We start from the raw sequence: 57,045 nt of genomic DNA, 5'->3' as shown, positions 1-57,045 counted from the left end.
CCCAGATCATCTTCATGGCGTCTTCGAGGATCAGCAGCAAGGCGTAGGTGATGATCACCATCAGCACTTCGTCGCGACCGTACATGAAGCGCAGCAGGCCGCGCTCGATCAGCAGGCCGACCACCAGCCCTGCGGCCAGCGCGCAGCCGAGCATCATCAGGTAGCCGACCCAGACCGGCCCGACTCCGTTGTTGAAATACCAGCCCACCAGCGAGGCGGCGGCATAGGCGCCGATCGCATAGAAACTGCCATGGGCCATGTTCAGGATGCGCATGACACCGTAGATGACGGTGAGCCCCGCCGCGACCAGAAACAGCCACGAGGCATAGATGGCGCCGTCGATCAGCACCGCGTAAAGACTCAGCATAAGTGTGTCCCAGGCAAGAGTGGCGGCCAGGACCGGCCGCCACGATCAGTCAGGTGTGGGCAATGCGATCAGTTGCACTGCGCGCCAGGGAAACCGGCCTTGATCCAGTCATGGGCGGTGGTGCCGTCAGGCGGGGTCACGCACTCGCCGGAGAAGGCGATGACGTTTTGCACGCTGCCTTTCTTGCTGGCCGCGTCGTAGTGGTATTCACCGTAGGCGATACCCTGCATGGCCTGGTGACCGCCGGCGCGCGCCATCTGCACGGTGCCGGAGACCGATTCAAACGTGGCGCCCTTGAACGCCTTGGCGATTTCCAGTGGCGCCGGCACCTTGCCGGCCTCGGCCTTGGCGTTTTCGGCGGCGAATTTCAGGCCGAGGATGGCCTGGGCCATCTTGCTTGCCGGGTAGGTCGGCGCTGCTTTGTAGGCCGACTGATAGGCCTCGGTGAACCAGTTGTTTAGCGGGTTTTCCGGGGCGAAGGCGCCGAACGGGCCACGGCCGCCGATGATCATGCCGTTGGGGGCCTGGTCCTTGTAGCGGGCCAGGGCCGACTCGCCGCAGGTCAGCACCGCGGTGGCGTCTTCCAGCAGGCCGCGGGAGTTGGCCTGGAGCACCAGGGCCTCCATGTCGCCGCCCCAGAAGCTGGAGTGGATGATTTCCGGACGCTTGACCGACAGCGCCGAGATTTCCGCGCCGTACTGGCCCTGGAACACCTTGGGCATCTGCGATTCGACCACCTGGCTCTTCGGCATGACCTGGGCCATGGACAAGGTGAAGTCGTTCCAGCTGTCCTGGCCCCAGGCGTAGTTCTGCTGGATGCCGCCGACGCGCACGGCGTCCGGACGGGTCTTGGCCAGGTAACGGGCGGCGCCGATGTTGTCGACGGCGGCGTCAAGGCTGGTGCGGAAGACGAATTGCGGGGTCTTGTCTTCGCTGAACAGTTGCGAGGTGCCGCAATCGTAGAACACGGTCATCGCGCCCAGCTCTTCGGCCACCGGCGCAATCGCCAGGCAGTCGCCGGACGAGATGTAGCCGACCACCGCATCGACCTTCTGCCGCTGCACCAGGTTGCGGAATTCTTCGACCTGTTTGGCGGCACCACCGGCCTCATCGATCATCACGATTTCGATCTCGGCGCCATTGATGCCCAGCTTGTCGTAGGGCGCGGGCAGCTTGCCCTGGTTGAGGCCTTCCACCAGCACTTTGGCGGCGTTGGCCGACGGCTCGCCGAACGGACCAGCAGCCGGGCCGGAGAGGAAGGTCACCACGCCGATACGGAACTTGCCGTTCTCGGCGGCAACAGTTGCGCCAGTGAAGGCAGTGGCCATCCCCGCTGCGGCGATCGCCAAAGCCAGGGGCAGTGCTTTACGGTGTTGCGGGACGCTTTTCTTATAGTTGTTCATGGTCATTTCCATTACGGGTTTACAGGTCTAGGGGGCATGCCCCTGGGGATTACGGGTGTTCTGGGCTTGCCGGCGCATGCGCACGGCCGGGTCGGGCAGCAGGTCCTGGGCCGAATACACCGACCACTCGCCGAGCATCAGTTGCGCCGGCGGGTAATCGTCGTTGCGCACCGGCGTGCCGATGGCCTGGGTCTGCAGAATTTGGTGGGTCAGCGGATCGATGCGCGAGACGAAGCCCGGCGGATCTTCCGGCAAGGCGATTTCCAGCCCTTCGAGGGCATTGACCAGCGATTCGGTGTCGGTGGCGCCGCCGGCCTTTTTGCTGGCTTCGGCCAGCACCATCACGCCGGTGTAGGCGCCTTCGGCGGCGTAGGTCGGGTAGCGCCCGGTCAGGGTGTGGAAGCGCTCGACGAACGACTGGTTGCGCGGCGTCTGCGGCCAGTTGTTGTGGTGCCGCGCGGAGAGGATCAGCCCCGGCGGCGCCTTGTCGCCGAGGGCGACGAGAAAGTCGTAGTTGCCGCCGGTATCGAAGTTGGCCAGGCGCGAGCGCTCGAACAGCCGCGTGCCGGCGGCCTGCTTGACGAAGGCGTGGAAATCGCCGCCCCACAGGGCCGAGACGATGATGTCGGGTTTGGCCTGCTCCAGCGCGGCGATATAGGCCGAGTAGTCCGGCTCGTAGAGGCGCGGCCAGAGTTCGGTGACGTCCTCGAACCGCACGCCGAGCTGGCGCAGCGCTTCGTGCAGGTCATCCCGCGAGACATGACCGTATTCGTAGTCGGGGCCGATGAACGCCAGGCGCTTCCAGCCGGTTTTCGCCTGCAGCGCCTGGAGGTAATGGGCGCCGGCGGCCATGGAGGTCCAGGTGTCGTTGGTGACGCGGAAGTAATAGCGGTGGCCGTTTTCCAGGGTCATGCGCGACGAGGCGTGGTCGGTGCCGATCATCAGCACCTTCTCGTCACGGGCCAGTTGGCTCACCGCGATCGCCACCCCGGACGAGACCATGCCGCACAGCACCTGCACACCGTCCTTGCGGATGAACGCGCGGGCCAGGCTGGTGCCGTAGGAGGCTTTGGACTGGTCGTCGTCGATGATCACCCGCATCCGTGGCACCTGCTGCCCGGCTTCGCGCTGGGCCTGCAACTCACCCAAGGCGACCTGGATGCCGGCGATGCTGTCCTGGCCGTAGATCGCCGCCCGCTCGGTCATCGGGTACAGGCAACCGAGGGTCAGGTCGGCTTGCGCGGCGGCCGCGCCCAGTTCGACGCGACCCGCCTGGGCATTGCCGGCATGGGCAAGCAGCAGGCCGCTCAGGGCGATAACGGTGGGCAGGTGGGAAAACGGCAGTTGCATAGAATCCCTTTTGGGGCGTTCGTCGACGCCCTCTTGTCGGTTTACGGAATGGGTTATCGCAAAGGCTGTGCCAGCCTTCGCGCGAACGCGCATGAGAAACCGCGAAAGCGCTCTGGAACAAGGCTTTTCGCGGTGTTGTGTGACGTATTCGATACGCCGCGGCGGGGTTTGCCACGGCGCTGAGCGGGAGAGGTTGAGCGGCTTGCGCTCAGTGCGCGCGAGCGCTTGAGCGGTTAGCGCTCATCGGGCACTACAGGCCCAGGCGCTGCAAACGGCGCTTGAGCGCATGCCGGGAAATCCCCAGCAGGTCGGCGGCCAGGCCCTTGTGGCCGGCGCTGCGGCTGAGGGCATCGTTGACCAGTTCACGCTCGGCGCGCTCGAGCTGATCGTCCAGCGCCGACAGCGAGGTGGGCGCAGGCTCGCTCGAATGCAGGTGCGCGGGAAGCTGGACAGCGCTGATCGCCTGGCCCGGCAGCAGAATGGTCAGGCGCTCGATCAGGTTCTTCAGTTCACGCACATTGCCCGGCCAGCGATGGCGTACCAGCGCGGCGGCGGCATCGGCCTGGAGCTCGATGGGCGCGGCCTTTTCCTCCTGGGCCTGGCGCGCGGCGAAGTGCCGGGCCAGCAGCAGGATGTCGTCGTCGCGCTCGCGCAGCGCCGGGATATCGATGGTGATGACGTTGAGGCGGTAGAACAGGTCTTCGCGGAAACGGCCCTGGCGCACATCATCGGCCAGATCGCGGTTGGTCGCCGCCACCACCCGCACATCGGCGCTGCTGGCCTGGCTGGCACCGACGGCGCGGTAGCTGCCGTTCTCCAGAAAGTGCAGCAGCTTGGCCTGCAGGGCCAGCGGCAGCTCGCCGATCTCGTCGAGAAACAGCGTGCCGTTGTTGGCCTGGGTCACCAGACCGACGCGCTTCTGATGGGCACCGGTGTACGAGCCCTTCTCCGAGCCGAACAGCTCGGCTTCGATCAGTTGCTCCGGCAGCGCCGCGCAGTTGACCTCGATGAACGGGTGCGCGGACCGCGCGCTGTTGGCGTGCAGCGCCTGGGCCACCAGGGTTTTGCCGGTGCCGGACTCGCCCAGCAGCAGGATTCGCGTGGCCGAGCTATTGGCGATCCGTTGCACCGCCGCTTGCAGGCCGCGCATCGCCGGGCTCTGCCCGAGCAAGGCGCCCTGCTCCGCGACCGCCACCTCGTCACTGGGCGGCACCGCAAGGGTGTTGTGGATGGTCGCCAGCAGGTCATCCAGCTCGAACGGCTTGGTCAGGTAGTCCGTGGCGCCACCCTTCACCGCCTGCACCGCGGCGCGGGTGTCGCCATGGGCGGAGATCATGATCACCGGCAGTTCCGGGCGGCACTTGCGCAGGCCTTCGAGGGTGGCGATGCCATCCATCCCCGGCAGGCCCAGGTCGAGCAGGACGATATCGACGCCCACCGTGCTGTCGGCCAGCAACTCCAGCGCCGCCTCGCCGCTGTAGACCGCGCGGGGCAGCATGCCTTCGCCGCGCAGGGCGTAGCTCAGGGAGCGCACCAGCGCCTCTTCGTCATCGACGATCAGTACATGTATTTCAGACATCGGTCGCTCACTTCAGATAAGTCACTGCGGGCGTGGGGAAATCCAGGGTCACCACAGTGCCCTCGCCCGGGTTGCTCGCGAGCTCCATTCGCGATGCGTTGGCTTCCAGCAGTTGTTGGCAGATGCTCAGACCCAGCCCGGTGCCGCGGGCTTTCAGGGTGAAAAACGGTTGGCGCACCTGTTGCAGCGCGGCTTCGGGAATGCCGCAGCCTTGATCCACCACGGTCACGCAGACCCGCTCGCCCCAGGCCTGGCCGTCGATGGCCACGCCCTGCCCCGGCGCGCTGGCTTCCACGGCGTTGAGGCACAGATTGAGCAAAATCTGCTGGGCCTGGTCCGGATCGACCCACAGCCGCAGGCCGGTTTTGCAGGTGGCGGAAAAGGCGATGCCCTTGGTGTCGGCCGCGGGCGCGATCAACCGCGCCGTGCGCTCGAACAGCGCGGCCAGGTCCACCACCTGCGGGTTGGCCGGGTGTGGCCGGCCGTATTCGAGCAGGTCGCTGGTGACGTGGGACAGCCGATCGATTTCCTGACAGAGGTCGCTCAGCAACAGGCGCCGCTCGGGCTCCTGTTCGCGGCGCAGCAACGCCTGCACGGTGGTCTTCATGGTCGCCAGCGGGTTGCGCACCTCATGGGCGACGCCGGTGGCGAAGGTGCCGAGCACCGCGAGGTTTTCCGAACGCACGGTGCGCTCCATGACATCGGCCAGACGCCCGGCCATGACATTGAAGGCGCGGGTCACCCGGCCGATTTCGTCGTTGTGGGCCTGTTCAGGCAGGCGATAGCCGAGGTCCCCCGACGACAGTTGGTGCGCCCCGTCCACCAGCGTGCCGACCCGCGCGCGCAACTGCCGCGACAGGGTGAAGAACACGATCAGGATGAAACCGATAAAGCCGACCGCCGCCAGGTACAGCCACCAGCGGGCGTCGTCCAGCGGCTTGAGCACGGCGCCGGGCTGCACACTGAAAACCACCTGCCAGCCGGGCAGGATCACCGGGCCTTCGCGCCAGTCGGCGGGGGCCTCGACCTGACGCCCGGTGGCATCGATAAAGGCCCCGCCGGGCACCCGCAGCAGCGGCGTGACCACCCCGCCCAGGCCGGAACTGACCAACAGCTCGGTGACCGAGGCCAGGCGCAGGTGCAGGCCGATTCGCACGCGGTGATCGGTACGGCCATTGCGGATGGTCTTGCGGATCAGCAGCCAGCCCGAGCGCCCGGCCTGGGGCGTTACCGGACCGATCACCTCGATGTCGCCGACCATTTGCCGTGGCAGGCCGTCGAGCGACCAGCCCTCGCGGCCCCAGTACGGCGCGCCCGAGGCGGCCTGCCCGGGCATGACCTTGAGCAGGCGCTCGTTCTCGTCGAAAAACAGCACGCCGTAGAGAAACGGCAGCTCGCCCTCGAGCTTGAGCAAGGCATCGACATCGCCGGCCGGGTGCGCCTGGTCGGCGATGAAATCCGGCATGTTGGGGTGATTGGACAGGGCCGAGAGCTGGTAGAAACGGTCGTCGAGAAACGACGACAGCCGGTTCGCCGTGGACAGCGCCTGGGCATCGAGGCGTTCGCCGGTCAGGCGGTTGAGCAGGTCCTTGGCGAGTTGCTCATAGAGCACGGCCAGGGCGATCAGCGCGACGCTCATCACCACGATGGACAACAAGGTATAGCGCGCCACCAGGCTGCGCCGCGGGCGAGCAAGCCGTCGCCAAAAGGCGCTGGCGGGGAATTCGATATCCATGGGATTTGTAATTGTTTTTCATGTGATGGCGGGGAGGATAAGGAGCGCGGGTCGGGGTTGTCCATTGATTCAGAGACAAAGCGCCCACCCTGCTGAACTGTTGATGCGTTGCTCCAACAGCAACACCGCACTGCTTGCGTGGCAGCAATCGCCAACCGCCTCCGGCCTGAACACCGCGCCACGCCGGCCTTTGCGCCACATGGCGCGAAACCTGCTCTGACCCGTCGATTGGACAGTCAAAAGGCCCCCTCATGAGTTACGACAACGCCCCCTTCTCTCGCCGTCGGTTTATCGGCAACAGCCTCGCGCTCGGCGGCCTGGCCCTCGGTGGCAGCCTGCTCGCCGGTTGCGGCGACGACAGCCAGTCCGTCGCCGACGGCCTCAGCAGCAGCGGCCCGCGCCAGGGCGGCCGCCTGCGCCTGGGCATTCTCGACGGCAGCAAAAGCGGCAACCTCGACGCCCACAAGCCGACGGGCAGCGGCATCGTTCGCGGCTTCGCGCTGTACAGCAAACTCTGGGAATGGGACGAGAACATGCTGCCGCGCCTGGCCCTGGCCGAAGAAGCCGAGGTCAGCCCGGACGGCAAGGTCTGGACCCTGCGCCTGCACAAGGACCTGGAGTTCCACCACGGCAAAACCATCGATGCCGACGACCTGATCTTCTCGATCCGCCGCCTCACCGATCCGCAACTCGCCTCGCCCTACGCCGCGTTGCTGCACTGGATCGACCGCGACCACCTGGAGAAACTCGACAACCGCACGATCCGCGTGCGCTTCAAGGACGGCGCCGGCTTCGTGCCGCTGCCGGAAACCTGGGTCAACTTCGGCGGCATCGTGCCGGTGGATTACCACCCCATCAGCAACCCGGTCGGTGCCGGCCCGTACAAGCTGAAGAGCTTCAACCCCGGCCAGCGCTCGCTGTTCACCCGTTTCGAGAACTACTACAAGCCCGGCCGGCCGTATGCCGACGAGCTGGAAATCATCGAGTTCAAGGACCAGACCACACGCCTGGCGGCCTTGCAGGCCGGGCAGATCGACATGGCCAATGCCCTGGCCAACGAGCACCTGAAAGTGATCGAAAGCGACCCGCGTCTGCAGTTGATCAGTTCGGTCACCGGCAACTGGCTGAGCCTGGACATGAACACCCAGAAAGCCCCGTTCAACGACCCGCGAGTGCGCCAGGCCTTCCGCCTGCTGGCCGACCGCGACGAGTTGGTGAAGCGCGTGCTCAACGGCCAGGGCCGGGTGGCCAACGACCTTTACGCACCGAACGATCCGACTTTCGACCACAGCATCCCGCCGCGCAAACAGGACCTGGAACAGGCCCGGACCCTGCTGCGCGAAGCGGGTCAGGAACAGCTCAAACTGGAACTGGTGGCCGAGCAGAACAGCGTCGCCCTCGCCTCCGCGCTGGTCTACGCCGAGCAGGCGCGCCGCGCCGGGGTCGAGATCACCGTGCGCCAGGTCGATAGCGCCACATTCAACGGCCCGCAGCACACCGAGTGGACCTTCAGCACCGGCGGCAGCATCGGCGCGCCATTCCTGACCTGCGCCCTGCACGCGGATGCGCCGGTTTCGGTGGCGAACAAGACCCACTTCGACGACCCGCGCTTCTCCGAGCTGTTCCTCAAGGCGCTGGCCGAACCCGACCTGGAAAAACGCAAACCGCTGGTGCATGAAGCGCAGCGTATCCAGTACGACCATGGCGGCCTGCTGGTGTGGGGCTACGCCAACCTGCTGGATGGCTTCTCGCAACGCGTCGGTGGTGCGGCGGCGGAGAAGACACTGTTTCCGACGTGGCGGTTTGATCAGTTGTGGTTGAAAGGCGGGGTTTGAGTTTCAGGCACCATCGCTGGCAAGCCACGCGCCGCAAAGCGCGTGGCCCTTGCCCCAATCAGAAGTGCGTCGTCACCGACACCCCGTACGTGCGCCGATCACCCCGTGCATCCCAGGCGATATCGAACGGCAGCGGCACGCTGTCGGTCTTGTAGCGCTTGTCGGTGAGGTTGTTGACGTAGCCGCTGACGTCCAGGTCATTACGCCCGCCGAAGTGGTAGGTCAGGCTGGCGTTGCCGAGGGTGTAGCCGCCTTGCGAAACGCTGTGGTCTTCCTGCGCGGTCGGCAGGAAGAAGATCCGGCTCTGGTAGCGCCAGCTATTGTCGAGGGTCAGCGCATCACCGCCTGACAGCGGAATGCGGTAACTCGCCCCCACCGACAGCGTGCGCGACGGCGAACGGGCGATGCGGTTGCCGGAGTAATCCGGGCCGCCTTCGGAGGCGAAGTCCTTCAACTCGGTATGCAGCAGGCCGAGGGAGCCGCGCACTTGCAGGTTCTGGATCGGCAAGGCCTGCAACTCGAATTCGGCACCGCGAATCACCCCGCTGCCGCTGTTGGTCAGCAGCGACACCACTTCGCCGTTGCTCACCATGACATTGTTCACCTGGATATCGGCGTAGTCGTAGTAGAAGACGTTGGCGTTGGCGATCAGGCGTTCGTCGAACCACTCGCTCTTGATCCCCAGTTCGTAGGCATCGACGTTCTCCGGCGCCACCACCGAGGTTTCCGCCTGCACCGTCGCGCCGCCGTTGAAGCCACCGGAACGGAAGCCCTTGGCGTAGCGGAAGTAGACGCGGGCGTTGTCGTTCAACTGGTATTCGGGGGTGAAATCGTAGGTCAGCTTGCTCCAGGTGCGGTTCTCGTCCTGCACGGCCACGGTGGCCAGGTCGCCGGTGTAGTTCTTCCACCAGTGCTCGCTGCTGCCGAAAGCGACGACGTTGGCGCCCGGCGCGGCGACGCGGTGCAGGTCAATGTCCTTGGTTTCGCGGGTCCAGCGCAGGCCCAGGGTCAGGCTCAGGTCGTCAGTGGCCTGCCAGGTGCTGCTGCCGAACAGCGCGTAGCTGGTGGTGGTCTGGTCGAGGTCGGTACGGCCATAGCTGGCCACCCCGAACGGCGCGTTGTAGGCGGTCGGCAGGATGGCGCTGCTGCTGGCGCTGTCCAGGCTTTCGTGGAACAGGTGGGTGCCGACGATCCAGCTCACCGGCTGGTTCTTCGGCGAGGACAGGCGCAATTCCTGCGACACCTGACGCCAGTGGTCGTCGGCATAGGAGCGGCCGAATTCGTAGATGCCCATGTTCGGCCCCTGGGCCTTTTCGTGGACATCGTCCAGGGCGGTGATCGAGTCCAGCGTCAGCTCGCCCAGTTCCCATTGCAGGTTCAGTTGCACACCGTTGTGCTCGACGCGGTCCTCGGCCTTGCCGGTGTACGCCGCTTCATCGTCCTTCAGCGCCGGCGCCGGGCCGAACAACGTGGTGCCACCTGGGCCCGCGCCCCAGGCCCGGGTCGGAATGCCCTGGCCTTTGTAGTCGCGGGCGCGTATTTGCAGAGTGGCCTGCAAGGTGTCGCTCAGGCGGGCGAGGATTTGCGCGCGCACCGCCTGGTCGTGAACGTCGCCGTAGGTGTGGTCGTCCACCAGGTTCTTCAGTTGGCCGTCCTTGCTCTGATCGACGAAGGCCACCCGCGCCGCCAGCCGGTCTTCCACCAGCGTCCCGCCATAGGCGCCCTCGTAGAGCCGCGAATCGTAGTTGCCGGCGTCCACCTTGAAGTAGCCATTGCCCTCTTCGAAGGCCGGCTTGCGCGAAACGAAGTTGATCGCCCCGCCGGTGGTGTTCTTGCCCCACAGCGTGCCTTGCGGACCGCGCAGAATCTCCACCCGCTCCAGGTCATAGAGCGGACCGCCGGTGGCGATATGCGGGCTGATGTAGGTGTCATCGACATAGATCCCCACCGGGTAGACCGTGGTCGACGCCATGTCGCCCGAGCCCATGCCGCGGATATACCAGCGCGGCCGCTGGTTGCCGGCGAACTCCGGGGCGATGGCGTTGGGCACATCCTGCAGCGCCTTGCCAGCGGTGAAACCGCCACCGGTATTGCGGATGCTGTCGCCGGACACCGCGGACACGGCGGCGGCCACATCCTGCAGCGACTCCTCGCGCTTCTGCGCGGTCACCGTGACCGTGGGCAGCGCATCCTGATTCTTCGCCGGAGCGTCTTCGTTTTCAGCGGCCAGCAAACCCTGGACAGGCAACACCGCGGCAGCGATCAACAACGCCAGGCTTTGGCGACGGAACGGAACATTCATGTGGGCAGATCTCTTTTTTCAAGTTGCTGCCCGTATGGCAAGCCCCGTGCCAAACGCTGCGCGCCAGGCGGGCCGGGGGTTTCGGCCTGGGTGGTGAAGTTGACTGCTGCGTCAGAGGCAGTGTGCCAGCAGGGTTGTGTTGCCTGGGATGCAAGTTGCCATCATCCTCTTGAGTCCACGCACGGCACGCCGTTAATCTGCGTGCTGGGCTTCACTGCGATAAAGTCCCCCTCCACTCAGCAAGGACGTTCAAATGGGTCAGCTTAATGAAGTACTTCGCGCGTTTAACGGCGATGCGTTTGCAGAGGCACGGGAGCAGGCGGCCACACTGTTTGAGCTAGGCGCGACGCGTGCCGCGCTGATGGAACTTGAACTGAACCAACACCTGAACGCCCTGCTGGCGGGCGGCGACGACAAGCAGACCATTCCCGTGTCGAACATCCTCGACGCGCACTCGGAAGTTCACGCACTGACCGCCTACACCGACCCTGGCCATATCATCGACACGTTCAAAAACGCCCTGGCCAATTTCGTGCCGGGTGGGCGGGCCGCGGTCATCGATAGCATCAGCATCCTGCTTTCCGGGGTTCTGAAGGCGTCCCTGCAGGATCCCAACACACACACCGAGGGCAAAGCGCTTTACGTGGTGCTGGCGGATGGGCCGTCGCTGGTGAGGCTGGACATCAAGATGTGGTACAGCGATGTGTCGTCGCGCGCGCTGCACAGGGCCGCGGAGAAAATCGTGGTCGTCTCCGCGGTCAAATCGACGATCGACGTTACCCGGTTGGCGCTGAACACGTTCCTCAGCGTCTATCAGCGCCAGTTGATGAGCAGCTCGGGAAGCAGGGTTGAACTCACCAGAGAAATCGAAGACATCGCCGCCTTGTTCAGGGCCTTGAAGCGGGCCCACGAAGCGTAGTGGGTGATGCTCGCGATACAGTTATCGCGAGCAAGCTCGCTCCTACGGGAGGAGACGTGCGTGCAGCCAATCGGCAATCTCGTCCCAAAGCTGCTCCACCCGCGCCACGCCGAACGCCCGCAACCCGGAGTGCACCAACCCTTCCACCACGCGCACTTCGGCCTGCCCGCCCGCCTCCCGCAACGCTTCGCCATAGGCGACCCCGTGATCCCGTAGCGGATCGATGCCGGCCACGCCGATGAAGGCCGGGGCCAGTCCGCTGAAGTCGCTGGCTTCCAGCGGCATGGCGCAAGGATCGAGGCGCTGGTGGGCATGCGGCAGGTAGCCCGCCAGCGACTGGTTCAGGCCCGCGACGTTGAGCATCGGCGCCCGGGCGTGTTGGTGCATCGACGGCAGGTGGTCCCGCGCTGTCAGCACCGGGTAGGCCAGCAATTGACCCAGCGGCTGGGGCTGGGCATCGCGACGCAGCGCCAGGCACAGCCCCGCCGCGAGGCTGCCGCCCGCGCTGTCGCCACTGACGATCAGGCGTTCACGACTCAGTTCGGCATCGATCATTCCGCGACGCAGCCCGAGCCACGCCGCCAGGCAATCGTCCAGTGGCGCCGGGTAGCAGTGCTCCGGCGCCAGTCGGTAATCCACGGCGACGATGGCGATCTTCACTCGCGTTGCCAGGGCGTAGGCGAACCAGTCGTGGCTGTCGAGACTGCCCAGGTCCCAGCCGCCGCCATGCAGGTACAGCAGCGTCGGCCAGCCGCCTTCGGGCACCGCGCCCTCCGGTTTGTAGACCCGCAGGCGCAGGCCATCGAGCGAGTGATCGGCCACCCGCAACCCCGCCGGTTTTTCCGGCGTGCAGGCCCGGCAGGCGCGCAGGAAGGCTGCGCGGCGGGCGTCGATGTCGTCGCTGACCGGAGCGAAGCGCTGCGCGGCTTCGACGTAGGCGCGGATATCAGGATCAAGCGTGGTCATGGGTTACTCCGGGAAAGCAGTTGCACGCCGCAAGCGCCAGGCCGCCAGTAAAAGCAGCCCGTGTCGCCGCCGCTGTTTGCTTGCAACTTGCCGCTTGCAACGTAGAGCTTGCCGCTAGAACAGCGGCAAGGTGTAGGCCAGGATCACCCGGTTTTCATCGCGCCGGCCGGTGGCGTCGCCTTGCAACTGGACGTTGCGCCAGCGCAGGGCGAGGTTTTTCAGCGGGCCGTTCTGCACCACGTAGGTGATGTCGATGTTGCGCTCCCACTCGCTGCCGTCCTCGCCGGCGACCTTGAAGTTGTCGCCCTTGACGTAGCGGGCGAAGGCGCTCAGGCCGGGCACGCCGAGGGGCGCGAAGTCGAGGTCGTAGCGGGCCTGCCAGGAACGTTCCTGGGCGCGGTCGAAGCGCAGCACCTGGACGGCGTTGGCCACGGCCGGCAGGTCGGTGTCGTGAATGAAAGGCAAGGCGCTGTCGCCGGCGTTGTACTGGTAGCCAAGGCGGAAGGTCTGCGGGCCGAGGTTGGCGCTGAGCATGCCCGAGGTCATGCGGCTGTCCAGCTTGCCGGCCTTTTCCGCGCCGGACTCGCCGGTGTCGAGGTAGTTGAGGGTGCCGCCGAGGGTCCAGTCACCGAGCTTGCGGCTGTGGGTGACGGTGGCCAGGTTCTGCTGGTAGACGTCTTCCAGGCGCCCGCCCCACAGGCCCGCCGACCACTGCGGGGTGATGCGCCAGGTGCCGCCGAGGTAGTCGAAGCGGTCGCTGAACACGCTGTAGTAGTTGCCGACCTGGATGTCCCGGGCACCGGCGAACTCCCGCTGGTTGACCTGGCGCATCTGCCCGGCGCTGAGGTCGAGGTTATCGATCTCGCGAACATCGAGCATGGCGCCTTCGAAGAACTGCGGCAGCAGCCGCGCGTCGCCAGAGCTGACCAGCGGGATTTTCGGGAACAGGCCGCCCACTTTCAGTTCGCTCTTCGAGTACTTGAACTTGATGGCGGCGGTGGCTTCGGAAAACTGATCCACCGAGCGCGGATCGGCATTGCGCGGGCCACCGGCGCGGTCATAGGCGCCGGGCAGCAGCGCGGAACCGCTGCGCGATGGCGAAGAATCCAGCTTCAGGCCCAGGCCGGCGTAGACGTCAACACCGACGCCAATGGTGCCTTCGGTGTAGCCCGACTCGCCCTTTAGGATAAAGCCCTGCGCCCATTCTTCAATCTTGGACTGGGCCGGCGCGGTGGAGTCGCGCAGGTCGTGGTTGTAGTAGAAGTTGCGCAAGGTCAGGTTGGCCTTGGCGTCGTCGAAGAATGCCGCGTGGGCGCCCAGTGGCGCGAGACCGAGCAGCAGGCTCAGGGGTTTTGCAGTGCGAGCGAAGCCCGCCCCTTTCGAGGTGTCTTTCATTATTTTTGTTCTCGGTTGTGGTGTTGAATCAGGGTTGCGCGGCAGGTCTCAATGGCCTTGCCAGGTAAATGTCAGGGTCGCTTGCAGCGACGCGCCGGGTGCCAGTTCGCGGGTGCCGGTTTCAGCCCAGGTGTCTCGCGGCTGGTTGAAGGCATCCGCCAGGTGCGACACCGGTTCCAGGCACAGGTACGCGGCACCGGCCGGGGCGAAGGCGACGAAGTGACTGAGTTCAGGCGAGGCCTGGATGCTCAGCCGCCCTTGCGGGTAGTTCAGGTCAAGCTGGCCGTCCCAGCGCGACTGGTAATGAGCCCGTGCGTCGCGGTCGGCGGCGGCGATGGTCCAGGTTTTCAGGGCGTCTTCGAACGCGCCGGTCGCCAGGTATTCATCGTCGATCCGCCATTCGCGGCCCGTCCGCCAGACGGCGCGCATGCCCGCATGGCGCTGGAAGTACGGGTGCAGGCCAAGCCCGGCGGGCATCGGCGTATCACCGGCGTTGCTCAGGCGCAGCGTGACGGTCAGGCGGTTGCCGTCCAGGGTGAACGCCTGCTCGGCACGAAACGCCCAGGGCCAGTGCTCGCCCTGGTAGTCGCAGCGCATCAGCGCCTGTCCGCCCTCGGCGCTCAACACTTGCCACGCTTGCGTGTGGCTCACGCCATGCAGGGTGTGCGGCCGCGCCGCCGGGTGCGCCGGCAGCCCGTGCTCGGCACCGTTGAACGCCAGCCGTGCATTGCGCAGGCGGTTGGAATACGGCATCAGCGGATAGGCGCCAGCCCGTGGCCAGTCCAGCGGATCGAAGGCGTCGCTGGCGATCGGCAGCAACAGCTCCAGCCCCTCGGCACTCAGCCCGGCGATGCGCCCGCCCCAGGCGGGCAGCAGGCGCAGGTTCCAGATCGAATTGCTCAGTACAACGGCTTGCATGGGACCTCCATTGCCCAAAATCGGGCATGACAAACCCCTGCCGCCACTGGAAGCCAGTAGCGGAGGTTGACGATGGAATGAAGCGCCGCGATCAGGTGCGGCGGAAGCGCTCGATCACTTGCAGGTCGATCTCCACGCCCAGGCCGGGGCCCTGCGGGATCTGCAACTGGTGGCCGCTGCGCAGCGCCTCGACCGGGTACAGCCAGTCCGCCGGCTCGACGAACAGGTACTCGATCTGCGGCACCCACGGTTGCACTGCCGCCAGGTGCAGGGTGGCGATCAGGCCGGGGCCGAAATACGGACAGTGCGGCAGCACCACGGCGTCATGCTGGCGGGCCAGTTCACCGATGCGCAGCGCTTCGGAAATCCCGCCGACCTTGGTCACGCTAGGCTGCACCGAGTCCACCGCGCCGCTGACGATGGCCTGCTCGAACTGCACCGCGGTGCACCAGTTCTCCCCCGCCGACAGCGGCACGCCCTGCCCGCGCAGGCTGGCCAGTGTGGCGAAGTCTTCGGGCGGGAAGATCGGCTCTTCCAGCCAGGCCAGTTTCATCTCGCGCAACGCCGGCAGCCACTCGCGGGTGTCGCTGACGCTCCAGCCGCAGTTGACATCGGTGGCCATCGGCACCGCGTCGCCGATGGCGCGGCGGCAGGCGGCGATCTCGTCGAGGGTGACCTCGTGCAACTTGATCTCGCGAAAGCCCATGTCCAGGGCTTTCTCGCAAATGGCCGGGGCCACCTCGTTGTCGGCGTAGCGCACCAGGCTGGCGTAGGCCGGCACTTGCTCGCGGATCGACTCGCCCAGCAGGCGATGCAGCGGCACGCCCTGGCGGCGGGCGCTGAGGTCCCACAAGGCGATGTCGACGCCGGAAATGGCGAACATCGTCACGCCGTAGCGCCCGAACAGGTGCAGGCGCAGTTGCAGCTCGCGGTTGAACGCCGGGATGTCGGTAATCTCGCGGTTCAGCAGCAGCGGCGCGATCAGGCGGTCGATCAGCGCCTTGGTGGCGTCGGCGACGAAGTAGCCGAACGCCTCGCCCCAACCGACATTGCCGTGTTCGTCTTCAAGGCGGATCAGCACGTTTTCCAGGCTGTGCCAGGTGGTCGGGGTGATGCCCAGGCCCTTGCCGCCATCGTGGAAGGGAATCTCGACCACGTGGGTGTCGATGCGGACGATCTTCATACGCGCTCCAGCACACTGGTCAGGGCGGCGCCGGCGTAGGCTCCGCCAACATGGTCACGGCCCGCGCCCGCTGGGGCCATGGCGTCGTAAGGCTGGTAGTCGTCGGCCAGGTGCTCGCCGGCGTTGTCCTGCGGCGCATAACCCAGTTCGCGGGCGCGGCGGTTGTGGAACAGCGGGCTGGGGCTTTCCGAGACGCCGTAGACGATCTCGTTGCGCACCTCGGGATGTTCCAGGCCGATCAGCAGCAACTGCGCCAGGTCGCGGGCGCTGGTCCACATGCGCAGGCGGCGGGCGTCGGAGACCTTGGCGTCGGCATTGCCGATGCGCACGATGAAGGTCGCCAGGTCGCCGCGCAGGGAGAACGTGGCGCAGGCCGCCTCGCCGAACACCTTGCTCAGGGCGTAGTAGCTGTCCGGGGCGACCGGCATGTCATCGAAATACTCCGCCTGGTCGCCGCGGTACTGGCCGAGCACATGGTGGCTGCTGGCGAAGACGAAGCGCTTCACCGCAAAGCGCTGCGCGGCTTCGAGCAGGTAGAGGGTGGCGTGGTAATTGGGCTCGACGGTGCTCTGGAACGCGATGTCGGTGCCATGGGCGCAGGCCAGGTGGACGATGCCATCGACGCCCTCGACCGCCTGCTGCACGAAAGCCGGGTCGGTCAGGTCGCCGACCAGCGCGCTTTCGCCGCTGACCAGCCCTTCGACGGGCTTGCGGTCCAGCAGGCGCAGGGTGTAGCGCTGGCGCAGGAAGGGCCGCAGCGCGGTCCCGACGATACCGGCGGCGCCGGTGACAAGAAGCGTAGGCATGACAAATTCCTGAAGATCATTTCTGCCGCCGGCTCGCAAGCCGGCCATTTACAGGGTCTGGCGGTGATCCACCGCCGTCCCTGTCACCTTGGCCGGCCCGGGTTGGGGTCGGCCTTGCGCGGCGCACCGCGCTACGGGTTCCGGCCCGAGGGCCGGTGGTCAAGTATCAGGCCGCGGCGATAACCGCGCCCTGCTTCGCCGGTTTCTGGCCGACAAAGAACGCCACGATCAACGCACCGAGAATGCCCAGCCCGCCGGCCAGGACAAAGCCGCTGCCGTAGGTGCCGGTGGCCTGGATGATGAAACCGGTGACGGTCGGCGCAACGATACCGGAGAGGTTGGCCAGGCCGTGCATGAAGCCGCCGGCGGTGCCCACCTGGTGATCGGGCACGGCGTCCTGGATCAGCGACCAGTAGGCCGGCGCGGTGAGCATCAGGAAGCCGATGGCGACGGTCATCACCGCCACGGTGGCGGTCACGCTCTGCACCTGGCCGGTGAGGCCGATGCACACCGCAGCGATCAGCAGGCAGGTGACCAGCACCACCTTGCGCGAGAACAGTTGCTTGCCGGTGCGCTTGAACACCCAGTCGATCAGCAGGCCGCCGCAGATGAAACCGACGGTGCCCACCAGCCACGGCAGCGCGGTGACGATGCTCATGGCTTTCAGGTCGATGCCCTTGGCGTCGATCAGGTAGCTGGGGAACCAGGTCATGAAGAAATACAGGATGTAGTTGTAGCAGAACAGCGAAATACCCGTGACCAGCACCGAACGCTGCAGGATGATCTGCAACACCGGGGTGCGCGGCGCCTGCTCGGCGGTCATCACCGGCGCTTCGCGGCCTTCGTTGATCTCGGCCAGTTCTTGCGGCGATACCTGCGGGTGCTCTTGCGGGGTCGAGGTTGCCAGGCGGTACCAGGCAATCGCCCAGAGCACGCCGATCACCGCGATCACCACAAAGGCCACGCGCCAGCCCAGCCACAGCGCGAGGAAGCCGACGATCGGCCCGGCCAGGGCGCCGCCCAGCGGGCCGCCCGCCTGGTTGATGCCGATGGCGCGGGCGCGTTCCTTGATCGGGAACCAACTGTTGACAGTCTTGTTGGCGGTGGTGGACACCGGGCCTTCACCGATCCCGAACAGCGCCCGGACGATCAGCAGCGACCAGAAGTTGAACGCCAGCGCGGTGGAGCCGCACAGCACCGACCAGAAACTCATCGACCAGGTCAGTACGCGCTTGGGCCCGAAGCGGTCGGCCAGGTAGCCGCCGACGAAGCAGAACAGCGCATAGCCGAAGAAGAAGCTGCTGAAGATCATGCCTTTCTCGGAAGGCGTGAGGTGGTATTCCTGGGTAATGAACGGCATGGCGATGGACAGCGCGGCCCGGTCGACATAGTTGATGATCATGGCGATGAACAGCATCGTCAGGATCGTCCAGCGGTAGTTCTTTTTCTTGTTCATGTACGTCTCCGTCCGGCGCCAGTGGCCACCGGATCTTGTTGTTATAGCGCCTGCCCCGAGGCAGCGGAACAGGCGCCTCTGAGGTCTAGACGCTGTAATCCACCGCCACCCACTCGAAGTACTGCTTCAAGTCCGCCACCAGGGCCTGGTGCGCGGGATGTGGCAGGTAACGCTCCACCGCAGCCGCGTCGTCGAAGCCCGCGTCGAGGATGTAGTCCCAGCAGATCGGGCGCTCCAGCTCGTTGGCGGCGACTTTCCAGTCACGGATGAAATCGATCTCCCCTTCTAGCGTGCGCATGCGCTCGACCAGGCGGGTTTCCAGCTCCGGCTGCGGCTCAACGCCGGCCAGGCGGCGGAACAGCACGACATGTCGCATCATCGCCCTGCCCTCCGTCAGCCCAGCACCCAGGCCGGCGCATCCTGCAGCGCGACGGGGCGCAGGAAGCGCTCCAGCGCGGCATAGCCGACCGAGGTGGTGTGCGGGGTGGTCGACGATGGCCACGGACCGCCATGCTGTTGGGCATGGCACACCGCAACGCCGGTCGGCACACCGCCGAACAGTACGCGGCCGGAAATCGCTTCGGCGGCGCGCAGCAGTTGGCGGTTGTCCTCGCTCGGCGCCTCCGCGCCCCACAGGGTGGTGGTCAGGCTGCCGCCCACCGCCTGCAACACTTCGATGACCTGCGCGGGCGACCGGGCACTGACCACCAGCGCGGCCGGGCCGAACATCTCTTCATGCAGGTGCGGGTTGGCGATGAACGCGGCAGCCTCGGTGGCGAACAAGCGTGGCGCCGGACCGGCCCCGTCGGCCGCCGGCTCGAACACCGCGCGGGCATGGCTGGCGACCGTGGCCGCGGCGGCTTCGAAGCCCTGTTGCATGCCCGGCGTGAGCATACGGTGCGTGGCAATCGGCGCAATGGCTGTCGCCAGTTGGGCGACGAAGCGCTCGCTGAGGTCCGAGGCCAGCAGCACGATCAGGCCCGGACTGGTGCAGAACTGACCGCAGCCGAGGGTGATGGACGCGGCGAGGGTCTTCGCCAGGCCTTCGCTGTCTTTTTCCAGGGCGGCGGGCAACGCCACCAGCGGGTTGATCGAGCCCAGCTCACCGTAGAACGGCACCGGGCGCGGGCGGTCATTGGCCGCCTGCCACAGGGCCTTGCCGCCCTGGTACGAGCCGGTGAACGCCACCGCGGCGATCCCTGGATGCTGGACCAGATAGGTGCCGCCAGCGCGAGAGGTGTTGTCGATCAGGGTCAGCACGCCTTCCGGCAGGCCCTGTTGGCGCACCACGGCGGCGGCCAGTTCGAACACCGCGCGGGACAGGTCCGGGTGACCGGAATGAGCCTTGACCACCACCGGGCAACCGGCGGCCAGCGCCGAGGCGGTATCGCCGCCGAGCACCGAGAAAGCGAACGGGAAGTTGCTCGCCGAGAACATGGCGACCGGGCCGAGGGCCCGTTGCACCCGCACCAGCGCCGGACGCCCGGCCGGCGGCGCGCCGGCAACCGCGTCGCTGACCACATGGCGGTACGGCACGCCAGCCTCTACTTCGCTGGCGAAACCGCGCAACTGGAACGCCGTGCGCGCCACTTCGCCATTCAGGCGCGCTTCGCCCAGGCCGCTTTCGCGGTCGGCGATGGCCACCAGTTCAGCCTGTTGGCGTTCCAGGGCTTCGGCCAGCCCGCGCAGCAGGCTGGCGCGCACAGCGACAGTGGATTCGGCCCAGAAACCGGCGGCGGCAACCGCCTTGGCGACGGTCTGGTCGATGATCGCCAGGGACGGGTCTTGATGATCGGTCATGGCAGGCTCCTTCAGCGTGCGTTCGGTTCGAGGTGATAGCCGCGGCCGGTGTAGTCGAAGGCCACCAGCTCGTTGATCGCCACGTCCTTGTCCGCCGGCGAGGCGTAGTAGGCGCGGATTTCCTTGATCAGGCCGGTGGCTTGGTCGAACACGTACCACTCGTCACCGCGCAGCGCTGTGCCTTGTTTGCTTTTCCAGTGGGTCCACTCGATCACCGCTTCAAAGCTGTCGTGGCTGACCAGGATATTCTCGATGGTCCACTGCGAACCGAGGTTCTCCACGCACCAGACCCATTTGCGGGCGATGGTGTCGGCGCCGCGCCACGGCACTTCCGGAAGGCCGGCGGGGAAGTAATGCACGGCGTCGGGGGTGAAGCAGGACACCAGCTTGTCGTAGTCGGCCTCGTTGCAGGCATCGAAGTAGCGACGGATCAGTTGCGCGTGTTGGTGCTCGGCCACGGCTCAGCCCTCTTTCTTGTCGATGATCGACGGGATCGCCGGGCGACCGCTGGCCACCCAGGCGTGGTAGTCCGACACCGACGTCGGGCTCGGCGGGTACACGCCCCACAGCGGTTCGCCGGAGGCGATGCGCATCGCCAGGTAGTGCTCGATGTCGTCCTGCACGGTGCAGACCTCGGCCAGTTCCTCGGCCAGGTGCGCCGGGACCACGGTCAGGCCGTCGGCGTCGCCGACGATGATGTCGCCGGGGTACACGGCAACACCGGCGCAGCCGATCGGCACTTGCAGGTCGGCAACGTGGTGGTAGGAGATGCGGGTGGTGGCGGTGATCTCGCGGGCATAGGCCGGCAGGTTCATCGCGGCGATCTCGCTGCCGTCGCGCAATGCGCCGTCGGTGACGATGGCCTTGGCGCCACGGGCCAGCAGGCGGGTCACCAGGATATTGCCGGCGGAGGCCGCGGCGGGGTCGTTGCGGCTGTCGATCACCAGCACGTCGCCTGCTTGCACCTGCTCGACGCCCACCCATTGCAGGTTGTCGTCGTTGGGCTTGGTGGTCATGGTCTGGTAGGTGTCGATGTCTTCGCGGGCCGGAATGAAGCGCATGGTGAAGGCACGGCCGGCGAACGGCTTGGTATCGCGGCTCATGGCGCGCAGGCCGACCAGCGCCGGCTGGCGGAAGCCGCGCTTGAACAATTGAGTGGTCAGCGAACCGCTGCTGCAAGCGGCCAGTTTCGCCAGCGTCGCATCGCTGACCTCGACCTTCTTGCCCGAGGCGCTTTCGTGGGCGTCGGAATAGGTGTGGATGACGGACATTCTTATAGGTTCTCCAGGCAGGATTTCATCCGATGGGCGGCCGGCAGAAAATCCCACGATGTGGAACAAAGGCCGGCTTCAAGCCCCGCTGAGGTCGATTCTATGGGGGAAAAACTGCCCGGAAAGGGGCAGAATCGGCCCCATGACAGCCGCGTTCCAACTGGTGGGAATAACCGATGAAAACAGGTGAAGGCACCGCCGCCCTCGAAAAAGCCCTCGATGTACTCCAGGCCATTGGCGCCATGCCCTCGGGCATCACCCAGGCGCACCTGGCCGAGCAGGTGCACCTGCCGCGCACCACGCTGTACCGGATTCTCGCGACTCTGGTGGAGCGCGGCATGATCCGCCGCGACCCGACGCGCAAGGTCTACCGGCTCGGGTTCAACTACCTGGAGATGGTTCGCAACGCCTACCTGGAGCCGGACCTGGTGGCCGCCGCCAGCGCCGAGTTGCGGGCCTTGCGCGACCTCAGCGGCGAGACGTCCTACCTGGCGGTGCTGGACGGCAATCAGGTGTTGTCGCTGGAGCGCTGCGACGGCGCCCACACCTTGCGCTCGGCCGCCAGCCTCGGCCAGGGCAAGCCGGTGTATTGCACGGGGCAAGGCAAGGCGATCCTGTCCGCCCTCGCCCCGCTTGCCCGCGACGAAATTCTCAAGGGCCTGGTGCTGGAGCCGCTGACGCCGCTGACCATCACCGACCGCCGTCGCCTGCTGGCCGAATTGCAGATCACCCGCACCCGCGGCTACGCCCTCGACGACGAGGAAATCCGCCTCGGCGTGCGCTGCGTGGCGGCGCCGATCATTGACAAGCAAGGCGTGGTGCGCGGCGCCCTCAGCGTCGCCGGGCCGGCGTACCGCTTGACCCTCGAGCGCCTAACCCTGCTCGGCCCGGAACTGGCCGACGCGGCGCGGCGGGTAGGCGAGCAGTTGCGCCCGGAACCGGCCCAGCGCCCGTCCGGGGCGCTGGGCGTGGTGCCGGCGCCCTGGGCATTTCATGGTGCCTTTGCACGCTGGCATGCACCGAGCAAGACGCTGTATTGGGCCGACACCTTGGCCCCGGCGATCCATTGCTGGGATGGGCACAGCAGCCGGCTGCTGACCCGCCTCGACATGCCGGTGCGGGCGATGGAACTGCACCGCGACGGTTTGCTGGTGGCCCAGGCCGGTGGCTGGTCATTGATCGACTGGCAGGGTCAAGAGCACCCGATGCAGGACCTGCTCGGCAGCCGCCTGCTGGCGTTGGCCAGCCATCCCGGCGGCGGACTCTGGGCCTGCGCGCGGACGGCCGGCGGTTGTCAGATCGGCGAAATGAGCGCCGAAGGCGACCTGCGCCACGGCTGGAACCTGAGCGAGCAGATCAGCAGCTTCCGCTGGGACGCCAGTGGCAGCGCGGTCTTCGCCATCGCTCCCGAGACCGGCGACATCCTCCGCCTGCAACCGGGCAGCAACGCCGTGCGCCGCCTGGCCTCACTGCCCCGTGGCGGCGGCAGCCTCAGCGGCCTGGCGCTGGATGCGCAAGGCGGCGTCTGGACCACCCAACGCGACGGCTGGAGCCTGGCGCGCTTCGACGCCGAGGGCAATCTGGACCGCATGATCGGCCTGCCGGTGCCCTGCCCGACCGACCTGTGTTTTGGCGGCGAGGACCTGCGCACGTTGTTCATTACCAGCGCCCGGCAGGAGTTGAAGCTGGAGGCGCTGGGCAGTGCGCCGGATTCCGGGTGCGTGTTGCAGGTGCAGACCGAAGTGGGTGGGCAGCCGGGGGTGGCGGTCAGCGGGGTGTTTTAAACCGCAGCGATTAAGCGCTGAAGATCAATTCCATAAAGCTATTAATAAATACGAATTCATTATTTCTGGTTCTAACTGGAAATCCGTAGTCTCCGCTCATGGCCCCACGCTTCAGACCAAGGAATTCTTCATGAGCCACGCCGCCAACATCGTCGACTTCACCCTCTACCGCAAACGCAAGCACGCGCAACAAACCGGTCGTCTGCTGTGGGCGATGTACGCGCAACAGGCCGGCTTCGCCGCGCAACCAGGGAGCGTCGCGGTATCCGCCTCGAAAGCCCCGCGCCAGGCGTGAGGCGATGAATACCCCAAACCGTTTTCTGGTGACCTCGGACGAGCCACCCCTGACCCTGCCGGAAGTTCCCGGCCAGGATGACGACGGCGTCGGTTTGCGTGTCGCGCGCAACCTGCAACGGCTGCGCAGCAAGCGCCAGTTGTCGCTGGATGCGCTGGCCAGGGCCAGCGGCGTGAGCCGGGCGATGCTGGCGCAGATCGAATCCGGGCGCAGCGTGCCGTCCATCCGTGTCCTGTGCAAGATCGCCCACGGGCTGAAAGTCTCGGTCGCAGCGTTTCTCGAACAGCGGGAATGCGAAGGCGTGACACTGTTGCCGGCACGCGACAGCAAACGCCTGGTCAGCGCCAGCGGTGCGTTCGTCAGCCGCGCGCTGTTTCCCTACGATGCCGCGCACCAAACCGAATTCTACGAGTTGCGGATCAGTCCGCTGGGAGAAGAGCACTCCGACGGGCATGGACCCGGGGTGCGAGAGAACCTGGTGGTGGCCCAGGGCGCGCTGGAGATCAGCGTCAACGAAGAGCGCTTTCTGCTCTCCACGGGGGATTCGATCGTCTTCTACGCCGACCAGCCCCACCGCTACCGCAATCCGGTAGACAGTGAGGCCGTGGCTTACCTGGTGGTGACCCACCCCGAACGCCGCGACTGAACAGCGCGGCGCTGCTGCATCAGCAGGTGCAGCACATCATCGGCATGCCGTTGCAGCTCATCATCATCGGCATGCTGCAGTCGTTCATCATCTTCATCATCAGCATGCAGCAGTTGTTCATCATTTCCATGCTCATGCCAGCCATCGGCATCATCTTGCAGGTCATGCAGTCGGCCATCAGGGTGCATTCCATCATGCACTTCATCATCGGCATGCCGTTCATTGGCATCATGCCCATCATCGGCATCATCATGCCCATCGCGGCCTGAGACATCCCCATCATCGACAGGTTGCCGCACTGCATCATCATCGGCATGCCGCAGTTCATCATCATCTGCATCATTTCCGCGCTGTTGCGGAACATCGCCATGTCCATGCCGGCAGCAGGCTTCATGGTGCACATCATGCCGTCGTCGACCATCTTGCAGGTCATGGTCGCCATCATCATCGGCATGCCCATCATTGGCATCATCGGCATGTTGGCGCTCATCGGCATCTGCATCTGCATTGCGTTCATCATGGTGAAATCCTCTTCAAATTCGACGATAGGGTGTGGAGTTGATGGCGCCGATTCTAAGCCGGCCCGGCGGCGCGACAAGATGACAGCCCAGCAGCGCCGAGCGCTGCCGGAGCGGCCTGAAAACCGGCAATCACATCGCCCGAAGAAGCCATCGCGTCGCTATCGAAGCAATGACAGAGAAAGGCTCCCGTTTCATGACGAAAGCGACGTGATGGATATCGCCAACACTTCCATGCTCATAACCCAGATGCATATTTGATCTAAGCCTCTGCAAAAAAATCTCCGATCGCGGCGCAGCTCCCGTACTACGCGCCTCTTCACCCCGCCACGGATCACGGCTAACCTTGGCGACCGGCCAGGACGGCATGTCGCGCCGACCGTTCACCCAGCTTTCGGAAACCACTGTCACGATGGAAATTTCTTCGACTCAACCCGCGCACAGCAGCAAGGACAGCGGCGGGCGCGTTCAGGTCATCGACCGCTCGATCGTGCTGCTACGCACCCTCGCCGGCCTCAAGCACGGCGCCAGCGCGCTGGACCTGGCGCGGCTGACCGGCATCGAGCGCTCCACCATCCATCGTCTGCTCAAGACCCTGACCTACTGGAGCCTGATCGAGTCCCGCGGCGCCACCTACCATATTGGCCCGGAAAGCCTGATCTACTCGGCCGCCTACCTGAACCGGCTGAACCTGCGCCGGCTCGCCCTGCCCTACGCCATCGAACTGCAACGGGTGATCGGCGAAAGCCCGGCGATCGTCTCGCTGTCGGTGCCGGTGGGCGACCAGGTGGTGCTGATCGAACGGATGTGGACGCCGACCACGCCGCTGAACGTGATCGTCGATCTGGCCGATCAATTCCCCATCGAGGGCAGCCCCAGTGGCCGCGCGGTGCTGGCCACCTACAGCGAGGCGACCGCGCTGGGCGTGCTCGGTGAAGAACGCTATGCCAGGGCACTGCCGGCGCTGGAACTGATCCGCAGCCAGCAGGATTTCGCCTTTGGTCATGGTGAGTTCAAGCCGGGGTTGTCGTCGGTGGCGTTTCCGATCCGCGTCGAAACCGGCCAGGCGCTGGGTGCCGTGGTGGTGGCGGGCCTGGGCATGGAAGAAGAAACCCACCCGGCTTCGCCGCTGGCCGCCCATGTGCGGCGGGCGTGCGAGGGGATTGCGGCGCAGTTGGGGAATTTGTGATTCGACGGCGCCTGGGTTGAGGTTTGCGGCGTTCTCGAGATCGAGCGCCGCCTGCGCGGCGCTCGATCTTGAAAGCGCTACAGTTTCCCCGCCAAGCGCTTGAACAAATCCGAATCTCTAGACCCTGTACGGATTCAAACCCCCAACACCTCCAACAACCGCTTCTTCTGCACCTTCCCATAATGCGAACGCGGCAGTTCTTCGATGAACCACAGCCGCCGCGGGACCTTGTAGCGGGACAACAGTCCGCGACAATGCTCGACCAACAATTCCACCGACACCGACGCCCCGCCCTCCAGCACCACCGCCGCGCACACTTGCTCGCCCCACTCCAGATCCGCCAGGCCGAACACATGGGCCTCGCGCACGGCGGCGTGGCTGAGCAGGGCCTGTTCGACTTCGCCGGGCTGCACTGATTTGCCGCCGCTGCGGATGATGTCCTTGCAGCGGCCGAGGACTTCGAGCTGGCCGTCAGCGCGCAGGCGGCCCAAGTCGCCGCTGCGCAGCCAGCCGTCCACCAGCACGTCGCCGGTGAGGCCGGGCTGTTGCCAATAGCCCGCCATCAGTTGCGGGCCCGCCAGGAGGATTTCGCCAATGCCGTTGGCATCGGCGCGGTCGATGCGCACGGCGGCGGCGAACAATGAGCGCCCCACCACGCCCTCGGCGCTCTCGCCGGCCTGACGCAAGGCCTTCATCTGCGCGGCGGCCAGGTAGCAACTCCACGGCGCCTCGGTCATGCCATAGAGCACGGCGATGCGCCCGTCGAACAGGCTGAAGGCGCCCTCCAGTACTTCGCCGGTCAGCGCCGCCGCGCCGATGTCCAGGCTCTTGAACGACGGCAGGTCCGCCGGCGCGCTGCCCGTCTCGCGCAGCAGGCGCAGCAATTGGGTCGGCACCAGCGAGCTGAAGGCCACGCGCTGCTGCGCCAGTTGAGCGAGGAAGGTCTTGCTGTCGAAGCGCCCGCCCAGCACCACCTGCCCACCGCTGAGCAGATGGGCGAGCACCGCCACCGCGGCGATCGGCCAGAGCGGGCGGACATTGAGCAGCACGTCCCCCAACACCGCGCCGCGGGCCATGACGATGTTCTGCAGCACGGCGCACAGGCTGGCATGCCGGTGCATCACCGCCTTGGGCACGCCAGTGGTGCCGCCGGTGTAGTTCAGCGAAGCCAGCGACTGCGGCGGCCGGGCCGGGCGGTCGGGCAACGCCACGTCCGCAGCCACGGTCAGCTCTTCCAGCGCACGGCAGCGAATACCTTCGCCGCGCAGACCCTCGGCGACATCGGCGTACTGCGGCGAGAACAACAACAGCGCCGCGCCGGCATCACGCAACTGGGCCAGCAGTTCGACCGGGGACAAGGTCGGGTCCAGCGGCACCCGCACCCGGCCGCTGGCCATGCAGCCATAGTCGGCGATCAGGTAGTCGATGCCGGCATCGGCCAGCAGCGCGACCCGCTCGCCCTCGCCCACATCGAGCCGCTCCAGCGCCTGGCCGAAAGCGGTCAGCGCCTGGTCCAGTTGCCGGAACGTCAGGTGGCGATCCCGCGCGGGCTCGCTGAGGGCCGGGGCCTCCGGCCATTTGCTGGCGGCCTGGCCCAGCAGGGTACTGATATCCATGCTTACCACCCGCTCAGGACGATACGTCCGCTGACCTGCCGCGATTCCAGCAGCGCATGGGCCTCGGCCACTTGAGGGAACGGCAGCACGCGGTCGATCAATGGCCGCACCTGCCCGCCATGGATCAGCGCCAGCGCGGTGCGCAGTTGCTCAAGCGTGGCACTGCCCGAGCCCTGGACCTTGAGCCGGCGACCGATCAGCAAGCCCGGATTCACCGCCACAGCGCCCGGCTGCACATTGCCCAGCACCACCACGCGACCGCCGAGGGTCATGCTGCGCAAGGTGTCTTCGAGGGTGTGGCCGAGGTTTTCCATGGCCACGTCGACGCCGCGCTTGCCGGTGAGTTTCCACACCTCGGCGCTGTAGCCTTCGCTGGTCACCACCACGTCATGGGCACCGAGTTGCTGGAGGAACTCGCGCTTGTCGGCGCTGCCGGTGACCGCGATCACCCGCGCGCCCAGCGCCCGGGCCAACTGGATCTGGTGCGCGCCGAGGCCGCCACTGGCGCCGTTGATCAAGACCGTCTCGCCGGGTTGCAACCCGGCCTCGCCGTACAGCGCACGTACGCTGGTGGCTATCGGGCAGGACGCCAGCGCCGCCAGGGTGTAGTCCAGGCCGTCGGGCAGTTCCACCGCCGAGATCGCCGGGATTCGCAGGTATTCGGCGTAGGCGCCTTCGGTGTCCACCGACGGCAGGCCCAGCGCCCGGCACAGGTCCTGGCGACCGCGCAGGCAGTCGCGGCACTGCCCGCAGAAGCGTCGCTGATACACCACCACCCGCGCGCCGACCTTCAGTTGCAACACGCCGGCCCCCACCTCGACCACTTCGCCGGCCACTTCATGACCGAGCACGACCCCGGTATGCGCGCCCGGCAAATGGCCGGCGCGGTGCAGCAGGTCGTGGTGGCAAACGCCTGCGGCGTGCACGCGAACCAGTACTTCACCCGGACCGGCCGTCGGCGTGGGGACGTCTTCCACCTGCAATTGCTCCGGCCCGCCGAAGGCTTTTAGTACTATCGCTTTCATTTTTTATAACCATTTTCTAATTGCTAAGAAGATGTTCATATAACAAACATGTTGTTTGCATTGTGAACATCAATTAAGTTTTCCCCACTTTGACGCCGACCTGCAAGAGGCAAAGCGTCTTTCTTTCACTCTTAGCGAAAACGAAGTCATGACAGTCGAGTATCAACACCTGGGTGACGGGGTTCTGCAGGTCACGCTGAACCGCCCCGAGCGCTTGAATGCGCTGGATGGCCAGGCCAAGCGCGAGCTGGCCGAGGCCTGGGCCCGTGCCGCGGACGATGACGCCGTGCGCGCCATCGTCCTGCGCGGTGCAGGCGAACGCGCCTTCTGCGCCGGTTCCGACCTCAAGGAAATCGAAGCCACTGGCGAAGCCGTCGCCAGCGACCTGCTGGCCCGCGCCCTGCCCGGCGTCGGCCTGGAACTGCACAAGCCGGTGGTCGCCGCCTTGCACGGCCACACCCTTGGACTGGGCATCAGCCTGGCGATCCACTGCGATTTCCGCATCGCCCGTCCCGACACCCGCTTCAGCTTCCCGGAAGTGCGTCACGGCATGCTCTCCGGTTTCAGCGCGATCACCCTGCCGACGCTGATTGGCGAGGCAGCCGCACTGGACATCATGCTCAGCGCCCGCAGCTTCGACGCCGAAGAAGCGCTGCGCCTCGGGCTGATCAACCGCATCGCTGAAGACCCGCACACCGCAGCGCTAGAGCTGGCGGCGCAACTGGCCGGACATTCGGCCAAGGCCATGGAATGGACCAAGGCCCTGCTCCTGGCGCAACGCAAGCGCCATTTGACACACCACATGGCCCTGGTCGACCAGGCCCGCCAGGACGTCATGCGTTACCGATAACCAGAAACTGCCAACACAACATCGCCTCGCCAGTACTGTCAGGAACACCCACCACCAGGAATGGAAAGCGGCACCTCACCGGAGCCTCACCATGTCTCGCCCCAACACTTTCCATCCCAGGCTCAACCTGCTGACCGCGGGCATCCTCGGACTGTGCGTCACCCCACTGGCCCTGGCCGCCGAAACCCCGAGCAGCGACACCGCGCTGCAAACCGTGGTCGTCACCGGCGCCCGCGACAGCGGCCGCACCGTGGCCAAGAGCCTGGCGCCGATCGACGTGATCAGCGCCGATGACCTGGCGCGCTCGGGCAAACAGAACCTGCGCGACGCCCTCGCCGCCAGCGTGCCCTCCTACACCAATGCGGCCGGTTTCACCGGCGGCACCGGGCTGTCGGTGAAGTCCGCGACCCTGCGCGGCCTCGGCGGCAACCATGTGCTGGTGCTGGTCAACGGCAAGCGCCGCCACAACACGTCGCTGATCTTCGTGCAGACCGCCGCCACCTCCAGCGGCCAGTCGCCGGCCGACCTCGACCTGATCCCGGTCAGCGCCGTCGACCACATCGAAGTGCTGCGCGACGGCGCCGCCGCGCAGTACGGCTCGGACGCCATCGCCGGGGTGATCAACATCATCCTCAAGAAGAACGATTCCGGCGGCAGCGCCAGCGCGCTGTACGGCCAGTACGAGAACCGCATCGGCGGCAAGGGCAACTTCGGCGCCCGCGGCCAGGGCCAGATCAACCAGGGCTTCGCCCTGCCCAACGACGGTTTCTTCAGCCTCAGCGCCGATATCGGGATTCAGGAAAGCTCCAACGTCGCCGGCGCGGTGCCGGAGCGCACGCGCATCTATTTCCCGGTCAACGGCGCCGCCGACCCGCGCGAGAACAGCGAAAGCCGCTACCGCCAGCAGCTCGGCCAGCCGCGTTCGCAGACCTACAACTTCGGCTACAACGCCGAACTGCCGCTGAACGACACCGTCAGCCTGTATTCCTTCTCCACCCTCAGCCACCGCAACTCCACCAGTTGGGGCACCTACCGCACCGCCAACTCGCCGCAGAACATCGTCTCGGTGTACCCGGAAGGTTTCTCGCCGCGCTTCGTGGTGGAAGAGGATGACTTCCAGACCGTGGTCGGCCTGCGCAATGACGATGTAGCGGGCTGGAAACTCGACCTGAGCACCAGCTACGGCCGCAACGACGCCAACACCCGCAACGAGAAGTCGCTGAACCCGTCCCTCGGCCCGGACAGCCCGCGCGACATGGACGGCGGCCATCTGATCGCCAGCCAGTGGACCAACAACCTCGACCTGACCCGCGCCTTCGACACCGGCCTGTTCGCCAAGCCGCTGAACGTGTCCACCGGCCTGGAATTCCGCCGCGACGGCTTCGAAATCCAGGACGGCGACTACGCCTCCTATGCCGATGGCGGCTACGTGTTCCCGGTCGGCCACCCGCTCGCCGGCCAGCGCCCGAACCCCGGCGCGCCAGGCCTGGTGGGCTTCACCCCAGCCGACGCACACAACTATTCACGGACCAACACCGCCGGCTACATCGACCTCAGCCAGAGCCTCACCGACCAGTGGGACGTCAGCCTCGCCGGGCGTTTCGAGCACTACAGCGACTTCGGCGACACCGGCAGCGGCAAACTCTCCACCCGCTACGCCTTCACCCCGGCGTTCGCCGTGCGCGGCACCATCAGCAACGGTTTCCGCGCGCCGTCGCTGCAGCAGCAGTATTACTCGTCGTCGCTCACCGCCTGGCGCACCAGCCCGCTGACCGGCGTACTGGAACAGGCCACCACCCGCTACGTCACCGTCGACGACGCGGCTGGCAAAGCGCTCGGCGCCAAGCAGCTCAAGCCCGAGAAATCGCTGAACTACAGCCTCGGTTTCGTCGCCACGCCGACCGACAACCTCAACGTCACCGTCGACCTGTACCAGATCGACATCAAGGACCGCGTCCTGCAGACCAGCAACCTGCAAGGCACCGCCGTGTCCAACGTGCTGGCGGCCAACGGCCTGGACCCGAACCAGATCGTCTCCTACTTCGGCAACCTGGCCGACACCCGCACCCGCGGCATCGACCTGGTGGCGGACTATCGCTACGACCTCGGCGAGTACGGCAAGACCAAGTGGACCCTGCTGAGCAACCAGAGCCTGCAGACCATCGAGAAGATCAAGGAACCCGACGCACTGGCCGGCACCGGCGTCAGCGCCGTGGGCCGCGACCGCCAGGGCAACCTGACCAGCGCCTACCCGAAAAACGTCACCTCGCTGACCGCCGCCTGGCAACTGGGCGACTTCGACGTCACGCTCAAGGGCACCCGCTACTCCCGGGTCACCGGCCGCAACCAGATCTCCGCCAGCCGCGACGAGGAAATCCGCGCCGCCTTCATCACCGACCTGAGCCTGGGCTACTGGATCAGCGACGCGGTGAAAGTGACCGTCGGCGGCGAGAACATCTTCGACCGCCGTCCGCAGCAGCTCAACGACGAAGCCAAGCGCTTCTACTTCTTCCCCACCGACGACCCGACCTATAGCTGGTACTCGCCGTACGGGCTGGAAGGCGCGTACTTCTTCGGCAAAGTCGACGTGAGCTGGTAATCCGATGAGCACTCCCGGCAGCCTGTCCGCAACCTCGTCCGCCGCCCCCGCGGCGGACGCCACCGCCTTCGACCAGCGCCTGTACCGCAAGCTGGCGTGGCGCATCATGCCGTTCCTGTTCCTGTGCTTCGTGCTGAACTGGCTCGACCGGGTCAACATCAGCTTCGCCCACTTGCAGTTCAAGGCCGACCTGAACATCAGCGATGCCACCTTCGGCATCATCGTCGGGGTGTTCTCCATCGGCTACCTGCTGTTCGAAATCCCCAGCAACCTGCTGCTGGAGAAGTTCGGCGCGAAGAAGACCATGACCCGCATCATGATCCTTTGGGGATTGGTGACCATCGCCACCGCGTTCGCCCAGACGCCGGGGCAGTTCTACGTGTTGCGGATATTGCTGGGCGCCGCCGAGGCCGGCTTCTTCCCCGGCGTGATCCTGTACCTGACCTACTGGTTCCCGGCCGCGTACCGGGCGCGGATCACCTCGCGCTTCATCATGGCCATCGCCGTCTGCGGCATCGTCGGCGGGCCGCTGTCCACCTGGATCATGGGCCACTTCGCCGGGTTTGCCGGGTTCAGCGGCTGGCAGTGGCTGTTCGTGATCACCGGCATCCCGCCGGTGCTGGCCGGGCTGTTCGCCTGGTACTGGCTGGACGACAAACCGGCCAACGCCAAGTGGCTCAGCGCGGACGAAAAACGCGCCATCGAAGGCGCCCTGGCCCATGAACGGGCGAGCCGCAAACCCGGCGGTCACCAGCGTTTCGTCGAAGCGCTGAAAGACCGCAAGGTCTGGTTCATCACCCTCGCCTACTGCCTGACCATCATGTGCACCGGCAACGTCACCAACATCTGGGCACCGTCGATCATCCGCGACGCCGGGGTCAGCAACCTCGGCCAGCTCGGCCTGCTCTCGGCGCTGCCCTATGTGGTCGGCGTGGGCGTGATGCTCTGGGCCTGCCGTCACTCCGACCTGCACCAGGAGCGCCGCTGGCACTTCGCGCTGGGCGGGCTGACGGCGGCGCTGGCGATGACCCTGCTGCCCAACCTGATCGCCGGTCCCTGGTCGGCCATCGCCCTGCTGACCCTGATGACCAGCGGTTACCTGGTGGCGACGGCGGTGTTCTGGACCATTCCCACCTATTACCTGTCCGACCGCGCCCGCGCCGCCGGCCTGGCGCTGGTCAACTGCTGCGGACAGGTCAGCAGCCTGCTGACGCCGATCATGATCGGCACGATCAAGACCAACACAGGCGAAATCAGCCTGGCGCTGTACATCGTCGCCGCCCTCGTGGCGTGCGGCACCCTGATCCTGTTGTTCGGCGTTCCGCGCCAGGCCTTGCGCGATGCACCCTGATTTCCTTTTCGAGACTGACTCATGACCGATTACCTGGCACTGGCCACTGAACTGGCCACCCACATCCAGCCTGGCGCCGCCGAACGCGACGCGCAGCGCATCCTGCCCCACGCGCAACTGGACCTGATCCGCGAATCCGGCCTCGGCGCCGCGCGGGTTCCGGTCGAACTGGGCGGCGGCGATGTCAGCCAAGTGGACGTGGCGCGGATTTTCATCACCCTGGCCAAGGCCGACCCGAGCGTGGCCCAGGCGCTGTTCCCGCACTTCGCCACCGTCGAGCACCTGCGCCTGATCGCCCATGAAGACCAGCAACGGCGTTACCTCGGCGCCTTCGCCGAGCGGCAACTGTCCTCCGGCGCCATCGCCGAACGCAGCGGCAAATTCCGCGGTGAAATCCACACCCGCCTGGAACGCCAGGGCGAGCGGCTGGTGCTCAACGGCAGCAAGTTCTACAGCACCGGCTGCCTGTTCGCCGACCTGCTGAAGGTCCAGGCGGTGGACGAGGACGGCAACGCGGTCTACGTCATGCTGCCGGCGAACACCCCCGGCATCACCCTGCTCGACGACTGGGACGGCATGGGCCAGCGCATCACCGCCAGCGGCACCACCTTGCTGGAAAACGTCACGGTGCTACCGGAGCAGGTGATTCCCCTGGCCGAGTGGTACCAGCGGCGCAACTACATCGGCGCCAGCGCGCAACTGATCCACTGCGCCATCGATATCGGCATCGGCCTGGCGGCGCTGGACGATGCCGTGGCGTGGTCGCGCACCGGCGCCCGTCCGGTGCGTGAAAGCGGTGTCGACCAGGCGCGCAACGACCCGTACATCCTGCACACCGTGGGCGATCTGTCGGCGGCGATCCATGGCGCCGAAGCGCTGGTGGAAAAGGCCGCGCTGACCGTCGACCTCGCCGCCCGCAGCCAGTTGCAGGGCCTGCTGGCCGGAGAAGAACTGGACGCCTTGCTGGCCCGTTCGTCGATCGCCGTGGCCGAAGCCAAGATCGCCTCGACCCGCGCCGCGCTGCATGTCTGCGAGCGTCTCTATGAAGTCGGCGGCGCCGCCACCACCCAGTCGCGCTACAACTTCGACCGCCACTGGCGCAACGCCCGCACCCACACCACCCACGACGCCGTGGCCTACAAGTACAAGGCCATCGGCGACTACCTGGTGAACGGCAACTACCCGCCGATCGCTTTCACTTACTGAGCACGGAAAGCCCGCATGCCGCCGTACCGTAAAACGCTGGTTGCCTTGTTCCTCGGCCTGCTCGCGGGGCCGATCAGCGCCGCGCCGACGGCGGACTGGGGCGACCTCGATGCGCGCATCGCCAAGGCCCTGCCCGGCGTGATCGCGCTTCGTCACGAAATCCACCAACACCCGGAACTGGGCAACCGCGAGGTCGAGACCGCCAAGCGCATCGCCAAACGCCTGCGCGAGCTGGGCCTGGAGGTGCAGACCGGCGTCGCCCACACCGGCGTGGTCGGCATCCTGCGCGGCAGCAAGCCGGGGCCAGTTGTAGCGATCCGCGCCGAGCTGGACGCCCTGCCCCTGACCGAACAGACCGGCCTGCCCTTCGCCTCCACCGTCCGCGTCCCGGACCCGAGCGGTGACCTGCGCACCCGCGGCAAGGACGTTGGCGTGATGCACGCCTGCGGCCACGACGCGCACATGGCCATGGCCCTCGGCGTGGCCGAAGTGCTGGCGGCGCGGCGCGACGAGCTGCCCGGCACACTCAAGCTGATCTTCCAGCCCGCCGAAGAAGGCCCGCCGCTGGGCGAAGCTGGTGGCGCGAAACTGATGATCGAACAAGGCGTGCTGCAAAACCCGGCGCCGGCGGTGATCTTCGGCATCCACGTCACCGCCGGCACGGCCGGCACCTTCACCCTGAGCCGCACCCGCACCACCGCGGCGGCGGACACCTTCGTCGCCCGGATCAAGGGTCGCCAGACCCACGCCGCGTTCCCCTGGACCGGCATCGATCCGGTGCCCGTGGCGGCCCAGACCATTCTCGCCTGGCAGACCATTCCCAGCCGCCAGTCCAACCTCAGCGTGCTGCCGGCGCCGGTGATCTCCGTCGGCCGCATCGAAGCGGGCGACCGCCACAACATCATCCCGGCTGAAGTGCGCCTGGAGGGATCGATCCGGACCGTCAGTGACGAGCAGCGAGAGGACGTGTTGCAACGCATGCGCCGCACTGCGGAGAAGATCGCCGAAGCGTCCGGGGCCAGTGCCGAGATTGATTATTTGCCCGGCAACTACCGGGCCGGGCACAACGACACGGCCTTGGTGGACAGCTTGTTGCCAGTGCTGGAGCAGGTTTCCACCACCCCGGTAAAGATCGACAACGGGACCTATGGCGCGGACGACTTCGCCGAATATGCCCGGGAGATTCCTGGCATCTTCATGCGCATGGGTGTCACCCCGCCGGCCTTGGCCGACAAGCCGGTGTGGCCGACCCATTCGCCGGGGTTCCAGGTGGATGATCCGAGCCTGGCGGTGGGGATCCGGGCGTTGAGTCGGATGACGTTGAGTTATATGCAACGGCAGTGAGATTTGAGCGCCGTATCGCCCAGGTAATCGCGAACTGTAGATACCCAAGCGGCGCTCAATCTCAAGGCCGCTGATACTGCCCCAGATACCGATCCAGCACCGCCTTGTCGCCACTGCCATCCCCCGCCACCTGCCACAGCCGCCGTTCGATGCCCTGGGCCAGCAAATGCCCCACCGCCGCTTCGATCGCCGACAGCACGCAAAGCTGCGCCGGCTCGTTGGTGGTGTAGCCCACTTCCGCTTCCAGCAGTTTCTTGAATTCGATGAACTTGAACACCCCGGCGCTGCGCCCCACGGAGTAGATGGTCTTGCTGGTCATGACGTTGGCCAGTACCTGTCCGCTGCGCACGTCCACCGCCCGCAGGTTGACGGTGACCTGGTCCACCCGGTACTCGCGGGAGATGTCGATGCCGAGATAGCGAGCCCCTTCGCCGCCACTGCGCACGTTGGTGTCGTAGGCGATGATGCCGCCTTCGAGCATCAGGTTGGCCGCCTGCAACGGCGGCAGTTCGGCCTGGATGTTCAGCGGCGTGTCCGGCTTTTTCTGCGAGGCGCGGATGATCTTGCGCTCGGTCAGCAGGTTCTGCAGCCCTTCGCGCTCCAGCACCATGAACCAGCCGCTGGCCTGCAAGGCATCCATCAGCATGCTCGCCGCGCCTTGGGTGACGCTGGTGGAAAAGGAACTGGCCGGGGTCGGTTTGTACTGCCCGGTCTGGTCGCGAAAGCCATACACCACCGCCATCAACCGGCCCTTGGGGCGCGGCATGTTGAGCAGGTCGTAGTAGGTCGAGGCGCGCGGGGTCAGGGTCGGGGTCTCGGTGTCATCGGCCGACATCGGTTCACGCAGTCCGCAACCTTGCAACGTGGCGAGAATCAGCAGGGTGCCCAATAGACGTTTCATGTTCATCACTCCCCTTTCGGCCCGGCTCAAGGATTCAGCCCGTTGACCTGGATTTCCGACACTTCGCCCGTCGCCCGGTCAGTCACCTGAATGCTCAAGGCCCCGGAATCGTCGATCACGTTGATGATGAAGGAGTCGGTGGACATGCTGCCGCTGTTGCCATTGGCGATGTTGTCCAGCAACTGCGAGAGCATTCGCGACTCCAATTGGTTGCTGAAGCGCTCCAGGGCGGTGGTGCCGGTGTAGGCCGAGCGGCCGCCAATGGACGGGTCGTCATGGTCGTTCTGCGCCTGGGCGTTGTTCAGCAGCCAGGTGCCGTTCAGCGGGTTGCCGCCGAACGACGGGTTGATCGGCGTGTGCACCAGTTCGGTGGCCGACGCCTGGGCGCAGGCCGCGAGGAATACGGCGCAGGCCAGACGGTGGGCGATGGTGGTGTTCATAGCTCGTCCCTCTCCAGATCGGTGGTGTCCTGCAGCAGCGACTCCAGCTTGCGCTGGATGACCTGCGCCTTGACCAGATCGGCGGCCTCATAGGCCGCGTCTTTGAGTTCCACGGTGTTGGGTGGCAGGAACCGCCGGTACACCACCCGTTGCTGATACTCGACCGACACCAGGCTGCCCCAGCGCGGGTCCGGCTTTTCCCGTACCACCAGGTTGAAATCCAGGCGGCTGGTGGCACGCAGGCGCTCGGCGAAGCTGTAATAGAAGTCGTGGCCGATGTGGCTGATGGTGGAATCGACGATGAACCCCATCATCTCGTCCTCCTCGCCGCCCCGCGCTTGCGCCCCGAGCAGGGCCAGCGACAGCACGGCGACACACCGCCAGCGGTTCATGGCGCCACCCCCGCCGCGGGACGCCGGGGCGTCTCGCCGGTGAACGCCTGCTCGGCGACGAACTGCCAGTCGGCGTAATGCCCCAGTCCCTCGAAATCCGCCCACTGCGCGGCAAACCCGGACTGCTTGCGCGGCACGCCTTGCGAGCGGCTGTAGACACCGGTGATGCGCCCGTCGATGGAACGCACCAGACCCCAGTCGTCGCTGCCGGTGATCGGGTCCGGGTAGAGCCGGCGGATATGCCGCTTGAGGTTGGGGAAGCGCGAATCCTCCAGCAGTTCGTCCAGCGCCTGCGGGTACTGCGCCAGCCCCGGCGAGGCGCGGTAGTAGCTGCGCAGGGCCTGGGCGTACTGGCTGCCGACCCACAGCAGTTCCTGCTCGCGTTCGCGCAGCGCCTGGCTCGACCAGAGTTGCCCGGCGGCGCCCATGGCCATGCCGCTGACGGCGATCAGCAAGAGCACGCCCAGGTAGGTAAAGCCGGCCTCGGCCGCCTTACCACTCGGCATAAAGGCTGCCATCGCGCGCCCTCCCGGTTGCACCGCTCTTGATATCGCCCACCGCGCCGGCCACGCCGTCGGGTGGCGGCAGCACCTGCCAGAGATCGCGGCGCTGGGTGATCGGGTCCAGCGGCGCAGCGCGCAGGTAGCGCTGCTCCACCAGTTGCTCCAGCGACTCGGGGTAATGCCCGGTGTCGCCGTAGTAGTGATCGAGCGATTCACGCAACACCGCCAGGCTCTGGCGCAGGGTGGTTTCCTTCGACTGCTCCAGGCTGCTGAAGTAACGCGGCATGGCGATGGTCACCAGGGTGGCGATGATCGCCATCACCACCAGCAACTCGATCAGGGTAAAGCCCTTGCTCTGGCGCATTGTCGTCACCACTGGCTGTAGGCGATGCCGTTGAGGCCCTTGCCGGGGGCCTGGGAATACACGTCGAACACGTCCTCGCCGGGGCGCGGGTTGTCCGCCCCGCTGTCGTAGCCACGCAGGCCCCAACCGCTGTCGTCGTCGCGCCCGGCCGGGCGCAGCGGGTCATGGGGAATGCGCCGCAAGAAGTAGAACTTCGCGCCCTTGGCGCTGCGCACGTCGCGTACCCCGTCCACCAGCACCTCGAGGCTTGGCGGATAGCCGCTGGCGTTGAGGTTTTTCTCGATATAACCGGCATCCCAGGCGCGCTTGTAGGCGTCGATGGCATCACGCAACTGGTAGAGCGCGGTCTTCAGTTCCTGCTCCTTGCCGCGCCGGATCACGGTTTCCGTCAGCGGCGCGGCGATGGCCGCCAGCAGGCCGATCAGGGCCAGGGTGATGACCACTTCGATCAGGGTGAACCCGCTTTGCGCGCGTTTCATGGCTCAGGGTCTCCCGGCGATCGAGGTGTCGCTCACCGCCGCATCCGGCGCCGGCTCGGCCATGTCGCCGGCACGGTTGAGGTTGCGGATCTGCAGGCTGGTTTCGGTGCCGGTGGCGAACTCCATGTCCGACGGGCTCTGGTACGGCAGGTTGCGCACGATGCGCGGGGTGATGGACAGCACCAGTTCGGACTTGCCGACATTGTCCTTGTTGCTGCCGAACAGCCGGCCCAGGCCGGGGATGTCGCCAAGGCCGGGAATCTTGTTGCCGCTGGCGCCGTGGTCATTGCGCACCAGCCCGGCGAGGATCTGCGTTTCGCCATCGTGCAGGCGCAGGCTGGTCTGGGCGTTGCGGGTATCGACCTGGACCGGAATGGTGCCCTGACGGGTCGGTTCCAGCGGCGTGGCGTTGCTGACTTCGAGCGCAATCTTGATCGCCACTTCATTGTTCAGGTGCACCACCGGGGTCACTTCGAGTTTCAGACCGACATCCAGGTAGGTGACGCTTTCGGTGATCACCGGGCCCTGGGTCGACGGCACCGAGGTAGCGCTGATGATCGGCACCCGCTGGCCGATATGGATGCGCGCCTGCTCGCGGTTGCTGACGCGGATCACCGGACTGGCCAGGGTGTTGATGTCGTTGTCCTGGGCGTTGATCTTCAGTTGCGGCGACGGCGCGATGGAGATCCGCGAAGAGTTGATGCCGCGCAACTGGTTGAGCAGGCCCACGCCGGTGCCGTCGCTGTTGACCACGCCGAAGGTGTTGGGCCATTGCAGGCCGAGGTCGAGGATCCGCGAGCGGGCCACTTCCATCACCTCCACTTCCAGCACCACTTCCGGGTTGGACTGGTCCTGGGACTGCAACAGCTTCTCGGCCATGCGCACGGCGTCGGGGGTGTCGCGCATGGTCAGGGTGTTCAAACGCTCGTCGACGAACACGTCGCGGGTTTTGAGCATGGTCTTGACCATGTTCAGCGCGGTGTTGGCGTCGATGCTGGTGAGGTAGAAGGTGCGCATCACCAGTTCCTGGTAATCCTTGGTTTTCTGTGGCGAATCCGGGTAGATCAACAGGGTGTTTTCATTCACCACTTTCTGGTGCAACTGGTTCTGCTCCAGCAGCAGCGCCACCGCGTCCTCTATGCGCACCTCGCGGACGAAGATGGTCGCCTTCATGTCCGGGCGCAGGTCCTTGTCGAAGATGAAATTGAGCCCGGCGACCTGGGACAGCACCTCGAAGATGGTCTTCAGGTTGGCGTCGCGAAACTCCAGGGTCACCGGCCGCTCCAGCTTGCCGCGCAGTTGCGGGTTGGGCTGGGCGGTGCGCGCCTGCACCTGTTCGATGTCTTTACGCAGGGCCAGGCCGCCCTGGTTTTGCGGGTCGAGCAGGAGCACCTCGCGCATGTGCCGCTCGGCGCCGAACAGGTCGCCCCGGCGCAGCGCCGCCTGGCCGAGGGCGGTGCGTTCGTCGATGTTGCGCAGTTGTTCGATCTCGCGCACCGCGTCCTGGGCACGGCGGTTGTTCGGTTCCAGGGTCAGCACCCGGCCGTAGGCCATCCGCGCCCCGGCGAAATCGTGGCGCGAGCGGTCGCTGTCACCCTGGGTCAGCAGCGCTTCCACCGCCTTGGCCCGGCCCTGGGCCAGGGCGATATTCAGCTCGGTATCCCGCGGCGACTCGACCAGCGCCTGTTCGATCACGGCGATGCCGGCCTCGTATTGCCCTTCGGCGATCAGCGCCTGGCCGTCCTTGCGCACGGCACTGGTGCCGCAACCGGCGACGGCGACGAACAGCGCCAGCAGCAGAAACGGCGCGGGTTTGTGAACGACTGGCGAAATCATGGTGCGCTCCCTACAGACAAGGTCTGGGACAGGTGCATGGGCAGGTAGACCAGGCTCAGCTCGGTGGCGGAGATCTGTTCGATCCGGTAGGTGTCGTCGATCACGTCGCCGCGACGCACGACGTAGAGTTTTTCCCCGGCTTGCAGGAACACGCGCTGGTCGTCGCGATCATCCAGGCGCCCGACAAACTGGAACGGCAGCGCCGGCGCCACCGGCAGCACCTCCACCGGCGCCACCACCAGTGGCTGCTCGGTAACTGTCGCCAACACCGTGGCCGGCTTCCACTGCTTGCTGGCGAACAGGTCGCGGGGCGGCGTTTTCAGGGTTTCGCGCACCGCGGCCTGGGCCTTTGGCGCAGGGATGGCGCTGCGCGGGGCGGCGATCACGGCGGCGCTGTCGTCCGGCGCCTGCGTTTCGAAGAAAAACCCCGGTGCCCAGGCCAGGGCGCCCGATACACCGAGAAAAGCGGTCCAGCCCAACAGCCGCTGAGTGTTCATCACGACCTCGACAGGTAAAGGGTCATGCGGATGCGCCCGGTCAGCTCGCTGTCGCCGATCCGTTTGCGTTGCAGGTCGATGTCTTCCAGCACCAGCGCCGGCATCTGCGCCAGCAGGGCCTGGAGAAAGCGGCGGATCTGCAGGTAGCTGCCGCGCAGCGGCAGGAGAATCTGGTAGCGCGCAAGCTGGGTGTCCGGGTCCACACCGAGGGCGTATTCGCCGCGGGACAGGCTGATTTTTTCGTCCCGGGCCAGGCGGTACAGGCGCTTGATGGCCTCGGTGGCTTCCGGTTGCGCCGGCAATTGCTGTTGCAGGCCCTGCAATGGATCGACGCTGGCGGCGGCGGGCTGACGTTCGCCACGGCGGACCTGGGCGAGTTGTTCGCCGACCTCGTCGCTGCGCGTTTGCAGGGCGTGCAGTTCCTGCCACTGAGCAAGCTGGCCGGCGCCGTGCAGCGCCGCGCCGAGCATCAGGGCGATGCCGGCCAACGCTGCCCAGCCGAGCCGTCGCAGGTATTCATGGACATGCAGGCTAGAGACGCGCATCGCCGCTCTCCCAATGGGCCGACAGGTTGAACAGGACCGGACGCTCCGGCTGCTTGACGAGGATTTCGTGGTTGAGCAGCGACACGTCGTGCAGTTCGGCGCTGGCTTCCAGGCGTTTGTGAAACGCCAGCATGGCTTCCAGGTCGCGGGCTTCGGCGCTGATCCGCACCTGCCCTTTGCGCGCATCCGGGCTCAGGCTGAGCAGCGCGATGTCTTCTTGCGGCAGCCCTTCCAGCAGGCTGAACAGGCTGTCCCAAGGGCGCTGCAATTGCTGCGTCAGATTGCGCATCCGCGCCAGTTTCTGCGCCTGCTCACGGCTCTGGGCCGGGGTCAGCGCGGCGACGTCGCGGGCGCGCAGGCCCAGTTGCTGTTCGGCCTGACGCACCTGTTGGTGCAGTTGCGCCTGTTGCCCATCGAGCTGGTGTTGCCAGGCCAGGCTGGCCAGCAGCAGGCCGGCGCCGAGCAGCAGCGGCGCCCAGCTCAGCGGGCCACGCCGTGGCGGGATGAAGTCGAGCTGCAGGCGGCCCATGTCAGGCCACCACCCGGGCCATGCTGGGCAACAGCGCGGCGGGCTCGTCCAGTTCCAGCAACTGCACCGCGTCCAGCAACGGCTTCGGTGCGCGGCGTGCCGGCGCATGCACGAACAGGCGCAAGTCGGCCTGCCCGGCGTGCAGGTTGCACTCGCGGGCCAGCAACGCCGCCAGTTCCGGGTCGCTGTCGCCGACGCCCTGGCTGCGGATCTGCTGCCAGCCGCCGTCGCGGGCCAGCAGGTAGACACAGCGCTGCGGCTCGGCGAGGGCAAAGAGAAAATCGTTGCCCGGCACCTGCCCGGCAAAGTGGTTCCAGGCCGCCATCAGGTACGGCTGCACCGCGTCCAGTTTCAGGTGCGCGGCGCGGCAGCGCGTGGCGAGTCCTTGCAACAGCGCGTCGGGCAAGGCCGCGGCGATTCGCGCGCAGCCAGCCGGCTCTGGCGACAGGACGATCGCCCAGTCATCCAGCGCCTGCCCGTAGCAGCGTTCGAAACAGGCGCGGGCGTAGACCTCGAATTCCTGCGGCCGGGTGATGCCGTCACTCCACGGCACCAGGCAGAAGCGGCAGTACTGCGCCGCCACCACCACGCTCAGGCGCCCGCCTTTGCCGGCGTGGCTGGCGAGCAGCGTGGCGAGGGCGTCGAGGGCGACCTCGGCGAGGTGTTCGCGTCCGGCGTCCACCGCAACGCTGGCCAGCCAGTGCTGCTGGCGGCCCTGGCGACGGCACAGGCCGACACCCTGGGCGCCGAGCACGGCGACGAATCGATCAGGCGATAAACGTGACACGATTGATCTCCTCCAGAGTGGTGCGGCCCTCACGAACCAGTTCCAGCGCCGAGCCGCGCAACAGGCGCAGGCCGCGCTGGCAGGCATGGGCCTTGATCCGGGAAAGGGGCTGGCGTTCGACGATCATCTGCCGCAGGTCGTCGTCCAGGTGCAGCAGTTCAGCGATGGCCGTGCGCCCGCGATAACCACTGCCACGGCATTGGCCGCAACCGGGGGCCTGGACGAACTGCCAACCCTCGACCGGCGTCGCACCCAGGCCCGAGGCGGCCAGTTCCTCGGCGTCCGGCTGGTGTGGCCGCGCGCAATGCGGGCAGACCAGGCGAATCAGGCGCTGGGCAAGCACGGCGTTGAGGGCGGAGACGAAGCTGTAGGGGTCGACCTGCATCTGGCTGAAGCGGCCGATCACATCGAAGACGTTGTTGGCGTGGATGGTGGTGAACACCAGGTGCCCGGTGAGCGCCGACTGCACGGCGATCTGCGCGGTGTCCGGGTCGCGGATTTCGCCGACCATGATCTTGTCCGGGTCATGGCGCAGGATCGAGCGCAGGCCACGGGCGAAGGTCAGGCCCTTTTTCTCGTTGACCGGGATCTGCAACACCCCCGGCAACTGGTATTCCACCGGGTCTTCGATGGTGACGATCTTGTCGTGGCCGTGGTTGATCTCGCTGATCATCGCGTACAGCGTGGTGGTCTTGCCGCTGCCGGTGGGGCCGGTGACCAGGATCATGCCGTAGGGTTCGCCCGCCAGCCGACGCAGGCTGCGCAGGGTCTGTTCCTCGAAGCCCAGGGCCTGAAGCTGCACGCCGCTGACGCGGTCGGCCAGGTCCTGCTTGTCCAGCACCCGCAACACCGCGTCCTCGCCGAAGATGCTGGGCATGATCGACACACGAAAGTCGATCTGCCGGGCGCTGATGCCGATCTTGAAACGGCCGTCCTGGGGTACGCGCTTTTCGCCGATATCCAGCTCGGCCATGACCTTGATCCGCGAGATCACCTGGTCGGCGAACTCGCTGCCGCTGACCTTGCTGATGGCGGTGAGCACGCCGTCGATGCGGTACTTGATCACCAGGCCGCTGCCGGTGACGCCGAGGTGGATATCGCTGGCGTGCATTTTCAGCGCGTCGTAGAGCGTCGAGTTGACCAGCTTGACCACCCGGCTCTGGTCTTCGCTGATGCTGGTCAGCGACAGGCTTTGCAGCGCCTCGGTTTCAACGCCGCCCTCGGCCTCGCTGCCGAGCGAGTCGACGGCGTGGAAGTTTTCTTCCTGGCGGGCGAGAAACAGCGCCAGGTCCGCGGCTTGCGCCAGGTACAGCGGCGCGCCTTGCAGGTGCTCGTCGATCCAGGCCAGGCGCTCGCCGTCGAACGGGTCGGCGAAGACGCCCACACGCTCGCCGTCCAGTTCGATAAGGACGAATTCGCGTTTCAGGCACTGGGCCAGGCTGACCTGGGTGAACAACGGGGTGGCGGCGAGCAGGCGCTGGCTGTCCAGCACCGGGTAATGCAGGTGGCTGCCGAGCGCCGCGACGAACTCGGCGGGCGCCAGGGCGACCAGGCTGCGCAGGCAATCGAGCAGGCGTTCGCCGCTGTGCCCGGCCTGTTCGCGGGCCTGGCCGAGCAAGGTGCGTTCAAGGATTGCCGGGGTGACGGCGGTTGCCGGGGGTACAGCGAGCGACACGGGTTCCATGGCCTGCTCTCCAACGCACGAGGCGCGGCGAGCCGGGGTCGGTGTGCTCGCGCCTACTCCCCGGTGAGCAGTTGATCGTCGTCGGGTGGGGGCGGTGTCGCGCCGTTGCGTCGTCTATCCGCCATAACCCAGGTGCCGTCATACAACTGCAAGGGGAAACTCTCGTTTGCGCTCCGGCGGCGTTCGACGAAACCCGTGTCCGTGTTGCTCCCGGCTCTGGACGTACGCGCGATACCCATCAGGTCGAAGACAGCGCGCGCCAGTTCCGCCAAGGGAAAGGGCTTGAACAGGATGTGACTGACGCCGAGCCGGGCAGCGCGCTCACGGACCTCAGCGGTCGGGTGCGCGGTGATCAACACGAAGTGGCAGTCCCTGTGCGAACGCACGGCCTCCAGAACCTGAAATCCCTCCATATCGGGCAAACGATAATCCAGCACGGTCACGTCGGGCTCGATGCGCTCGGCCAGGCCGATGGCACTTGCTCCGTCGTGGGCAACATGGACGCTCAGACCCTGTGCTTCCAGGTAAGCCTGGAGATTCTGCGCAAGCGTCTGTTCGTCATCGACTACCAGAACTGTCTTCACCAAGGTCGACTCCAAGAACATGCTGGTGCGGTTTCCCGATCCGGCTGAGTGCGGCCTTGCAGAGGCTTACGCACGCTTCATGCCAGACCCGGACGGCGATTTATGACGGGGTTAACCCGTTGATTCTGTTGCTTTTGCCCTTTCACTCCAAGGCCGCTGCCCCCAACCCCGGGGACAGCATGGCACTTTGCCCCTGGACTTCCCCCAACACTGGGGAACCGCCTCACCGGGTATCGGCCCGCTCGATCCGGGCCTCGGCCCGCAGACGCTGCAACGCCGCCTGGCGAGCCTGCGCCTGTTGTCGTTCGAAGAGGAGGTTGTGGGTCACTGCGAGTCCCTGCTCTCGTTCGACCGGGCTTTCGTCCTGTTGGTTCGAGCCATTTGCCGCGGTTTGTCGGCGCTCCCGATGGAACGCCAACACCTCTTCATCCGTGGGCGGCGAGACCTGGCCAAGCAGTGAATACACCTGCTGCGCGGCGATCTCATGACGAGTGTAGTCGGCGAACGAAGCCTCATCGAAGCCGGCATCGGCCAGGGCGCGGGTGAAACCGGCGCTGTCGGGGAAGGCCCGGCGCAGCTCTTCGAGCCGCGCGTGCACGGCCGCTTCGTCAACCTCGATGCCACGCCGGCGCGCTTCCTGCCAGAGCAGCTCCTTGGCGATCAACTGCTCCAGCGCCTGTTCGCGCAGGCGCTGGTACAGGCTCGGGCTGCGGATGCTGGTGAGGGCGCGGCCCTGGTCTTCCAGGTACTCGGCGAAATAGCGCTCCACGCGCAACGCGCTGATGCCCACGCCGTTGACCCGCACCGCCGCGTCGCCGCCCTCCTCGGCCTTGAGCAGGAACGCCTGGGCCGCGGCGATCAGCACCAGGATCAACAGGAATATCTTCATCGCACACCTCTCATGGCCGATCGGCCGGACGGGTATAAGGCGCCACCGGGTAGAACAGCGGCCCGGGCATCGACAGGGTGACCACATGCGCGCCCGCCAGGCCCTGGCGCCGGCCGGGGCCGAACCCCAGCGGCGGGGTCAGGCCGGTGTCGATGTCGTGCAGGCTTTCCAGGGCGTTGACCAGCTTGTCGCGGCTGGCATCGCGGCCGGCGCGCTTGAGGCCCTCTTCCAGCAGCACCATCGAGCACCAGGCGCCGACCTGCAGCAGCGCCTGCCGGCCGTCCAGCCCCTGGCGACGGCGCAGGTCGTTGAGCGCCGCGCGACCGGCCGGGCTCCAGTCGCCGGGCACGAAGGGATAGGCCAGGAACACCCGCCGCGACCACTGCTCCGGCACCTGCATCAGCTCGCCGGCGACCTGGCTGGACGCGGCGAACAGGTACGGCGTGCGGCCCGCGGCCTGGAGCGCGGCGGTCAATTCGCTGAAGGCCGGCGCCAGGCCGAGGAAAAACACCGCCTCGCCCGCCACCGCCTGGCCTTCGAACGGCTGCAGTTGCAGTTGCGTCCAGCCGCGTTGTTGCAGGTCCGCCAGCAGCAAGCGGCCCAGCGCGGCGTAGGCCGGATCGCTATAGAGAATCCGCGCCGGGCGCTGGCGCAGGTCGAGGGACGCCGCGGCGTAGTCGGCCAGGCTCAGCAGTTGCTCGTGCAACCCCGGCAGCGGATCGAAGATCTGCCGGCTGTCATTTTCCTCGGCCCGGACGCCGATCAGCGGCACCCCGGCCTGCTCCAGGCGCGCGGCGAGGGTGTCGTCCAGCGCCGGCGCCAGCGGCATGACCAAGGCGAACACCTGCTCTTCGTCGAGCAAGCGGGTCAAGGCCGCCTCGGCGCTGGCCCGGTCGGGGCCGGGGTCGATCACCGACAACTGCAAGGCGCGGCCATGGATGCCGCCGCTGGCATTGATCGCCTCGATGCGCCCGGCGACGATCGCCCGCACCACCCGCGCCGCCTCCGCCAACTCGCCCTCGGCGGGCAATAGCGTGCCGAGGCGCAGAAACTGCTCTTCGACGCCGGGATCGTGATCCTCGGCCAGGCGCTTGAGGTACGCGGTGAGGTTGCGCTGGTCGGCCATGGACAGGGAAAAACGCGGCATGGCCGGGTCCAGGCGGTTGCCCGCCGGGTCGCGGCCTTCCTGAATGGCCCGGGCCAGGCTGGCATCGCTGTAGGCCGGGTAGCGGCGGCCATTGACCTGACGTTCACCGCCCGCCAGCACCAGCCGCTGCCAGCTCAGCTCGGGCGGGCGCACCCCGCCTTCGGGGCGGCCACGGCCATCGCGGCCATGGCAGTTGGCGCAGGGCACCACGCTGGCCGGGACCTGCATGTCCGCCGCGCCGACCAACGCGGTGACCTGCCCATCGGCGGCCGCCACCCCTTCGCGGTACAGGCGCTGGCCCGCGGTTTCCTGCTCGTTCAGGTCGAGGGCGAGCGCGGCCTGGCCGACGCTCAGCGCGGCCAGCAGCAGCGTGGCGCACAGGCGCTTCATGATTCAGCGCCCGGCCAACGGCAAGGTCATCAATTGCAGGCGCTGGGCGATGGCCGCCGGCGGCGCGTCCGGGCGGATCTTGCTCCAGCGCTTGCCGGCCACGTCGCCGGCGATCAACTGGGTGGAATGCTGTTCGGGGCTGGGCAAGATGTGCCCGAGGCGCCCCAGCACCCGGTCGATATCGGCCTGGGCGCCCGTGAGGAACAGCCAGTTCGGCCCGTCCACGCCCTGCTGCCCGGCGAAGCGCTTGAGCACCTCGGGAGTATCGTTGGCCGGGTCGCTGCTGATGGAAATGAAGGTCACCTCGGCGGCCTTGTCGCCCAGCGCCTCGCGGACCTCGCGCAGCTTGCGGGTGATCAGCGGGCAGGCGTCGTTGCAGTGGGTGAAGATGACGTTGAGCAGCACCACCTTGTCTTTCAACACGTCGCTGTAGAAACGCAGGCGCCGGCCGTTCTGGTCCAGCAGCTCGGTGTCGGTGAAATACGCCTGGGCATCGCGGGTACCGCCCGCGACTGGCGGCGGCGCGGCGGCTGCCGGTTCAGCGGGCGCTGGCTTGGCATGGCCGTCGTGGGCCATGGCGACGCTGGCGAAAATCCACAGGCAGGCGCCGAGCACCAGCCAGTCGAGGGGCTTCATGCCGGGGCGACGCAGGCTGACTTCACTCATGGCTGTGCTCCTGGGCAATCGCGGTGTGGCGGGCATGGACCCGGCGGGCGCTGAGGCGATCGACTTCGCCGACCAGCTTGTCCGGGTCGGTGAAACCGTAGAACCGCGTCCAGTGACCGGTGCGGCCATCGCCCACGAGAATCAGCGGCGGGTGGTTGCTCAGGTCGGCGCTGAAGCTGCCCAGGCCCTTGAGGGTTTCGGTCACCGCGTAAGGCGTGCCGGTCAGCCAGCGCCAGCCCGGCCCGTGCTGGAAGGCGCGGGCGTAGTCGTTCAGGCGTTTCGGGTCGTCGTGCTGCGGATCGACGCTCAGCGACACCAACTGCACCTCCTCGCCGACCCGCCCACCGAGGCGCTGCTGGACCTTGCCCATGATCGACGAGACCACCGGGCACACCGTGGTGCAGCGGGTGTAGATAAAACCGATAACGGTAATGCGGTCGCCGACCAGGTCTTTTTCCAGGCGCACCGGCATGCCGTCCTGGTCCAGCAGGGCGACATCGGCGAAACGCACCTGGGTCTTTTCCTGATGGGCCGCGGGGGCGTCATGGGCGGAATGATCGACGCCGCCGTGGGCGTGAACCGTGGAGATGGCGCCGGCCAACAGGCACAGGGCCAGGACACTGCGGGCTTTGACGGATTTCATCGCGCGTTCCTCGTGCTGGGGTCATTGCGCCTTGGCGGGCAGCACCCGCAGGCTGGTGTAGTTTTTTTCGGCGAAGGCATCGCCCAGGGACGGCGCCTGCACATGCAAGTACCAGGCGCCGGCCTCGCTCAACTGCAGCGCGGCCTGGTAAACGCCCTCGCCGACTTCCTCCACCTCGCTGCTGCGGGCCCGCGACGACGGCGCGAGGAAGTAGCGCAGCGACAGGTCGCGCACGCCCTCGCGCGGTTCGCCGCTGCCTTCGAGCAGGCGGAAGCGCGCCACGAACGGGCTGCCCTGCCGCACCACCGGGCGATCCATAAGGAACTCCACCCGTGGCGTGCGGCGGTGGGCGGCGTCCGGCGCCGCGGCGACCGCGGTGCTGAAGCAATGGATGATCTGCGGTTGGTTGAGCAGGAAGGCGACGTCGAAATCCCCCGCCGCCGGCAGCTTCACCGTCGAGCTGTAGACCCCCGGTGCCACCTCGCGCAGGCTGCGGTCGATGACCAGCGCGGCGCGGGCGTTGGCACCGCGGTTGGCGTAGCCGGACATCGGCGCGTTCATGCCCTCGGCGTAGAAATAGGTGGTGTTGTCTACCGGGTTGACCACGAACACCGAGTTCTCATCGCGGGCCACCGCCAGGCCCTGGGCCAGCGGCAGGTCGCCGGCCTGGCGTGGCGCGGCCGGACCGGCGTCGAAACCCTGGGTGATCGGCGTGCGCCCCTCGCCCAGGCTCGACAGGTTGATCATGGTCACTTTCGGCGACGCCAGGCCGCGCACGTAGGCGTAGGCCTGGGTGAACGTCACTTGGTACGGCTCGGCGGCGACGTCGAGGTTGTGCAGCAGGCGGTCGCTGCCGGCATCGATGACCACGGCGCGGTTTTCCAGGGTGTTGAGGACGATGCCGTAACGCCCGTCGCGGCTGAAGCGCATCGGCCCCAGCCCCGGTTGCGCCTGGATGCGGCTGCGCAGGCCGTGGCTGCGGGCGTCGATCACGCTGATGCTGCCGTCGCGGCCGTCCGCCACGTACACCGCCTGGGACAGCGCGGAATACGCCACCGACAGTGGATGCGGGCCGACCTTGAGGGTTTTCAGCAGGCTCAGGTCGCTGCTGTCGATCACGCTCAGGGTGCCGCTGTCGCGGTTGCTGACGAAGGCGTAGCGCGAGTCGTGGCTGAAGGCGATTTCATGGTGGCCCTTGCCGGTGGGGATGAATTTGAGCAGCGCGCGCTTCTGCGTGTCGATCACGCTGACGCCGCTGTGGGCCTCGTCACCGGCGTTGTTGCCGACCCACAACAGGCGCTGGTCGGGTTGCAGCGCCACCCGCACCGGTTGCTGCCCGGCGGGCAGGTCTTCGACGTGCTGGAAGGTGGCGGTGTCGATCAGCGCCACCTTGCCCGCCGCCGGCAGCGACACGTAGACCTGCTTGTCGTCGCTGCTGGCCACCCAGTCCATCGGCGTGTCGCTCAGGCCGATGCGCGCCAGGGTGCTGGTGATCCCGCCGACCGAGACCGACGGGTCGATCACGGTGAGGCTGGCGTCCTTGTTCAGCACCAGCAGGAAGTAACTGTTGAGGTCCATCAGCGGCCGGGCGCCGATGCTGCTTTTGAGAAACAGCGCGACCCGCGCCTTGCAGCTTTTGTCACGGTCCCTGGCGGCGTCGCCGCTCAGTGCCGGGTCGATCCAGGCCCCCGGCGACACCCCGGACAGCGGCTGCCCGGAGTTCTGGTCGGTGACCTTGAAGCGGATGCTGGCGTAAGTGCCTTCGGTCAGGCCGCCGTTGCCGCCCAGCGGCGTGGCCTCGAACTCCACGGTGACGCCATCGCGGCTCAGGCGGCTGGCGCCCAGGTCGGGGCCGACCGCCAGTGGCGCGCGCGGGTCGCACCACAGGCTTTCGTAGGCGACGCCGATGCCCATCAGCAGCACGCCGGCCATCAGCCCCAGGTACAGCGGTTTGTTCTTCTTGTTCATGCGCCTGCTCCCTGATTACTGCGCCGGTGCCGTGGCGGGCGGGGTTTCGTTGGTGACCCGAAGGATTCCCCAAAGTCCCGAGGCATTGCCGTAGGCGGCGTAGTCGCGGAACAGGTAGTCACCCGGGATGGCGTTGCCGCCGCCGGCGCTGGGGTGCATGAAGCTGAAATGCGCCGCCGGCAACACGCTTTCCTGGGCGCCGATGTACATCGCCATCGGGTTGTAGGCGAAGCGCACCGAGCCGATCCCCGGCAGGCCCATCGGGTAGCCGCCGGTGTCGGCTTTCTCCGGCTGCAGGGCGTGCAACGGCCACAGGTGTCCGTCGAGCTGGTAGGTGATGCCGCGGCTGCCGCCGGTCGGCATCAGCACATGGGTGCGGAACGGCTGGCCGGGCTTGGCCCACAGCACCGGGGTCTGTGGATCGCCGCCGACCAGCAGGTTGGCGTAGGCCATGTGGGCGTTGCCGACGTCGGCCCAGCCGCTGCCATCGGCGTGGCCGAACGGCGCGTCCGGGGCCAGGCCGAAGCGGAACCACAGCGGCTCGCTCTTGTAGTTGATGGCCATGCCGGAGTTGTCCTTCGGATCGCCCGGCACGCCGTTACCTTCGGTGTTGATGCCTTCCACCGGCCGGCCATCGGCCCAGCGCATGTTCAGGGCGCGCTGCCAGACCGTGGCGAAATCACGGTAGGCGGCCTGCCCGCTGACCTGCACGGTGGCCGAGGCACGGCTGGCGCTGTCTTCGGTCCAGGTGGCGTTGAGCGGCAGGATGCTCATGGCGCCGACCAGGCCTTTCTGACCCTGCTTGATCACGTCCGCCGGGGTGATGTTGAGGCCACCGAACTCGATCGGCGTGGTGTTGATGTTGTCCACCGCGCGGCCCAGTTGCGACACCGGCTTGCCTTCACGCTCCAGGTGACCGGCGTAGTACTGATAGACCTTGTTCGGCCAGGCGCCGCTGTTGCCGGCCCGTGGCGGTACGGTCTGCACCGGGTTCTGGCCGACGTTGACGCCGTCCGACTTGGTGATGTCGTAGGCCAGCAACTGGGCGTGGAAACCGACATGGCTGGACGGCCGCATCAGGTTGTTGTTGAACGCCGTGGAGCCTTCGCTGCCGTTGCGGTCGCGCTTGACCACGTTCTGCATCGAGGCGGTGCTGGCGAGGTCCGGCATCACCAGCGGCAGGCGGTTTTCCAGGGTCACCTTGATGCATTCGCCGGCGGTGGCGCGCAGCACCAGTGGCTCGATCGGCACGCCGGGCTTGAGCTTGCCGGTGCTGGCGTCGAGGTCGGCCTTGCGCACATAGAGCACGGCGGTCGGGTCATGCAGCGGCCCGGCATGGCCACCGATGGTGAAGACCTCGCCGTCTTCCGGGTCCATCACGCTGACCTGCGGAATCGCCGTGGCGCGGGTGTTGTAGGTCAGCGTGCCGCCATTGGCCTTGAGCGGCCCGCCGACATGCTGGGCAGCGCCGGCCGGGTCGGTGATGCTGACCGCCTGCGGGTTGCCGAGGATGTCGTTGGCCAGCGCCGCGACGATCTCATAGCTGCGGGTGACCGTCGGCCGGGTGCCGATGCCGTTGGTATTGGCGGTGTAGCGCGGGCAGATGCCGTCGAACGCCACGGTGTTGCGCGCGGCCAGCGGCTGCGGGTTGTTCGGCAGGGCGAACAGGTCGCTGCGGCTGTTGCTGTAGTTGCGCATCACGCCCCAGATGCCGTTCCAGTAACCCTCCAGCGAAGCGTCCAGGGAATACAGGTAGTCACCGTTGGGCGCCGCCGAACTGGAGACCATCGACACCGGCGCCATAAAGCCCAGTTGCTCGGAAATACCGACCATCTGCGAGGCCTTCCAGCCCGAGTTGGAACTGCTGCCGAAGCCCGAGCCGCTTTGCAGCCACTTGACGCCGTGCAGGGTCACGTTGTGTTCCTCCTCATGGCCGCCGGCGTGCATGCGCAGGCGCACGTTGTCACCGGAATAGGTGCGCAGCATCGGCGTGAACGGGTCGCCCGGCTCGGCACCGGCCTTGTTGATGTGCGGCGGGAACTGCGTGGTGCCGCCCGTTGGGCCGACCGCCTGGGTGATGGCTGCGGGCGACAGGTTCATCGCCGGAATCGCACGGTCGGTACGGGTTTGCATGGCGAAGGCGAGGTCGCCGGCCAGGCCGTCGGCTTGCATGCCGCGCTTGCCGTCCGGGGCGACCTTGTTCGGGTCGAACACGCGCAGGGCCAGCGGCTCGTTGCGGTAGTTGACGACGAACATGCCCGGGTCATCCACGGAGATCGCCTGCGGGCACGGCCGGCTCGGGCAGCCCGGCGTCAGGCCGCCACGGGATTCCACCACCGACTCCAGCAGGTTCGAGGCTTTCTGCCGCACCGGCGGGTTGATTGCGTAGCGGAAGCTGTCGGCACTGGCCGGATAGGCCTGGGCGTTGGGAATACCGTTGGGCCCGGCGCCGACATAGACGCCCGCCTCGTAGGCATGCTGGAAGTCGCTGTATTCCAGGAAGAACTCGCGGTAGCTGTCGTTGCGCCCGTCGTTGTCGAGGTCGCCGGTGGCGATCACCGCCTGCCACGAGGTCGGCCCGCCGTCCTCGCGTTGCGCCGTGTTGTACAGCGCCTCGCCGGTTTCGGCATGGAACCAGGTGGAGTTGGCCGGTTCGGCCAGCACGGTGGCGTACAGGCCCAGTTGCTGGTGGGTCGATGGGCCGAGGTGGTCGTGGGTGAAGATGGTGCCCAGGCCACGGTCGACGTTGTGCACGTTGATCACCGGGTCGGTGAACCAGCGTTGCATCTGCGTGCGCGCGCCCAGCCAGTCGGCCCGGCCATAGCGGCCGAAGAACGGGTGCGCCTTGGCTTTCGGGCATTCGGCGCTGCCGTCGCGCGGGTCGCTGCTCTGGCACTGGTTGAACGCGCGAATGGCGTGGATGCGCTCGACCACGGTGCCGGGCGAGAGAATGCCGTCCTCGTAGTTCCAGCCGTTGGCCGAGCCGTCGGCGGCGGTGAGGTCCCACTTGGGCAGGTGGATGTGCTGGCCGATCACATCGGTTGGCGTGCGCACCTGATAGTCATCCATCTCGTAGAACGCCGGGATGAGGTTGGTGTGCTGGTACATCACGCAGTCGAAGGTGTTCATGCGCATCACCAGCGGCTCCGGCGGACGCTGCTTGGTGATCACCGGCCAGGCGTCTTCCCACAGGGCGATGATGCGCGCCTGCGGGAAGTGGTAGCCGACCTTGTTGTACACGGCGTCGAACTGGATGTTGGCGCCCTTGTAGATACGTGGGCGGTCGGCGGTGAACGGCGACGAACCGGTGAAGCTCATGCCGTCCAGGCGCTCGCCGCTGTGGTATTCGCCCAGTGGCGAGGCCTGGGTCAGGCGCTTGGCGCGGTCGTCCATGCACGGTTCGTAGTACGGCGCGCCGGCCACCGGCAAGGCGCCGTTGGTGCGGAAGGCCTTGGCCACCACCTGGCGGCCCGGCAACAGGGCGTAGCTGGGGTGCTCGGGTTTGGAGTGGAAGCGCATCGCCGCCTGTTCGACATCGGTGCCCTCCTCCGGCATGAACACCGCCTTGGCCCGGGTGATTTCCTTGGAGAAATCCAGCGCCGTGGTGGTGGCATGGGCTTCACCGCCCGCGGCCACGCCGTCCAGCGCATGCCGTGGCAAGCCGCCGTCCCAGCCGGCGGACTGGGCCGGATCGAGGTTGGCCCACAGGCTGTTGCCGCTGTCGCGCAGGCTGCGCGCCTTGTCGGTGTCGAGCATGTCCAGCGGCGGGGTCGGCGGCCGCTGGCCGACGGTGCTTTCCATGCCGCCGATCCAGAACGGATAGCCGGGGTTTTTCAGGCTGCCGTCGGCGTTGCGGTTGGCCTCGCCGCGATCGACCAGGACCACCGAGCCGATGGCGCGCAGTTCGCCATCGTGGGCCGAATCGTCGTCATCGTCCTCGTCTTCAGGCTCGTCGTCGTCATGACGGGCGACCAGCTCCGCGGCCATTTTCGGGATCACCGCGACCTTGCCCGGCATCGGCGCCATGGCCTTGCCCGGCAGCGGCACCACGGCGGGAATCGGCGTGCCGGCGACGATCTCGCCATCGGGCAAAGCCCGCGCGCCCGCGGCCGGCTTGCCGCTGCGCAAGGCCCACGGCGTGGTGTGATAGCCATCGCTGCCCTGCGCCGAGACGTCCAGGCGCGTGCCTTCCTCGAACACATCGTGGACCCGCCACATGCTCCACATGCCCTGGGCGAAGTGCGGATAGAAATGGCAGTGATAGATGGCGTCGCCGGCGACGCGGTTGCGGTTGCCCGAGCCGCCGTTGGCGATTTCGTAGGTGTAGCCGATGCCCGGGCCGATGCCTTGGGCGTCGACATAATCGGAGTTGTCGTCATTGGGGTTGAACAGCCACTGGTGCCCGTGCAGGTGGAAGATGTGCTGCTCGTGCCCGTTGTGGCTGTTGCGGAACTTGATGAAGTCGCCGATGTAGCTGTGGTTGACGTTGGCCGGCTCCGAGGGATAGAGCGCCATGGTCGCCTTGACCCCGGTGTCGCGTGGGTCCGGGACTTCACCGGGGCGGATGTTCTCGAGGCCGACGTTGGCCGGCACGTCCACCAGCATCGCCACGTCACCGACGGTGTGCGAACTGAGGAAGAATTCCTCGTAGGCGCACGACAGGCAGTCGTGCATCGGCCCCACGCCAAGACGGTTGGCCACCACCTCGGCGCCCATGCCGCCGGAACCGTAGTTGATCATGAACGAGTCCCGCGCCGGCTCCAGCACATGGCCCATCACCGGGTCCGACCAATAGCCGGGGAAGGCCTGGGTCGCGGCGGCTTCATCGGTGAAGATCGAGGAAAAATCGCGAAACGCCTCCAGCCGGTTGGGCAGCGCCGGGTTGCGCTTGCCGAGGCTTTCCAGCGGGTAGGTCGAGGCCGGGAAACTGCCATCGGTGTTGGGGCCCATGACCACGGCGTCAGCTTCGCTGGAAACGATCTCGCTGCCATCGACCATCGCCACAATCGGCGCGCCGGCCTTGCCCTCGCTGATCCACGGCTCACGCTGCGGATAGCGCGCCTCGTAGTCCACCACCGGCTGGCCGGTCGGCGCGCGGCCGGTGGTGGCCATGCGCATTTCTTCCTCGGTGAGGGTATTGCGGTAACTGCGCCCGCCCTTGGGCAGCACGATCACCTGGCCGAACAGACCGTTGGCGACGTTGCCCGCGGCGCCCTCACCGCCGAAGGTCGCGCCCTTGCTGGTCGCGGCGAAAGCGCCTTCGCGCTCGGCGTAAAGGGTGTAGGAACGGCTATTGCCCGGTGCCACCAGAAAGTTGCCATTGCGCCCGGTGAAGGCGGCGATGTCCTGGATACCGTTGACCGCCTGCAGGCCGTTGACCTGGAAACCGACATGGCGGTCACTGACCTGATCATCGACGATCGGATCGTGCTCGGCGTCGGTCAGGTCCTTGTTCGGATTGGCCTGGTAGGCCAGCAGGTTGTGCAGATTGACCGTCAGGCAGTCCCCCGCCGCGACCCGTAACACGATCGGCCGCGGACGCTTGTCCGGGCGCAGCGACACCTTGCCCGGCACCGCCGCCCCGCCCTTGCTCAGCGGCACATCGTGCTCATCCACCACATCACGGCGCAGGGCGAACATCATGCCATTGGCGTTCTGCGCGCCGAGGCGGTTGAACATCAGCGGCTGATCCAGCGCGACGACATTCGCCACCAGCGTTCGCTCGCAGCGGATCGCTGCCTGGGCGGACAACGGGATGGCCAATACAGCCAGGGCCAGGGACAACAGAGAGGGCAACAGAGTGCCTTTGACAGTGATCATCGTGGCGCGCCTCGGTCGGGACGTTTACAAGCCGTTTTGCAAAGCCCGCGCCAGAGTTTTTAGTTGTTGGTTTTCAAGGGGATAGGTGGGGGGTTGTGAAGGGAACTGGGGAAAGGGGCCCGGGGATTACCCGGTTTTTGGGGAATTGGGGGGATGACGGCGGATGGGGATTTATAGGTGTTTGGGTGGTTGCAACCAATTGTAGGAGCGAGCTTGCTCGCGATGCGCCGCGCGGGCGGCGCTCGATCTTGAACGCGATGAAAACCTGGTGGC

General features: G+C 66.7%; 50 protein-coding genes (1 of these 50 only partly in view). 12 read left to right on the top strand and 38 right to left on the bottom strand.

Features of this window, described 5'->3' with window-relative positions:
- The 5 genes from NTD88_RS03660 to NTD88_RS03640 all read right to left on the bottom strand — a co-directional run.
- Window positions 1-367, bottom strand: the beginning of a protein-coding gene (locus NTD88_RS03660; protein ID WP_095155153.1) for a branched-chain amino acid ABC transporter permease. The gene continues 533 nt to the left of window position 1, outside the view; the window shows 367 of its 900 coding nt (coding positions 1-367); its start codon is at window positions 365-367; its stop codon lies off the left edge, out of view.
- Window positions 368-435: 68 nt separating this feature from the next.
- Window positions 436-1,770: an ABC transporter substrate-binding protein gene (locus NTD88_RS03655; protein WP_262153673.1), complete on the bottom strand. Its 1,335-nt coding sequence runs from the start codon at window positions 1,768-1,770 to the stop codon at window positions 436-438.
- A 27-nt stretch (window positions 1,771-1,797) separates the two neighbouring features.
- Window positions 1,798-3,120, bottom strand: coding sequence for an ABC transporter substrate-binding protein (locus NTD88_RS03650; protein ID WP_262153672.1), 1,323 nt, complete (start codon window positions 3,118-3,120; stop codon window positions 1,798-1,800).
- 250 nt (window positions 3,121-3,370) lie between these two features.
- Window positions 3,371-4,699, bottom strand: a complete 1,329-nt coding sequence (locus NTD88_RS03645) for a sigma-54-dependent transcriptional regulator (protein ID WP_262153670.1) — start codon at window positions 4,697-4,699, stop codon at window positions 3,371-3,373.
- 7 nt (window positions 4,700-4,706) lie between these two features.
- Complete coding sequence (locus tag NTD88_RS03640; protein WP_262153668.1) at window positions 4,707-6,434, bottom strand: sensor histidine kinase; 1,728 nt, start codon at window positions 6,432-6,434, stop codon at window positions 4,707-4,709.
- Between the two features lie 251 nt (window positions 6,435-6,685).
- Here NTD88_RS03640 and NTD88_RS03635 point away from each other — a divergent pair, with 251 nt between their 5' ends.
- Window positions 6,686-8,269 carry an ABC transporter substrate-binding protein gene (locus NTD88_RS03635; protein WP_262153667.1) on the top strand — a complete coding sequence of 528 codons (1,584 nt, stop codon included), beginning with the start codon at window positions 6,686-6,688 and terminating at the stop codon, window positions 8,267-8,269.
- A 58-nt stretch (window positions 8,270-8,327) separates the two neighbouring features.
- On the opposite strand, the gene NTD88_RS03630 is transcribed toward NTD88_RS03635, so the two are convergent.
- The gene (locus NTD88_RS03630; RefSeq protein WP_262153666.1) at window positions 8,328-10,571 is read right to left on the bottom strand and encodes a TonB-dependent receptor; all 2,244 of its coding nucleotides are present in this window, start codon (window positions 10,569-10,571) and stop codon (window positions 8,328-8,330) included.
- 253 nt (window positions 10,572-10,824) lie between these two features.
- Between NTD88_RS03630 and NTD88_RS03625 the strand changes: the two genes are divergently transcribed.
- Window positions 10,825-11,490 (top strand): hypothetical protein, encoded by a 666-nt coding sequence (locus tag NTD88_RS03625; RefSeq protein WP_262153665.1) that lies wholly within the window; start codon window positions 10,825-10,827, stop codon window positions 11,488-11,490.
- Between the two features lie 42 nt (window positions 11,491-11,532).
- Here NTD88_RS03625 and NTD88_RS03620 read toward each other — a convergent pair whose 3' ends face one another.
- The 10 genes from NTD88_RS03620 to NTD88_RS03575 form a co-directional block, all read right to left on the bottom strand.
- Window positions 11,533-12,456 carry an alpha/beta hydrolase gene (locus NTD88_RS03620; protein ID WP_262153664.1) on the bottom strand — a complete coding sequence of 308 codons (924 nt, stop codon included), beginning with the start codon at window positions 12,454-12,456 and terminating at the stop codon, window positions 11,533-11,535.
- Window positions 12,457-12,570: 114 nt separating this feature from the next.
- Complete coding sequence (locus tag NTD88_RS03615) at window positions 12,571-13,851, bottom strand: OprD family porin (protein WP_262153663.1); 1,281 nt, start codon at window positions 13,849-13,851, stop codon at window positions 12,571-12,573.
- Between the two features lie 48 nt (window positions 13,852-13,899).
- Window positions 13,900-14,769 carry an aldose 1-epimerase gene (locus NTD88_RS03610; RefSeq protein ID WP_262153662.1) on the bottom strand — a complete coding sequence of 290 codons (870 nt, stop codon included), beginning with the start codon at window positions 14,767-14,769 and terminating at the stop codon, window positions 13,900-13,902.
- 91 nt (window positions 14,770-14,860) lie between these two features.
- A complete protein-coding gene (locus NTD88_RS03605) occupies window positions 14,861-15,952 on the bottom strand; it encodes a mandelate racemase/muconate lactonizing enzyme family protein (RefSeq protein ID WP_262153661.1) in 1,092 nt (363 codons plus the stop codon).
- Window positions 15,949-16,758, bottom strand: coding sequence for an NAD-dependent epimerase/dehydratase family protein (locus tag NTD88_RS03600; protein WP_095155165.1), 810 nt, complete (start codon window positions 16,756-16,758; stop codon window positions 15,949-15,951). Before NTD88_RS03600 ends, NTD88_RS03605 begins: the two co-directional genes overlap by 4 nt.
- Before the next feature lie 166 nt (window positions 16,759-16,924).
- Complete coding sequence (locus tag NTD88_RS03595) at window positions 16,925-18,214, bottom strand: MFS transporter (RefSeq protein ID WP_262153660.1); 1,290 nt, start codon at window positions 18,212-18,214, stop codon at window positions 16,925-16,927.
- Window positions 18,215-18,299: 85 nt separating this feature from the next.
- Window positions 18,300-18,593 carry a Dabb family protein gene (locus NTD88_RS03590; RefSeq protein WP_262153659.1) on the bottom strand — a complete coding sequence of 98 codons (294 nt, stop codon included), beginning with the start codon at window positions 18,591-18,593 and terminating at the stop codon, window positions 18,300-18,302.
- 14 nt (window positions 18,594-18,607) lie between these two features.
- Window positions 18,608-20,014 (bottom strand): aldehyde dehydrogenase (NADP(+)), encoded by a 1,407-nt coding sequence (locus NTD88_RS03585; RefSeq protein WP_262153658.1) that lies wholly within the window; start codon window positions 20,012-20,014, stop codon window positions 18,608-18,610.
- A gap of 11 nt (window positions 20,015-20,025) precedes the next feature.
- Window positions 20,026-20,472 (bottom strand): nuclear transport factor 2 family protein, encoded by a 447-nt coding sequence (locus NTD88_RS03580; RefSeq protein ID WP_262153657.1) that lies wholly within the window; start codon window positions 20,470-20,472, stop codon window positions 20,026-20,028.
- A 3-nt stretch (window positions 20,473-20,475) separates the two neighbouring features.
- Window positions 20,476-21,285: a ribonuclease activity regulator RraA gene (locus NTD88_RS03575; protein ID WP_095155170.1), complete on the bottom strand. Its 810-nt coding sequence runs from the start codon at window positions 21,283-21,285 to the stop codon at window positions 20,476-20,478.
- A gap of 176 nt (window positions 21,286-21,461) precedes the next feature.
- Between NTD88_RS03575 and NTD88_RS03570 the strand changes: the two genes are divergently transcribed.
- The 3 genes from NTD88_RS03570 to NTD88_RS03560 all read left to right on the top strand — a co-directional run bounded on the left by NTD88_RS03570 (window position 21,462) and on the right by NTD88_RS03560 (window position 24,010).
- Window positions 21,462-23,069 carry an IclR family transcriptional regulator C-terminal domain-containing protein gene (locus NTD88_RS03570; RefSeq protein WP_262153656.1) on the top strand — a complete coding sequence of 536 codons (1,608 nt, stop codon included), beginning with the start codon at window positions 21,462-21,464 and terminating at the stop codon, window positions 23,067-23,069.
- A gap of 130 nt (window positions 23,070-23,199) precedes the next feature.
- Complete coding sequence (locus NTD88_RS03565; protein ID WP_175650037.1) at window positions 23,200-23,364, top strand: hypothetical protein; 165 nt, start codon at window positions 23,200-23,202, stop codon at window positions 23,362-23,364.
- A gap of 4 nt (window positions 23,365-23,368) precedes the next feature.
- Entirely contained in the window at window positions 23,369-24,010 is a 642-nt protein-coding gene (locus NTD88_RS03560) for a helix-turn-helix domain-containing protein (protein WP_095155172.1), read from the top strand.
- 19 nt (window positions 24,011-24,029) lie between these two features.
- Here NTD88_RS03560 and NTD88_RS03555 read toward each other — a convergent pair whose 3' ends face one another.
- The gene (locus tag NTD88_RS03555) at window positions 24,030-24,530 is read right to left on the bottom strand and encodes a hypothetical protein (RefSeq protein WP_262131156.1); all 501 of its coding nucleotides are present in this window, start codon (window positions 24,528-24,530) and stop codon (window positions 24,030-24,032) included.
- Between NTD88_RS03555 and NTD88_RS03550 the strand changes: the two genes are divergently transcribed.
- Both NTD88_RS03550 and NTD88_RS03545 read left to right on the top strand, forming a co-directional pair.
- Complete coding sequence (locus tag NTD88_RS03550) at window positions 24,415-24,789, top strand: hypothetical protein (protein WP_262153682.1); 375 nt, start codon at window positions 24,415-24,417, stop codon at window positions 24,787-24,789. The two genes, NTD88_RS03555 and NTD88_RS03550, sit on opposite strands and share 116 nt — an antisense overlap.
- An 85-nt stretch (window positions 24,790-24,874) precedes the next feature.
- On the top strand, window positions 24,875-25,717 hold the full coding sequence (locus tag NTD88_RS03545; RefSeq protein WP_262153655.1) for an IclR family transcriptional regulator: 843 nt from the start codon (window positions 24,875-24,877) through the stop codon (window positions 25,715-25,717).
- A gap of 134 nt (window positions 25,718-25,851) precedes the next feature.
- Here NTD88_RS03545 and NTD88_RS03540 read toward each other — a convergent pair whose 3' ends face one another.
- Together NTD88_RS03540 and NTD88_RS03535 are read right to left on the bottom strand one after the other, a co-directional pair.
- Window positions 25,852-27,333: a class I adenylate-forming enzyme family protein gene (locus tag NTD88_RS03540; protein ID WP_262153654.1), complete on the bottom strand. Its 1,482-nt coding sequence runs from the start codon at window positions 27,331-27,333 to the stop codon at window positions 25,852-25,854.
- 2 nt (window positions 27,334-27,335) lie between these two features.
- Entirely contained in the window at window positions 27,336-28,358 is a 1,023-nt protein-coding gene (locus tag NTD88_RS03535) for an alcohol dehydrogenase catalytic domain-containing protein (RefSeq protein ID WP_262153653.1), read from the bottom strand.
- Between the two features lie 148 nt (window positions 28,359-28,506).
- On the opposite strand from NTD88_RS03535, the gene NTD88_RS03530 reads away from it, so the two are divergent.
- From NTD88_RS03530 to NTD88_RS03510, 5 genes are all read left to right on the top strand, one after another.
- A complete protein-coding gene (locus NTD88_RS03530; RefSeq protein WP_262153652.1) occupies window positions 28,507-29,208 on the top strand; it encodes an enoyl-CoA hydratase/isomerase family protein in 702 nt (233 codons plus the stop codon).
- Window positions 29,209-29,299: 91 nt separating this feature from the next.
- Window positions 29,300-31,807, top strand: coding sequence for a TonB-dependent receptor plug domain-containing protein (locus NTD88_RS03525; protein WP_262153651.1), 2,508 nt, complete (start codon window positions 29,300-29,302; stop codon window positions 31,805-31,807).
- Between the two features lie 4 nt (window positions 31,808-31,811).
- The gene (locus NTD88_RS03520; protein ID WP_262153650.1) at window positions 31,812-33,158 is read left to right on the top strand and encodes an MFS transporter; all 1,347 of its coding nucleotides are present in this window, start codon (window positions 31,812-31,814) and stop codon (window positions 33,156-33,158) included.
- Between the two features lie 21 nt (window positions 33,159-33,179).
- Complete coding sequence (locus NTD88_RS03515) at window positions 33,180-34,364, top strand: acyl-CoA dehydrogenase family protein (protein WP_262153649.1); 1,185 nt, start codon at window positions 33,180-33,182, stop codon at window positions 34,362-34,364.
- Between the two features lie 15 nt (window positions 34,365-34,379).
- Window positions 34,380-35,708 (top strand): M20 family metallopeptidase, encoded by a 1,329-nt coding sequence (locus NTD88_RS03510; RefSeq protein WP_262153648.1) that lies wholly within the window; start codon window positions 34,380-34,382, stop codon window positions 35,706-35,708.
- Window positions 35,709-35,769: 61 nt separating this feature from the next.
- On the opposite strand, the gene NTD88_RS03505 is transcribed toward NTD88_RS03510, so the two are convergent.
- The 19 genes from NTD88_RS03505 to mnxG form a co-directional block, all read right to left on the bottom strand.
- Window positions 35,770-36,609: a CsgG/HfaB family protein gene (locus NTD88_RS03505; RefSeq protein ID WP_262153647.1), complete on the bottom strand. Its 840-nt coding sequence runs from the start codon at window positions 36,607-36,609 to the stop codon at window positions 35,770-35,772.
- 26 nt (window positions 36,610-36,635) lie between these two features.
- On the bottom strand, window positions 36,636-37,049 hold the full coding sequence (locus NTD88_RS03500) for a curli assembly protein CsgF (RefSeq protein ID WP_095155181.1): 414 nt from the start codon (window positions 37,047-37,049) through the stop codon (window positions 36,636-36,638).
- Complete coding sequence (gene csgE / locus NTD88_RS03495) at window positions 37,046-37,441, bottom strand: curli production assembly/transport protein CsgE (protein ID WP_095155182.1); 396 nt, start codon at window positions 37,439-37,441, stop codon at window positions 37,046-37,048. Before csgE ends, NTD88_RS03500 begins: the two co-directional genes overlap by 4 nt.
- On the bottom strand, window positions 37,438-37,959 hold the full coding sequence (locus NTD88_RS03490; protein WP_262131146.1) for a type II secretion system protein: 522 nt from the start codon (window positions 37,957-37,959) through the stop codon (window positions 37,438-37,440). Before NTD88_RS03490 ends, csgE begins: the two co-directional genes overlap by 4 nt.
- Window positions 37,934-38,308, bottom strand: coding sequence for a type II secretion system protein (locus NTD88_RS03485; RefSeq protein ID WP_095155184.1), 375 nt, complete (start codon window positions 38,306-38,308; stop codon window positions 37,934-37,936). Before NTD88_RS03485 ends, NTD88_RS03490 begins: the two co-directional genes overlap by 26 nt.
- Before the next feature lie 5 nt (window positions 38,309-38,313).
- Window positions 38,314-38,787: a type II secretion system protein gene (locus NTD88_RS03480; RefSeq protein ID WP_262153646.1), complete on the bottom strand. Its 474-nt coding sequence runs from the start codon at window positions 38,785-38,787 to the stop codon at window positions 38,314-38,316.
- A gap of 3 nt (window positions 38,788-38,790) precedes the next feature.
- Window positions 38,791-40,623, bottom strand: a complete 1,833-nt coding sequence (locus tag NTD88_RS03475) for a secretin N-terminal domain-containing protein (protein ID WP_095155186.1) — start codon at window positions 40,621-40,623, stop codon at window positions 38,791-38,793.
- Window positions 40,620-41,120 carry a hypothetical protein gene (locus NTD88_RS03470; RefSeq protein WP_262153645.1) on the bottom strand — a complete coding sequence of 167 codons (501 nt, stop codon included), beginning with the start codon at window positions 41,118-41,120 and terminating at the stop codon, window positions 40,620-40,622. The genes NTD88_RS03475 and NTD88_RS03470 overlap by 4 nt, the downstream gene beginning before the upstream one ends.
- Entirely contained in the window at window positions 41,120-41,665 is a 546-nt protein-coding gene (gene pilO, locus NTD88_RS03465) for a type 4a pilus biogenesis protein PilO (protein ID WP_262153644.1), read from the bottom strand. Before pilO ends, NTD88_RS03470 begins: the two co-directional genes overlap by 1 nt.
- Complete coding sequence (locus tag NTD88_RS03460; protein ID WP_262153643.1) at window positions 41,652-42,194, bottom strand: pilus assembly protein; 543 nt, start codon at window positions 42,192-42,194, stop codon at window positions 41,652-41,654. The genes pilO and NTD88_RS03460 overlap by 14 nt, the downstream gene beginning before the upstream one ends.
- Before the next feature lies 1 nt (window position 42,195).
- Window positions 42,196-42,981 (bottom strand): hypothetical protein, encoded by a 786-nt coding sequence (locus tag NTD88_RS03455; protein ID WP_262153642.1) that lies wholly within the window; start codon window positions 42,979-42,981, stop codon window positions 42,196-42,198.
- A complete protein-coding gene (locus tag NTD88_RS03450) occupies window positions 42,962-44,665 on the bottom strand; it encodes a GspE/PulE family protein (RefSeq protein WP_262153641.1) in 1,704 nt (567 codons plus the stop codon). Before NTD88_RS03450 ends, NTD88_RS03455 begins: the two co-directional genes overlap by 20 nt.
- A gap of 53 nt (window positions 44,666-44,718) precedes the next feature.
- Entirely contained in the window at window positions 44,719-45,252 is a 534-nt protein-coding gene (locus tag NTD88_RS03445; RefSeq protein ID WP_262153681.1) for a response regulator, read from the bottom strand.
- Between the two features lie 220 nt (window positions 45,253-45,472).
- Window positions 45,473-46,138: a SurA N-terminal domain-containing protein gene (locus NTD88_RS03440; RefSeq protein WP_095155192.1), complete on the bottom strand. Its 666-nt coding sequence runs from the start codon at window positions 46,136-46,138 to the stop codon at window positions 45,473-45,475.
- A 10-nt stretch (window positions 46,139-46,148) separates the two neighbouring features.
- The gene (locus tag NTD88_RS03435; RefSeq protein ID WP_262153640.1) at window positions 46,149-47,675 is read right to left on the bottom strand and encodes an ABC transporter substrate-binding protein; all 1,527 of its coding nucleotides are present in this window, start codon (window positions 47,673-47,675) and stop codon (window positions 46,149-46,151) included.
- Between the two features lie 3 nt (window positions 47,676-47,678).
- Window positions 47,679-48,341, bottom strand: a complete 663-nt coding sequence (locus tag NTD88_RS03430; protein WP_095155194.1) for an SCO family protein — start codon at window positions 48,339-48,341, stop codon at window positions 47,679-47,681.
- Window positions 48,334-48,984 (bottom strand): SCO family protein, encoded by a 651-nt coding sequence (locus NTD88_RS03425; RefSeq protein ID WP_262131136.1) that lies wholly within the window; start codon window positions 48,982-48,984, stop codon window positions 48,334-48,336. Before NTD88_RS03425 ends, NTD88_RS03430 begins: the two co-directional genes overlap by 8 nt.
- A gap of 21 nt (window positions 48,985-49,005) precedes the next feature.
- Entirely contained in the window at window positions 49,006-50,952 is a 1,947-nt protein-coding gene (locus NTD88_RS03420; protein ID WP_262153639.1) for a YncE family protein, read from the bottom strand.
- 15 nt (window positions 50,953-50,967) lie between these two features.
- Entirely contained in the window at window positions 50,968-56,772 is a 5,805-nt protein-coding gene (gene mnxG, locus NTD88_RS03415; protein ID WP_262153638.1) for a manganese-oxidizing multicopper oxidase MnxG, read from the bottom strand.
- Between the last annotated feature and the right edge of the window lie 273 nt (window positions 56,773-57,045).

It is taken from the genome of Pseudomonas sp. 20P_3.2_Bac5, assembly GCF_025466035.1.
In the GTDB taxonomy this organism is placed as follows: Bacteria; Pseudomonadota; Gammaproteobacteria; order Pseudomonadales; family Pseudomonadaceae; genus Aquipseudomonas.
The sequence above is the reverse complement of the archived record's forward strand: the minus strand, read 5'-3'. Positions and strand labels throughout refer to the sequence as shown.

Bases quoted from the DNA above. Each gene is read 5' to 3' on its own strand.
- NTD88_RS03655 (WP_262153673.1), bottom strand. From the start codon at position 1,770: ATGAACAACTATAAGAAAAGCGTCCCGCAACACCGTAAAGCACTGCCC.
- NTD88_RS03650 (WP_262153672.1), bottom strand. From the start codon at position 3,120: ATGCAACTGCCGTTTTCCCACCTGCCCACCGTTATCGCCCTGAGCGGC.
- NTD88_RS03645 (WP_262153670.1), bottom strand. From the start codon at position 4,699: ATGTCTGAAATACATGTACTGATCGTCGATGACGAAGAGGCGCTGGTG.
- NTD88_RS03640 (WP_262153668.1), bottom strand. From the start codon at position 6,434: ATGGATATCGAATTCCCCGCCAGCGCCTTTTGGCGACGGCTTGCTCGC.
- NTD88_RS03635 (WP_262153667.1), top strand. From the start codon at position 6,686: ATGAGTTACGACAACGCCCCCTTCTCTCGCCGTCGGTTTATCGGCAAC.
- NTD88_RS03630 (WP_262153666.1), bottom strand. From the start codon at position 10,571: ATGAATGTTCCGTTCCGTCGCCAAAGCCTGGCGTTGTTGATCGCTGCC.
- NTD88_RS03625 (WP_262153665.1), top strand. From the start codon at position 10,825: ATGGGTCAGCTTAATGAAGTACTTCGCGCGTTTAACGGCGATGCGTTT.
- NTD88_RS03620 (WP_262153664.1), bottom strand. From the start codon at position 12,456: ATGACCACGCTTGATCCTGATATCCGCGCCTACGTCGAAGCCGCGCAG.
- NTD88_RS03615 (WP_262153663.1), bottom strand. From the start codon at position 13,851: ATGAAAGACACCTCGAAAGGGGCGGGCTTCGCTCGCACTGCAAAACCC.
- NTD88_RS03610 (WP_262153662.1), bottom strand. From the start codon at position 14,769: ATGCAAGCCGTTGTACTGAGCAATTCGATCTGGAACCTGCGCCTGCTG.
- NTD88_RS03605 (WP_262153661.1), bottom strand. From the start codon at position 15,952: ATGAAGATCGTCCGCATCGACACCCACGTGGTCGAGATTCCCTTCCAC.
- NTD88_RS03600 (WP_095155165.1), bottom strand. From the start codon at position 16,758: ATGCCTACGCTTCTTGTCACCGGCGCCGCCGGTATCGTCGGGACCGCG.
- NTD88_RS03595 (WP_262153660.1), bottom strand. From the start codon at position 18,214: ATGAACAAGAAAAAGAACTACCGCTGGACGATCCTGACGATGCTGTTC.
- NTD88_RS03590 (WP_262153659.1), bottom strand. From the start codon at position 18,593: ATGATGCGACATGTCGTGCTGTTCCGCCGCCTGGCCGGCGTTGAGCCG.
- NTD88_RS03585 (WP_262153658.1), bottom strand. From the start codon at position 20,014: ATGACCGATCATCAAGACCCGTCCCTGGCGATCATCGACCAGACCGTC.
- NTD88_RS03575 (WP_095155170.1), bottom strand. From the start codon at position 21,285: ATGTCCGTCATCCACACCTATTCCGACGCCCACGAAAGCGCCTCGGGC.
- NTD88_RS03570 (WP_262153656.1), top strand. From the start codon at position 21,462: ATGAAAACAGGTGAAGGCACCGCCGCCCTCGAAAAAGCCCTCGATGTA.
- NTD88_RS03565 (WP_175650037.1), top strand. From the start codon at position 23,200: ATGAGCCACGCCGCCAACATCGTCGACTTCACCCTCTACCGCAAACGC.
- NTD88_RS03560 (WP_095155172.1), top strand. From the start codon at position 23,369: ATGAATACCCCAAACCGTTTTCTGGTGACCTCGGACGAGCCACCCCTG.
- NTD88_RS03550 (WP_262153682.1), top strand. From the start codon at position 24,415: ATGCCGTCGTCGACCATCTTGCAGGTCATGGTCGCCATCATCATCGGC.
- NTD88_RS03555 (WP_262131156.1), bottom strand. From the start codon at position 24,530: ATGATGAACGCAATGCAGATGCAGATGCCGATGAGCGCCAACATGCCG.
- NTD88_RS03540 (WP_262153654.1), bottom strand. From the start codon at position 27,333: ATGGATATCAGTACCCTGCTGGGCCAGGCCGCCAGCAAATGGCCGGAG.
- NTD88_RS03535 (WP_262153653.1), bottom strand. From the start codon at position 28,358: ATGAAAGCGATAGTACTAAAAGCCTTCGGCGGGCCGGAGCAATTGCAG.
- NTD88_RS03530 (WP_262153652.1), top strand. From the start codon at position 28,507: ATGACAGTCGAGTATCAACACCTGGGTGACGGGGTTCTGCAGGTCACG.
- NTD88_RS03525 (WP_262153651.1), top strand. From the start codon at position 29,300: ATGTCTCGCCCCAACACTTTCCATCCCAGGCTCAACCTGCTGACCGCG.
- NTD88_RS03520 (WP_262153650.1), top strand. From the start codon at position 31,812: ATGAGCACTCCCGGCAGCCTGTCCGCAACCTCGTCCGCCGCCCCCGCG.
- NTD88_RS03515 (WP_262153649.1), top strand. From the start codon at position 33,180: ATGACCGATTACCTGGCACTGGCCACTGAACTGGCCACCCACATCCAG.
- NTD88_RS03510 (WP_262153648.1), top strand. From the start codon at position 34,380: ATGCCGCCGTACCGTAAAACGCTGGTTGCCTTGTTCCTCGGCCTGCTC.
- NTD88_RS03505 (WP_262153647.1), bottom strand. From the start codon at position 36,609: ATGAAACGTCTATTGGGCACCCTGCTGATTCTCGCCACGTTGCAAGGT.
- NTD88_RS03500 (WP_095155181.1), bottom strand. From the start codon at position 37,049: ATGAACACCACCATCGCCCACCGTCTGGCCTGCGCCGTATTCCTCGCG.
- csgE (WP_095155182.1), bottom strand. From the start codon at position 37,441: ATGAACCGCTGGCGGTGTGTCGCCGTGCTGTCGCTGGCCCTGCTCGGG.
- NTD88_RS03490 (WP_262131146.1), bottom strand. From the start codon at position 37,959: ATGGCAGCCTTTATGCCGAGTGGTAAGGCGGCCGAGGCCGGCTTTACC.
- NTD88_RS03485 (WP_095155184.1), bottom strand. From the start codon at position 38,308: ATGCGCCAGAGCAAGGGCTTTACCCTGATCGAGTTGCTGGTGGTGATG.
- NTD88_RS03480 (WP_262153646.1), bottom strand. From the start codon at position 38,787: ATGAAACGCGCGCAAAGCGGGTTCACCCTGATCGAAGTGGTCATCACC.
- NTD88_RS03475 (WP_095155186.1), bottom strand. From the start codon at position 40,623: ATGATTTCGCCAGTCGTTCACAAACCCGCGCCGTTTCTGCTGCTGGCG.
- NTD88_RS03470 (WP_262153645.1), bottom strand. From the start codon at position 41,120: ATGAACACTCAGCGGCTGTTGGGCTGGACCGCTTTTCTCGGTGTATCG.
- pilO (WP_262153644.1), bottom strand. From the start codon at position 41,665: ATGCGCGTCTCTAGCCTGCATGTCCATGAATACCTGCGACGGCTCGGC.
- NTD88_RS03460 (WP_262153643.1), bottom strand. From the start codon at position 42,194: ATGGGCCGCCTGCAGCTCGACTTCATCCCGCCACGGCGTGGCCCGCTG.
- NTD88_RS03450 (WP_262153641.1), bottom strand. From the start codon at position 44,665: ATGGAACCCGTGTCGCTCGCTGTACCCCCGGCAACCGCCGTCACCCCG.
- NTD88_RS03440 (WP_095155192.1), bottom strand. From the start codon at position 46,138: ATGAAGATATTCCTGTTGATCCTGGTGCTGATCGCCGCGGCCCAGGCG.
- NTD88_RS03435 (WP_262153640.1), bottom strand. From the start codon at position 47,675: ATGAAGCGCCTGTGCGCCACGCTGCTGCTGGCCGCGCTGAGCGTCGGC.
- NTD88_RS03430 (WP_095155194.1), bottom strand. From the start codon at position 48,341: ATGAGTGAAGTCAGCCTGCGTCGCCCCGGCATGAAGCCCCTCGACTGG.
- NTD88_RS03425 (WP_262131136.1), bottom strand. From the start codon at position 48,984: ATGAAATCCGTCAAAGCCCGCAGTGTCCTGGCCCTGTGCCTGTTGGCC.
- NTD88_RS03420 (WP_262153639.1), bottom strand. From the start codon at position 50,952: ATGAACAAGAAGAACAAACCGCTGTACCTGGGGCTGATGGCCGGCGTG.
- mnxG (WP_262153638.1), bottom strand. From the start codon at position 56,772: ATGATCACTGTCAAAGGCACTCTGTTGCCCTCTCTGTTGTCCCTGGCC.